We start from the raw sequence: 56,951 nt of genomic DNA, 5'->3' as shown, positions 1-56,951 counted from the left end.
CGTGGCACGGTCGGTCATGCGCCAGATCCTACTGGTGTACCAGTCACCCGCGACGCGAGCAGACCGACCAGACCGACCGAACCGACCAGGCCGACCGAACCGACCAGGCCGACCAGGGCGCCGGCCCGGACGTCAGGACCGGACGAGCATCGTGTCCGAGTCCCCGTTCCGCCCGACCGTCCGGAACCCGGCCCGCTCGTACGCGATCCGCGCCCCGGTGTTGCCGTCCTCGACGCTCAGGCTGACACCCGGCCAGCCCGCGGCCCGGCCGGCGTCGAGCAACCGCGCGAGCAGCGCCGTGCCGATCCCCCGACCCCGCCCGCGCGCCTCGACGGCCATCGTGAGTTCCGGGACGTCCTCGGCCACGAACCCGTACCCGGGGTCGTCCGCCGGCAGGAACCGCGCCCACGCCACCCCGACCGGTCCCTCGCCGTCCACCGCCACGACGCCGTGGTCGCGGGCGGGGTCGAAACCGACGAAGTAGTGCGCGAACTCGGGGCGGTCGAGGTCGGCGTCCACGAAGGACGGGGCCTTCCAGTTCATCGCCGCGAGCGTCGCGTGCCGGAGCAGCCCGGTGTCGTCCGCAGTCGCGTCCCGGAAGAGCACGCCCGCCGGTGCCGCAGGCGACGCACCCGTCAGACGCTCCTCGCACAGCACCTCGCCGTCGGACCGCGGGTAGGTCAGCGCCGCGAACCGCCCCTCGGGGTCGAGCCGCCCGAGCAGCGCCCGCGTGATGCCGTCGAGCTGCCGGACCTGCTCGTCGCTCAGCGCGTCGATGACGAAGCGTCGGGCGGTCCGGACGTGGTCGGGCGCCGCCGCGACGATGGCCGCGAACCCGTCGTCGGTCAGTCGGACGTCGGTGGCTCGGCGGTCGTCGACCGAGGGGCACCGGGTGACGAGCCCGCGCTTCTCGAGCCGCGACACCACGTGCGACAGGCGCGGCAGGGACGCGTTCGTCGCCGCGGCGAGCGCCGACATCCGGAGCGTGCGCGACTCGGTCTCCGACAGCATCGCGACGACCATGTAGTCGAAGTGGGTCAGATCGGCGTCCCGCTGGAGCTGCTGGTCGAGCGCGGCCGGGAGGAGTTCCATGACGGCGACCAGCTTCATCCACGCGCGGAGCTGGTCGCGCGTGAGCCAGGGCGTCTCGTCCGTCATGCACTCATGCTAGCCATTGGTTGTCGATGCAACCAGTGGTCGCGGGGATCGTCGGGCACGGACGACGCCCACCACGAGTGCCACCACGACGACCGCGAGCAGCAGCCCCTCGACGACGAGCAACCGCGTGGTGTAGTCGAACGGCAGCACGGTCGGGTTCTTCTGTCCGTGCTGCTTCGCGGCGATCTCCGGGAGCACCACCAGGGCGAGCACGCTCCCGAGCACCACCGCGGTCTGCACGACGACGAGCACCCCGGCGCCGAGCGTCCTGCCGGTCCGACGGAGCAGGAGTCCCGCTCCGACCACGAACGGCGACAGCACGACGTCGTGCAGCACGACCGCGCCGAGCAGCCACGTCGCCAGGCCCCAGATGCGGTTCGGTCGGACGGTCGTGACGAGCACGTACGCACCGAACGCCATCACGAGCACGCCCACGACGACGAGCACGATCCTCGCGGCCCTCATCGGATCACCTCGATCTTCCCGATCCACTTCGTCTGCAGCACGCCGGGTCGTCCCGGCGCGATGACCCGGGCGGGGAACCCGTGGTCCAGGTCGAGCGTCTTCCCGTTCACCTCGAGCGCGAGGAGCGTCGTCGGGTCGGACGCGTACTCCGGGCCCATCTCGGTGACCCGGTACCCGCCGCTCTTCTCGAGGCTCGTGATCCGCAGCGCCGACACCGGGTCGGCCTGCACGGAGGCGAGCAGGTCCCGCATCCGGACACCCCGCCACGACGCCACCTGGCTCCACCCCTCGACGCACGAGATCGGCAGGTCCGCGGTGGCGGTGCCGAGCGCGACGAGCTCGGCGCGGGAGAACGTCCGCGTGACGTCCGGACCGACGACGGTCAGCGTCCAGTCCGCCGCGGTCGCGGTCGCCAGCACGCCGGCGGCGCGAGCGGTGCGGTTGACGGGAAGGTCGTCCGGGCCGATGTACCGCTGGCGGGCACCGAAGACGTTGAGCGGTTCGAGGAGCCGGTTCGACTGTCCCGCGGTGAGCGCGACGACGCCGACGGTCGCCGCCGTCACACCCGCCACGAACCCGCGGCGGGCGATCCGCTGACGGGGTCCGGGGAGCGCGTCGTCGTGCTCCGGCCGGGAGGCGCGACCCGCCTCCGCCCCGCCGGCACCGTCCCCGAGACTCGGCTCCGCGGACGTGTTCGCGGTCCCGAGACCGCGAACCTGTCCGCCAGGGCGAGTCTCGGCGGCGCCCGCCGGCGCAGCCGGCGCAGCCGCGCCGTCCACCCACCGCAGCAGGCGGCCGGTCAGGCCGCGGGGGTACGCCCCGGCCGTCTGCTCGGCCGCGGGGCGTCCACCCACGGCGGGGCGGGCCTCCCGGCCGTCCGGCAGCAGCTCGCTGCCCACCGTCGGGTCCGCGACGAACCGACCCTCGGCGTCGTAGGCGTCCCGCGCCCGCCAGTAGCGCACGATCACGGGCAGCTTCGACGCGATGTGCACGACGAGCGAACCGATGATCAGGTACGACATGGCGTAGTGGACCTGGCGGAACGGGAACGGCCACGGGTACCACTGGTACGTGTTCAGCAGGCCGGTGCCGACCTGCACGATCGACGCCGACACGAGCACCGCGATCGACAGCCGCTCGAGCAGGTGCAGGACCCCGCGCACCGGCGGGACCTGGGCCAGCGCGGGCATGACGACGTTCAGCTTGGCGAGCAGCAGCGGGATGATCGCGATGCCCGCGGTGATGTGCAGGCCCTGCGTGAACTGGTAGAGCTGCGTCGGCCGGGTCGGGAAGCGCATCCACGGCAGGGGGTCCTGCAGCAGGTGGCTGTAGACGCCGGTCCCGAAGCAGACGACGAACGCGATGCCGAGCAGGCGACCCCAGACGACGGCCGAGCGGGCGTTGCGGTTCGGGGACGCCATGGTCGCGCGTGCATCCAGCAGGACCCGGCGCACGATCGGTAGCCTCGGGGAACCATGAGCAGACGACCGCGCGCCGCCTCCGTCCCGACGACCGCGGTCGTGTCGACCGTCCTGTCCGTCGTCGGCGTGCTGGCGCTGGCGGGTGTCATCGCCTTCGGCATCACGCATCTGGGGTTCCTCCGTGCCGGTCATCGTGCACCATTCGTTGCCTGGACGCTCATCGCTTGGGCGGTCTTCGCGGGAGCAGTGGTCGCCGTGCGGTTCGTGCCCCGCGAGTGGACGACCCGGATCGTCCTCGGTGGGGCGGTCGTGGTCGGCATCGCGGCGCTCGTCGGCCCGCCGAACACCAGTACCGACTCTGCCCGGTACGCCTGGGACGGCATCGTGCAACACGCCGGCATTTCACCGTACGCCCACACGCCGCAGTCGAACGCGCTGGCCGACCTGCGCCCGGACTGGCTGTTCCCGGACAAGATCGACGGCACCTGCAAGCCGCTCGAGCCGCGGATGCGCGGGCTCGGCGACGGAGCCGACGGGCACTGCGTCGCCATCAACCGGCCGGACGTGACCACGATCTACCCGCCGATGGCGCAGCTGTGGTTCGCCGGTGTGCGCGCCTTCGTGCCCGCGACCGCGCAGTACATGCCGTTCCAGGTCGCGGGACTCCTCGTCTCCCTCGGCGTCACGATCGGTCTGGTCGCGGTGCTCCGTCGCGTCGGCCGCCCGACCTGGTGGGCCGCGCTGTGGGCCTGGTCGCCGCTCGTCGCGTCCGAGGCGGTCACGAACTCGCACGTCGACGTCGTCGGTGCCGCCCTCGCCACGGCGGGCGTCGTGCTCGTCGCCTTCGGTCGGCCGATCTGGGGCGGGATCGCCCTCGGTGCGGCGACGGCCACCAAGCTCATCCCGGCGATCGTCTACCCGCCCCTGCTCGGCCGGTGGCGGTACTGGTGGGCGGTCCCCGTCGGCATCGCCACGTTCGCGCTGCTCTACGTGCCCTACGTGCTCACGACCGGCGTGAAGGTCCTCGGGTACCTGCCCGGCTACCTGTCCGAGGAGGGCTACGAGGACGGCTCCCGGTTCGCCCTGGTCTCGTCCGTGATCGAGGGCGATGCGGCGACGATCGTCGTCGGGCTCGTGGTGCTCCTGGCCGCCGTGGTGTCCTGGCGCCTCGCGGACCCCGCACGGCCGTGGTCCGCCGAGGTGTTCATGATCGGTGTGACCTTCCTCGCCGTGACCCCGCGGTACCCCTGGTACGCGCTGCTCCTCATCCCCTTCGTGGTCCTCTCGGGTCGGTGGGAGTGGATGGCCCTGAACCTCGCCATCGCCCTGCGCGGGGTCTGGCCCTCGGCGCCCGCGTTCCGGTGGTGGCTCCTCGCCGCGGTGCTCGTGATCGTGGTCGTCACGCTCGTCCGCACCCGGCGCGAGGACTGGGTGCGCTGGGGACGACGACTCGACCCCCGTGGGTGGCGGTCCGTGGACCCCCGCACCCGCGACCGCATCGACGCGGGGTAGCATCACGGGGATGACGGCGCGGATCCTGCCCTCGACCGGCCTGCTGCGCCGGGTGCGCAGCGAGTCGCCGGCCATCCCTCCTCGACCCGTCGACGACCCCGGGCTCGTCGACCGGTTCGCCCGGCGCGCCGTCGACCTGCGGGTCTCGCTCACCGAGCGCTGCAACCTCCGATGCACGTACTGCATGCCGGCGGAGGGGCTGCCCGTGATCCCGTCCGACGCGCTCATGACGGCGGCGGAGATCGACCGTCTGGTCGGCCTCGCCGCCGGCACCCTCGGCGTGCGCAAGGTCCGCTTCACCGGTGGTGAGCCGCTCCTGCGCGCCGACCTCGTCGACATCGTCCGTCGGTGCTCGGCCCACGACGTCGAACTGTCGATCACCACGAACGCGATCGGCCTGGCGAACCGCGCACAGGCCCTGGCGGACGCCGGACTGCGCCGCGTCAACGTCTCGCTCGACACCGTCGACCCGGACGTCTTCGCCGAGGTCACCCGGCGCCCGTTCCTCGACCGCGTGCTCGAGGGCATCGCCGCCGCGGCGGACGCGGGTCTCGGGGTCAAGGTCAACGCGGTGCTGCTCCGCGGGGTGAACGACCACCTCGCCGTCGACCTGCTCGCCTGGTGCCTCGAGCGCGGGCACGAGCTGCGCTTCATCGAGCAGATGCCGCTCGACCCGGGGCACGCCTGGGACGGCGCCACCATGGTCACGGCGGAGGAGACCCGCGCCCTGCTCGGCGAGCACTACCGGCTCGAGCCCGACGAGGCGCCGCGTGACGGCGCCCCCGCCGAGCGGTACCGCGTGTCGACGCTCGACGGCGAAGCGCTCGGCACCGTCGGTGTGATCGCGAGCATCACCGAGTCGTTCTGCGCCGACTGCACCCGCACGCGCCTGACCGCCGAGGGACACGTGCGCTCCTGCCTGTTCTCGGACGACGAGGTCGACCTGCTCGGCCCCCTGCGCGCCGGCGCCGACGACGACGTCCTGCTCGACACCTGGCGACGCGCGATGTGGGCGAAGCCGCGGGACCACGGCGACGACGCGGACGGGATCGTGCACCCGTCCCGCGGCATGAGTGCGATCGGAGGCTGACCGGTGACGACGATGCGGTTCTTCGCCGCGGCCCGCGCGGCCGTCGGCCAGGACGAGACCACGGTGGCCGCGACGACGCTCGATGCGGCACTGCGGGGCGTCACGGCGGCCGATCCGGACCGGTGGACGGCGTTGCAGGAGCGGTGCTCGTACCTCGTCGACGGGGTCACGACGCGCGACCGCTCGACGTCGCTCGACGGCGTCGCGACCGTCGACGTGATGCCCCCGTTCGCCGGCGGCTAGGCCACCGTCACGCGGGCGCGGCGACGCTGACCTCGTCCGGGTCGACAGCGATCCGCACGGCCACGCCCGGCTCCAGACCGAGGGCCGCGGCCGACGCGACGGTCACGTCGGCCACCAGGTCACCCGCGTGCACCCGCACCAGCCCGTCACGCGGTTCCACCGCGGTCACCGTCCGTGCCAGCCCCGGCCCGTCACGGCGCACGCGCGCCGCGGTCGGGTGCAGGGCCGCGACCGCGGGTCGGCCGGGAGGCACGGTGTGCGTCGCGGACGCCAGCTCACCGCCGCCGTCGAGCGCGATCCCGGTCGGCGTGGCCGTCCCGGGGACGAGCACCAGTCCGGAGAAGGACGCCGAGAACGGCGTGCGCGGTTGCCGGAGGACGGCCTCGGTGCGCCCCTCCTCGACGACGCGGCCGTCCTGCAGCACGACGACGCGGTCGGCGAGCGTGACGGCCTCGAGCGGGTCGTGCGTGACGAGGAGGGTCGGGCGGCCGCGCAGGGCGGCGCGCAGCGCCGCGCGGACCTCGGTGCGGGCGTCGACGTCGAGCGCCGTGGTCGGCTCGTCGAGGAGCAGCAGCGCGGGCTCCGTCGCGAGGGCACGGGCGACCGCGACACGCTGCGCCTGCCCGCCGGACAGCGTGGTCGGAGACCGGTCGGCGAGTACGGACGCACCGACGGCGGCGAGGGCCGTGGCGGCGCGGTGTCGTGCCTCCCGGCGGCCGGCCCCGGTGGCACGCGGGCCGAAGGCGACGTTGCCGGCGACCGTGCGGTGGGCGAAGAGGTCCGGGCGTTGTGCGACCAGGCCGACCCGGCGGCGGTGCGTCGGCACGGACGTCAGGTCGCGGCCTGCGAGCACGACACTGCCGTCGCGCGTGCGGAGGAGGCCGGCGAGGGCCTCGACGACGGTCGACTTGCCGGCGCCGTTCGGCCCGACCAGCGCGACGCACTCGTCGGGGCCGATCGTCAGGCGCACGTCGACGTCCCGCTCGGGCACGAGCACGTGAGCGACGAGCCCCGCTCCACCGCCCGTCACGTCGTCACCGGGCGGGTGCGCACCGTCGTCGTCCCGATCACGACGAGGGCGACCACGACGAGGACGAGCGCGAGCGCGACGGCGGTGTCCGGGTCGATCTCGCGCTGCAGGTAGACCTCGAGCGGGAGCGTCCGGGTGACCCCCTGCAGGCTGCCGGCGAAGGTGAGGGTGGCGCCGAACTCGCCGAGCGCCCGCGCCCCGCAGAGCACCAGGCCGGAGGTGATGCCCGGGAGCACGCGAGGCGTCGTGACGGTGAGGAACGTCCGGGTCGGTCCGGCGCCGAGCGTGGCGGCGACCCGTTCGGCGCGACCGCCGCCGGTGCGGAGCGAGCCCTCGATCGACGACACCAGGAACGGCATCGACACGAAGACCTGCGCCGTCACGACCGCCGTCGTGGTGAAGGCGATCCGGAGCCCGTGCTCGTCGAGGAACGCGCCGAGCACGCCGAGCCGCCCGAAGGCCGCGAGCAGGGCGAGACCGCCGACCACGGGCGGGAGCACGAGCGGCAGGAGGACGAGCGCACGGAGGACCCCGACCCAGCGGGAGGTCGAGCGGGCGAACAGCACCGCCAGCGGGTAGCCGAGGACGAACGCGACCCCGGTGGCGGCGGCCGCGGTGCCGAGGCTCAGCCCGAGCGCGGTGGTCGACGCGGGTGCCGTGACCAGGGCGACGAACGACGACCAGTCGACCCGACCGACCATCGCGGCCACGGGCACGACGACGAACAGGCCGCCGAGGACCGCGGGGACCGGGAGCCACCACGGCACGGGGGTCCGCTGGTGGCGCTGGGGCGTCCTGCTCGTCATCGTCCTGGTCGTCCGGTGCATCGCGGTCGTCGTCAGGGTGCGCCGAAGCCGGCGTCCGTGAGCACCTTGCGGCCGGCGTCGGAGCGGACGAACGCGGCGAACGACGCGGCGGTCTCCGGGTTCGCGGACTCCTTGAGGACACCGATCGGGTACGTGTTCACGGCCTCGGACGACTCCGCGAACGGGACGCCCTCGACCTTCCCCCCGGAGCCCTCGACGTCGGTGACGTAGACGAGCCCGGCGTCGGCCTGCCCGGACTCGACCTTCCCGAGGACGTCGGTGACCGACTGCTCCTCGCTCACCGGTCGGAGCTCGACGCCCGCGGCCCGCTCGACCTCCGCCGTCGCCGCACCGCACGGCACGGGGGCGGCGCAGGTGACGACCTGCAGGTCGGACGCGGTGAGGTCGCGGAGGTCCGCGACGCGCTCGGGGTTCCCGGGCGCGACGGCGATCTCGAGGGTGTTCGTCGCGAAGTCGCGGGGCCACCCCGTCGCCAGGTCGGTCGTCGCGAGCTTCGCCATGGTCGCCTCGTCGGCGGAGGCGAACACGTCGGCGGGGGCGCCGTTGCGGATCTGCGAGACGAGGTCGCTCGAACCGGCGAACGAGAACGTGACCGTGGTCCCCGGGTGCCGCCGCTCGTACTGCTCCCCGAGCTCCGTGAGGGTGCGCTGGAGCGAGGCGGCCGCGAAGACCGTGATCGACCCGGTCGGGCCCGTGCTGCCCGTGGCGGTGCCGCTCGCCGAGGTGCCCGTCGCCCTGCTCCCCGTCGCGCCGCCGGTGGCGGGCCGGGCCGTGCACGCGGCGAGGCTCGTCCCGACGACGACCACGAGCGCGATCGCAACAGAGGTTCGCAGGAGCGTCTTCACGGGGCGATCCTAGCCGCACCTGCGGTCAGGAGGTGATCGGGTGGCCCTCCTGACCCCATGCGGTGATCCCGCCGTCGAGGACCGTGACGGACGACGCCCCCGCCGGCCGGTCCGCGATGGCCTGACGTGCCCAGGCGGTGGCGCGCTTCCCGGACGCGCACACGACGACCAGTTCGCCGACCGCCCCGGAGCCGCCGAGGTCGTCCGGGGTCCGCGAGCCCGGGATCACCCCGGTCGCGCGCTCCGCCTCGGTCCGGACGTCGACGAGGACGATCCGGTCGCCGGCGACGTCGGCCGCACCGTCGTCACCGAGTCGTCGTGCCAGCTCGGCGGGGGCGATCCGCGGCGGCTCCGCGACCGCCGACGCCGCGGGACGGACCGATCCCGGGCCGCGACGCAGGACGCTCTCGGTCCAGCGCCACCGACGGGCGTCCACCGTGAGCACCCGGCCGAGCAGCGGCTCGCCGAGCCCGGCGACCAGGGCGGTGACCTGCGCCGCCATCACCGCGCCCACCGCGCCGCACAGGGCGGGCAGCACGCCGTCCGCGGCGCAGGAGCCCTCGTCCGGCAGCGCCTCGGGGTGGAGGTCGTGGAAGTCGACCGGGTCGGCGGCGGCGTCGTGGAAGACGGAGACCTGTCCGTCGTAGCCGAGCGCGGTGCCCCAGACGAAGGGCACGCCCGCCGCGGCGCACGCGTCGGAGACGGCACGGGTGACCTCGACGCTGTCCGCCGCGTCGACCACCACGTCGTGGTCGGCGACGTGCTCGGGGCGGAAGCGCTCGGTCAGGGCGACGACCTCGACGACGGCGTCGACGCCGCGCACCCGGTCGGCTGCGCACGCCGCCTTCGAGCGCCCCACGTCGGCGGCAGCGAACAGCGTCTGTCGCGCCAGGTTCGACGTGTCCACCGTGTCGTGGTCGACGATCGTGATCCGGCCGAGCCCGGAGCCGGCCAGGTACGTCAGGACGGGTGCGCCGAGCCCGCCCGCTCCGACGACGAGGACCCGGGCGCCGGCGAGCGCGTCGAGCGCCGCCTGCCCGGCACCGTCGAGCGCGGCCGTGCGCGAGGTGCTCCGCCGCCGGGCGGCGAGCGCTGTGGGGTCGGGCGTGGCCGGGTCGGGCGTGGCTGGGTCGGACACGGCGGGGTCGGGCGTGGCGGGGTCGGGCGTGGTCACCGTGCGCGCTCCGGCTGCTCCGGCACCTCGACGGTGACCATCGTGGCCTTGACGGACGCGACCGCGACGGAACCGACCTCGAGCCCGAGGTCGCGGACGGCCTCGGCGGTCATCAGGGACACCACGCGGTTCGGGCCGGCCTGCAGCTCCACCTGGGCGACCACCCCCTCGACGACCAGGTCGGTGACGATGCCGACGAAGCGGTTCCGCGCCGAGCTGCGGACACCGGACGGGTCGTCGAGCCCGGCGTCACGACCGCGGACGTACGCGGCGAGGTCCCGCCCCTCGACCACCGTGCGGCCGGACGGGTCCTCGGAACGGGGCAGCGTGCCGGCGTCGACCAGGCGCCGGACGGTGTCGTCGCTGACGCCCAGGTACCGCGCGGCGTCTCGGATGCGGAGTGTCGTCATGGTGTCCGTGACCCTACGGCATGGCGAACTCTCACGGAGGGGACAGCGGTACGGGGCACGCGCCCAGCCGTGCGCGCTACCGTCGCGGGCGTGACTGCACCACAGACCGGCACCATCCACGTCCCCGCCTCCGCCGGGGTCGCGCCGGTCCGTACCCGCCTGCGGTCCGCGTCCACGGCCCTGCGTGTCGCAGCAGTCCGGACCCCCGAACTCACCGTGGGTGCGCTCGGCGTCGTCACGGGCGCGCTCTTCGCCTGGGTCCCCTCGCTCTGGTACGACGAGGCCGCGACGGTCACCAGCGCCACGCGCAGCTGGCCGCAGCTCTGGGCCGAACTCCACAACGTGGACGCCGTGCACGGCCTGTACTACGCACTCATCCACGCCTGGTTCTGGCTCGTGGGGTACACGCCGTTCACCCTCCGCTTCCCGAGCGCACTCGCCATCGGCGTCACCGCCGGGCTCGTCGTCGCACTCGGACGCCGCCTGGGTGGTCGTCGGCTCGGCATCGTCGCCGGTCTCGTGTTCCTCGCGATCCCCCGCGTGCAGTGGGCCGGGTCCGAGGGCCGCCCCTACGCGACCGTCACGACCCTGGCCGTCGCACTGACGCTCGTCGGCATCACGGCCGTCCGACGCACCCGGTCCGGGGCGACGCGGGCGTCGAGCATCCGCTGGTGGGTCGCCTACGGGCTGCTCGCGCTCCTGGCCGTCTGCTTCAACGTGTACCTCGCGCTCGCCGTGGTCGCACACGCGGCGGCCCTGGCCTGGACGTGGCTGGCCGAGCGCCGGTCGCGTACGTGGACCCGGCGGTCGGACGCCGGTGACCCGCTCGTGGGCCGTGTCGTCCTCGTCCGCTGGGTCGTCGCCGCCGCAGCTGCCGCGCTCCTCGCGTCGCCGCTCGTGCTCGAGGTCACGGAGCAGTCCAAGCAGGTCGCGTGGATCTCGGGCATCACGCAGCGCACCCCGCGCCAGGTGTTCGCCACCTCGTGGTTCGGCGGGATCGACTCGTACGCCGCGGTCGCGTGGACGCTCCTCGTCATCGGTGTCGTCGTGTCCCTGGTCGCCGCACACCGCCGCGTCCCCACCGTCCGCGCACTCCTCCGGGCACAGGCGGTCCGGATCGCCCTGCCGCTGGCACTGCTGCCGACCGGGGCACTGCTCGCCGCGACGGCACTCGGCAAGCACCTCTACTCCCCCAAGTACGCATCGCTGAGCATGCCGTTCGTCGCGCTCCTCATCGCGCTCGCGATCACCGCCCTGCGGCGGAAGGCCCTGATCGCCGCGCTGCTCGCGGTCTTCCTCGTCATCAGCGTCCCGAGCGCGATCGACGTCAAGACGCCCCGGTCGAAGCAGGAGTCGACCTGGGCGAACGCCGCGTCGATCATCGCCGCCGAGCGTGGGGCGAACACCGGCGCCAACGAGGGCGTCGTCTTCGGCAGCGTCTACGGGCACCCGACGTCCACCGCGGAGATCATCCGCGTCTCCTACCCCTGGGCGTTCACCGGGATGACCGACCTGGGCATCCGGAAGAACGGCGCCGAGACGGGCGTGCTCTGGAACGAGAACGGCGACCTGGCGTCGACGATCCCGGCACGCCTCGGTGACATCGACACCGTGTGGTTCGTCGGCGGCACCCCGAAGGCCCGCAACATCCAGCCGGAGACGACCGAGGTGCTCGCCGAGCACGGCTTCCACGTCGAGCAGAAGTGGCGGACCGGTCGGGTCGTCATCACGGAGTTCGTCCGCGACTGAGCCCCGACGGCACCGTAGGTCCGGTGGTCAGTCGGCACCGCGGGTCCGGTGGTCAGTGCACGACGCGGGCACCGTGCACCGGGCCGGTCGCCCGGAGCGCGACGAGCCCGGAGGCGCTGAGCTCGACCTGCACCTCGAGCGCAGCATCGCGGTCGGCGACCAGGAACGCGACCGTCGGGCCGCTCCCCGAGACGATGCCCGCGAGCGCGCCGGCCTTCTCCCCCACCTCGATCGTCGCCGCGAGCCCCGGCTGCAGCCGCATCGCGGGTGCCTGCAGGTCGTTGTGCAGGCAGTCCGCGAGCAGGTCCGCGTCGCCGGCACGGAGCGCCTGGAGCACGTTCGCCTCGACGACGGGGGTCGTGGGAGCCGGGCGGATGTCGGCCCGGTAGCGCTCCCGGTGCTCGTCGAGCGCCCGGTAGACAGCAGGGGTGGAGAGACCGTCCTCGCTGAGCGCGAGGACCCAGTGGAACTCCCCCTTGGCGAGCGCCGGGCTCAGCTCGTCACCGCGACCCGTCCCCACGGCGGTGCCGCCGGCGAAGGCGAACGGGACGTCCGCGCCGAGTCGGGCCGCGAGCCGCAGCAGCTCGTCCCGCCCGAGGGCGGTGCCCCAGAGGGTGTCGCACGCGAGCAGGGTCGCCGCGGCGTCGGCCGATCCCCCGCCCATCCCGCCGGCGACGGGGACCTGCTTGTCGATGGTGAGCCGGACGCCGCCCCGGTGCCCGGCGGCCTCGGCCACGAGACGCGCGGCGCGGATCGCCAGGTTCGAGTCGTCGGTCGGGACCGCACTGGTGTCGATCGGTCCCGTGAAGCGCACGGAGAAGTCGTCGGCCGCTTCCGCGGTGACGTCCTCGTACAGCGACACCGCCTGGTACGCGGTCGCCACGTCGTGGTAGCCGTCGTCCTGCAGCGCGCCGACGGACAGGAACACGTTGATCTTGCCGGGAGCGCGCACCCGCACGCGGGTCGGTGCGGCCAGCGAGGTCATGCGTCCAACCTATCCTCCCCGCGCCGGGCCGCGGACTACGCCGAGGTCCCCGCCGCCGCGAACCCGCGAGCCAGGTCGGCCAGGATGTCGTCCACGTGCTCCAGACCGATCGACAGGCGGATCATGCCCTCCCCGACGCCGGCGGCCGCGCGTTGCTGCGGGGTCATCTGCACGTGGGTCGTCGACGCGGGGTGCACGACGAGCGACCGGACGTCGCCCAGGTTCGACACGTGGTCGAAGAGCTCGAGCGCGGCGACGAACCGGCGACCGGCAGCGACCCCACCGGCGAGGTCGAACGCCAGCACGGCCGACGGCCCCTTCGGCACGTAGCGCTGCTGCAGGTGGTGCCACGGCGACGAGGGCAGCCCGGCGTAGTGCACGTGCTCGACCTGCGCGTGTCCGTCCAACCACGAGGCGACCGCGGCCGCGTTCGCCACGTGCCGGTCCATGCGCAGCGACAGCGTCTGGATGCCCTGCAGGACGAGGAAGGCGTTGAACGGGGCGATCGCGGGGCCGAGGTCGGCGGACAGCTTCGACCGGGTGCGCTGGATGAACGCGCGGCGGCCGAACTTCTCGGCGAAGGCCGTCCCGGCGAACCCGGACTGCTCGACCGTCGTGAGCTGCGGGTACTTCTCCGCCTGCGCCGCCCAGTCGAAGTTCCCGCCGTCGACGATGATCCCGGCGACGGCGCTGCCGTGGCCGGCGAGGTACTTCGTCGCCGAGTGCACGACGATGTCCGCGCCGTGCTCGATCGGTCGCACGAGGTACGGCGTCGCGATGGTGTTGTCGACGATGAGCGGCACCCCGGCGTCGTGCGCGACACCGGCGACCCCCGCGAAGTCGAGCACGTCGCCACGCGGGTTCGGGATGCTCTCGCCGAAGAACGCCCGCGTCTCCGGACGGACCGCGGCGCGCCACTCGTCGAGGTCCGTCGGGTCCTGCACGAAGGTGAACGTGATGCCGAGGTCGCTCAGCGTCGAGTGGAAGAGCGTGTAGGTCGCACCGTAGAGCGACGCCGACGAGACGACGTGGGCGCCCGCCCGCGCGACGCCGAGCACCGCCAGCGAGGTCGCCGCCTGACCGGACGCCAGCGCCAGTGCTCCGACCCCGCCCTCGAGGTCCGCGATGCGTCGCTCCAGGGCCGCCGCCGACGGGTTGTTGACGCGTGTGTAGGTGTGTCCAGGTGCGTCGAGCATGAAGCGCGCCGCCGCGTCCTCGCCCGAGGGGTACACGAAGGCCGCGCTCTGCGCGATCGGGGGCACGTTCGCCCCGAAGCCCGGGTCGGCCCTGAAGCCGGCCCGGATCTGCCGCGTCTCGAACGCCCAGTCGTCCTCGGCCGCCATCAGGCGACCGGCTCGGCGGGGACGGCGGCGCGGACGAGCGGGATGACCTGCTCGCCGAAGCGCTCCATCTCCTCGGCCTGCGGCGAGAACTGCAGCAGGAGCGTGTCGACGCCGGCGTCCTCGAACTCGCGGATCCGGTCGGCGACCTGCTGCGGCGTACCGACGAACCCGGGGCGCAGACCGCGGTTCGACACCGAGTAGTCCTCGAGCGACGGCACGTGCTCGAGCTGCGACTTCGAGATGAAGTCCTGGTACGACTCGTACGCCTTCCCGTGGCGGACGTCGGTGATGCGGGCCAGCTCGGCCTGCGCCTCCTCCTCGGTCTCGCGGACGATCACGTACGCGGCCATGCCGAACGCCTCGAACGGCGCGGCGCCGGCGTCCTCGCGGCGACGCTTCATCTCGTCGATCTTCGTGCGGAGCTCGTCGACGGTGCCGCCGTGCGTCAGGTACGCGTCGGCGAAGCGGGTGATCGAGCTCTTGCCCGCCTCGCTCTCGCCACCGGCGTAGATGCGCGGCGTGACCCGCGGCTTCGGCTCGAGGTGCGTGTTCTGCACGTCGTAGTACTCGCCCGTGAACGAGAACGGCGTCTCGGCCCAGAGGCCCTTGAGGATCGCGACGAACTCCTCGGTGCGCGCGTACCGGTCGTCGTGCTCGGAGAAGATGCCACCGTACTGGCGGGCTTCCTCGGCCCACCACGCGCTCACGACGTTGAACGTGAAGCGACCACAGGAGATCTCGTCGATGGTCGCGGCCTGCTTCGCCGTCACCGCCGGCAGGTGGTAGCCCGGACGCATCGCGGCCATGATCTCGAGCCGCTCGGTCGTCGCGGCCAGCGCGGCCGCGAGCGCCCACGCCTCGAGGCTCGGCGCGGCCGTCCCCTTGATGTCGTTCAGGTTGAGCTCCGGCACGAGCGTCAGGTCGAAGCCGATCCGCTCGGCACGCTGCGCCAGCCGCTTCACGTAGTCGAAGGTGACGGGCATGTCCTCGTCCTCGACGTTGCGCAGCCAGCCGCCGAAGAGCGGGGTCCAGTATCCGAATCGCACGAGTGGTTCCTCAGGTGTGTCGTGACGGCCGGGAGGCGCGGGGCGGGCCCGCCACGAGCCTCCAGGCCGGTGGGTGGTGTCGTCTCAGGCCGTGGTCGCCGACGTGGCGTACGCCCGCTCGAGGAGCGCGCCGGTGAAGCGCGCGATCGCGCGCGGACCGGAGACCGGCGCGACCGCCTCGACGGCGGGGTTGTAGTTCGTGTTCGTGTTCACGTCGTAGACGACCGTGCGGCCGTCCGTGGTCTCCATGAACTCGACACCCGCGACCTGGATGCGCTGGTCGGCGAGGAACGTCCGGAGCTGCTGCACGAGCGGGTGGTGGGCCGTGACCTCGTCACGGATGCTGAAGGCAGCCGGTGCGCCCGGTGCCCCGGTGCCGGTCGTCTCGGCGCCGGGCACGTCGCAGACGGCGCCGGCGATGGCCTGGGGCACCTCGCACGCGTCGGCCGGGCAGAGCTCGAAGCTGCCGGCGCTCGTGTCGACACGGACCGCGTAGACGAACTCGCCGCCGACGAACTCGGCTCGGGTGATGAACGGCTCGCGGGCGGTCAGGAGCTCCTGGAGCAGCGTGATGCCGTCGACGGGGGCCTCGAACTCGGGGCTGTCGACGTACGCGTCGAACTCGGCGAGGGTGTCGAAACGGCGGACGCCGAGGCCCTTGCCGCCCTGGTTGTGCTTCGTGATGAACGGGACGTCCTGCCCTCCCGTGAAGGTCCGCGCGGCGCCCTTGAGGGCGGCCGACCCGAAGACCGCGGTCGTGCGGGGCACGTCGAAGCCGGCGTCCCGGAGGAGCCCGTGCTGGGCGACCTTCGACACCTCGAGCTCGAGCACGTGGCTGCCGTTCACGACCGTCGCACCGGAGCGCTCGAGCCAGCCGAGCAGCGCGCGGGCGTACTCCTTGCTGTGCTCGTTGCCGCGGGTGTGGCTCGACGCGGACATCCGCGACCAGTAGACGCCCGGAGCCGGCTCGGCGGTCAGGTCGATGCTGCCCAGGGCACCGCCGTCGGTGAGCAGGAGTTCCTCGACCGGCACCCCTTCTGCCGCGAAGGCAGCGGCGAACGGCGGGAACCACTCGGGGTTCTCGTGGATGACGTACACGCGCGGAGTTGTCACCGGGCCACCCTAGGCACGCTCCCCCTGGGGGTGCCAGGTGTGTGACGCGGGATTGCGGCGTGCGTCCGCGCGCGGTCGCCTCGTGCCATCGCGGCGGGGTCGCCTCGTGCCGGAGCGCCGGGTGTGCGAGGGTGGAACGCATGTCCTACCCCGCGTACGAGGAGACCGTCCGTCCCGGCCGTGTGATGACCGTCGTGGGGTGGGCCGTGATCGCGACCGCCGTCGGGATCGCGACGCTCGTGCTCGCGGTGCCGGCGGGGTGGCAGGACCAGCCGCCGTCGGCGTCGGACGTCGGCGTGCTGGTGGTCACCCTCGCCGTCACGGTCGCGCTCGGCATCGGGATGATGACCATGCGGATGACGGTGCGGGTCGACGAGGTGCTCGAGGTCCGTGTCCGCCCCTGGTGGTACCGGCGGCGCGTCGCCCCCGAGCAGATCACGTCGGCCGAGGTCGTGCACATGACGGGCGGCAACTCCGGCGGGCTCGGCATCCGGCTCGTCCCCGGCGGCACGGCGGTGCTGCTCGACGGCGGACCCGGCGTGCAGGTCGCGATCCGCGGGGCGCGGTCGCTGCGGTTCCGGTGCAACGACCCCGAAGCCGTCGTCGAGGCCCTGCGGGCACGGGGTGCGTCGGCGGACTGAGGATCAGCGCGCGACGCGGTCGGCGCCGAACTGCTGCGTGCCGACGACGCCGAGGAGCTCGAGCTTCTGCGCGTCCTCGCTCCCCGCGGGCGCGGTGAACAACAGGAGCGCCTGCGCCTGGTCGTCCGTGTGGAGCACCTGGCAGTCGACGGTGATCCGGCCGAGCTCGGGCTGCACGATGGTCTTGTCGTCCGACCAGCGGGTCGCGACCTCGTGGCGTTCCCAGAGCTCCCGGAACTGCGGGCTGCGGCGCTGCAGTTCGGCGACGAGCTCCGTCGCCCGACGGTCGCTCGGCCCCGCGAGCCCGACGGCCGCGCGGAGCGACGCGACCACGACCCGACCGAGCCGTTCGTGCTGTTCGGGCGCGTACTTCGCCTGCTCCGTCCCCGAGACGAACCAGCGCCACGCCTGGTAGCGCTCGTTGCCCGGCAGGTCGACGGATCCGCCGAGCAGTGCCCGAGCGAGCCGGTTCTCGACGAGCGTCTCACCGAGGTGGCTCACGACGATCGCCGGGGTGTCCTCGAGCCGGTCGAGCACGCGCAGGATCGCGGGGTCCACGTGGTCCGCGCGGTGCATCCGGACCGGCGCCGTGTGCCCGGCGAGGTGGAACAGGTGGTCGCGTTCGTCGAGGCTGCACCGGAGGGCCCGGGCGATCGCCGCGACCATCTGCTCCGACGGCTGCGGGCCCCGCTGCTGCTCGAGACGCGTGTAGTAGTCGACGCTCATCCCGGCGAGTGCGGCGACCTCCTCGCGACGGAGTCCGGGGGTCCGCCGACGGGGACCGCTGCCGAGGCCGACGTCCTCGGGGCGCAGCAGCTCGCGGCGGCGGCGCAGGAAGTCGGCGAGCGCGGGGCGGTCCATGCCCCCATCGTGCCGTCTCGGCCGGAGCGGAGCCAGGGACCGCCGGTCCCCCGATGCCCGCGCCCTGGAGGAGCCCCGTGCGCAGGAGCATCGTGGTCGGCATGGACACCACGAACAGCACCGTCTTCATCTCCGGCGCGACCTCGGGCCTCGGGCTCGCCCTCGCGCAGCGCCTGCAGGCCGCCGGCAGCACCGTCGTCATCGGCGGCCGCCGCCAGGACCGCCTGGACGCCCTCGCCGCCGAGCACGGCTTCGGTACCGTCGCGATCGACGTCGCCGACGCGGACTCCATCGCGAGCGCGGCAGCGGACGTGACGGCCCGCTGGCCGGAGCTCGACACCGTCGTCACGATGTCGGGCATCATGCGCAACGAGGACCTGCGCGACCCCGGACACATCGACGACGCACTCGCGACCGTCCAGACCAACCTGGTCGGGACGATCCGGCTCATCGACGCCTTCCTGCCGCACCTGCTCTCCCGGCCGGCGGCGACGCTGATCACGGTGTCGTCCGGTCTGGCCTTCGTCCCGCTGACCGCGACCCCGACCTACAGCGCCACGAAGGCCGCGGTGCACTCGTACACGCAGGCGCTCCGGCAGCAGCTCGTCGGCAGCTCGGTGGCGGTGCTGGAGCTCGCCCCGCCGGCCGTGCAGACGGACCTGATGGGTGGCGCCGACTTCGGCGGGATGCCCCTCGACGCCTTCACGGACGAGGTGATGGGTCTGCTCGACTCCGGTGCCGCGCCGGAGATCCTCGTGCAGGACGTCCAGCCGCTGCGCTGGGCCGAGCGCGACGGGACGCACCAGCAGATCCTCGAGGCGATGGCCGGCCGCGGTCACTGAGCCACGCACCACGGGCGGATCAGCCCCGGGCGAGGAGACCTGTGCACGTCGACCGTCAGGCCGGGCTCGGGGTCGGGGCCGGTGCTGGTACCGGTGCCGGCGCCGACGCCGGCGGGAGCACGCTGCTCCGTCAGTCGACCTCGCCGGCGGCGCGCCGACGCCGGATCCGTGCGTCGAGACCCCGGTTCAACGCCCAGAGCCCCAGCACGATGGCGGTGACGAGGAGCGACTCGGCCAGCGTCCGGTCCAGCGGCCCACGGAGCACCCAGAAGGCACCCCCGGCCAGGACGGCGACCATCGCCAGGGTGCCGATGGAGCTCCTCGCAGCCCGCGGCTCGGCCCCGGTGGACGCCCCGTCCTCGTCCTCGTCCGCGAGCTGGTTGAACCAGAGTCCCCACGCCGCCAGGCCTGCTCCGAACAGGGCGGCTGCCCAGGCAGCATCGTCGCCGGCGTCACGGACGAGGGCGACGACGGCGACGACCACGACGAGTGCACCGCCCGCGAGGAAGAGGAGCGTGATCGCCAGGGCGAGACGGGAGGTCGGAGCGTGCACGCGGTCAGCCTAGGGCTCCGTCGCCGACACGACGACCACCGGGCCGGAGCAGTGACACGACCGCCTGCCGTCAGGCGGCGGCGAGGACCGTCCGTCCGAGGCGCACGAAGTCGTCCGGCGACAGCGCCTCACCCCGAGCGGTCGGGTCGAGACCGGCCGCGGTCAGCAACTCCGACGCACGGGCGCTGGAACCCAGGACCCCGGACAGGCTCTGCCGGAGCATCTTCCGGCGCTGCTGGAACGCCCCGTCGACGAGCTCGAAGACCTGCGCCCGCAGCGTCTCGTCCCCCGGGCGCTCACGACGGTCGAAGCCGACGAGCACGCTGTCGACGTTCGGCACCGGCCAGAAGACCTGGCGGCTGATCTGCCCGGCGGTCGACCACGACCCGTACCAGGCGGCCTTGACGCTCGGCGCCCCGTAGACCTTGCTGCCCGGCCCGGCGGCGATGCGGTGACCGACCTCGGCCTGCACCATGACGAGCACCCGCTCGATGGTCGGGAAGGTCGCGAGCAGGTGCAGCAGCACGGGGACGGAGACGTTGTACGGCAGGTTCGCCACGACGTGCGTCGGGGCCTCGGGCAGTTCGTCCGCGGTCACCGCGAGCGCGTCCTGGTGCACGACCCGCAGGCGCGCGTCCGGCTGCATCGCCGCGACGGTCGCGGGCAGCTGGGCTGCGAGCCGACCGTCGATCTCCACCGCGGTGACGGACGCGCCGGTCTCGGTCAGCCCGAGGGTCAGGGAGCCCAGCCCCGGTCCGATCTCGAGCACGCGGGAGTCCGGCGTGACCCGGCCGGCCGAGACGATGCGGCGCACGGTGTTGGCGTCGTGCACGAAGTTCTGGCCGAGCTTCTTCGTCGGGGTGACGTCGAGCTTGGCGGCGAGGTCCCGGATCTCCGCCGGGCCGAGCAGTGCGCCCACGACTACTGGTCCACCGTGACGGGCTCGGCGTCCCACGCACCGTAGACGAGCTCGGTCGTCGAGGCGATCTGCGCCGCGAGCATCGACGGGTCGGTACCGAGGGTCTCGGCCATCGACCGGAGCGTGAGCGGGATCAGGTACGGCGCGTTCGGCCGGCCGCGGTACGGCGTCGGCGTGAGGAACGGGGCGTCCGTCTCGATCATGACCAGGTGCCGCGGCGCGACCTGCAGGGCGTCTCGGAGCGACTGGGCGTTCTTGAACGTGACGGTGCCGGCGAAGGACATGTACCAGCCGCGCTCGGCGCAGAGCCGGGCGAGGTCGGGACCGCCGGAGAAGCAGTGGAAGACGGTCTTCTCGGGAGCGCCCACGCGGTCGAGCACCTCGACCACGGCCTCGTGCGCGTCACGGTCGTGGATCGTCAGCGCGAGGTCGTGCTCCTTCGCGATGCGGATGTGCTCCTCGAACGAGCGGACCTGTGCCGCGCGGCCGTCCTCGCCGGTGCGGAAGAAGTCGAGACCGGTCTCGCCGATCGCCCGGACGCGGGGCAGCGCCGCGAGCCGCTCGATGCCGGCGAGGTGCTCGTCGAGCAGCCCCTGCTCGTCGAGCACGGGCGCCTCGTTCGGGTGCAGCGCGACGGCGGCGAGCACGCGGGGCTCACGCGCGGCGATCTGCGCCGACCACTCCGACGTCGCCAGGTCGGTGCCGACCTGCACGACGCCGCGGACCCCGACGCTCGACGCACGGTCGAGGTGCTCGCGGTAGTCGAGCGGACCGTCGCCGCCCTCGCCGACGCCGTCGGCGATCTCCATGTGCGTGTGGTTGTCGTACACCGGCACCACGAGCGCCTGCGGCAGCGGTGGGTAGCTCAGGTCGCGCTTCGAGCCGCCGGACGCCCCCTCGCCACGCGCCCGGACGTGCGAGCCGTCCGCCGCGTCGGTCACGCTGCGCCCTGCTCGGGCTGCTGCTCGATGCGCGGGAACAGGCCGGACCCGAGCGGCACGACGGTTGCGGCGCCCTGCCACTCGTAGGCGCGGTCGACGCGCTGCTCGGTCACCGATCCGCCGGCACCGATCGACGCCCAGAGCTTCTCCGTCGCCTTCGGCATCACCGGGGACACGAGGACGTTCACGGTGCCGAGGCCGCGGAGGGCCGTCGCCAGGACGGTGCCGAGACGCTCGTGCGCCGACTCGTCCTTCGCCAGCGCCCAGGGCTCCTGCTCGGTGATGTACCCGTTCAGCGCGTCGACGAGCTCCCACACGGCGGCGATCGCCTCGTGCGGCGCGAAGGCCTCGACCGCGGCGTCCGCACGCTCGGTGACGGACACCGCGAGCGCGTCGATCGCCTCGTCCGACGGGGTCAGCTCGCCGCGCGACGGCACGGCACCGTCGAAGTACTTCTGCAGCATCGCGACGAGACGCGAGGCGAGGTTGCCGAAGCCGTTCGCGAGGTCGGCCGAGTACCGGGCGGAGATGTCCTCCCAGCTGAAGTTGCCGTCCTGCCCGAAGGTGATGGCGCGGAGGAAGTAGTAGCGGAAGGCATCCGAGCCGAAGGTGTCGGTGATCTCCGACGGCGCGATGCCGGTGAGCTTCGACTTCGACATCTTCTCGCCGCCGACGAGCAACCAGCCGTGACCGAACACGCGCTCCGGCACGGGAAGGCCCGCCGCCATGAGCATGGCGGGCCAGATCACCGCGTGGAAGCGGGCGATGTCCTTGCCCACGATGTGCACGCTCGGCCAGAGGCGCTGGAACGCCTCGTCGTCGTCCGACCCGTAGCCGAGGGCGGTGACGTAGTTGAGCAGGGCGTCGAACCACACGTAGAGCACGTGGTCGTGGTCCCAGGGGATCGTGATGCCCCAGTCGAAGCTCGAGCGCGAGATCGACAGGTCGCGCAGGCCCTGCTTCACGAAGGAGACGATCTCGTTGCGGACGCTCTCGGGCTGGATGAACTGCGGGTTCGACTCGTACAGGTCGAGCAGGCGCTGCTCGAAGTCGCTCATGCGGAAGAAGTAGTTGCGCTCGGCGAGGACCTCGACGGGGATCGAGTGGATCGCGCAGACCTGCTGCCCCTCGTAGGGACCCGTGCCGGGCACGAGGTCGCTCGGCTGCTTGTACTCCTCGCAACCGACGCAGTAGAAGCCCTCGAACTCGCCGGCGTAGATGTAACCGTCGTCGTACAGCTTCTGCAGGAACGCGGTCACGCCGCGCTCGTGCCGTTCGTCGGTCGTGCGGATGAAGTCGTCGTTCGCCACGTCGACCGTGTCGAGCAGCGGCTTCCACGCGTCGGTGACGAGCCGGTCGGCCCACTCCTTCGGGGAGACGTCGTTGGCGCTGGCGGTCCTGAGGATCTTCTGGCCGTGCTCGTCGGTCCCGGTGAGCAGCCAGGCGTCGTCGCCCCGCTGCCGGTGCCACCGTGCCATGAAGTCCGCGGCGACCTCGGTGTAGGCGTGCCCGATGTGGGGCACGTCGTTCACGTAGAAGATCGGCGTGGTGATGCTGAACGAGGACCCGTCGGACATGCGGACCATCCTACGGGCGGGCCGGAGCCGCGTGACGCGCCCCGCGCGCCGCCTGTGGAGAACCGGACGGGAGGCGGGTGGCGGGCCCGCCCCGCGCCTCCAGACCGACGGTGGTCGGCCCTACCGCGCGGCGAGCGCGCCCTCGTACAGGTCGCGCTTCGACAGGCCCGTCGCGTCCGCGACCGCCGCGGCGGCCTCCTTCATGCGCGACCCGGCGGCGACCCGCTCGAGCACGAGCCGCACACCGTCCTCGATGCTCGTCACGTCGAGCGCGCCGGTCGAGCCCTCGACGACCACGCAGATCTCACCGCGCACCCCGTCGGCGGCCCAGGCGGCGAGCGCGGCGAGCGAGTCGCGGCGGACCTCCTCGTGCAGCTTCGTGAGCTCGCGGCACACGACCGCGCGGCGGTCGTCCCCGAAGCCCGCGGCCATGTCGGCGAGCGTGTCGGGGAGCCGGTGCGGTGACTCGAAGAACACCATCGTCCGCTGCTCACCGGCCAGGGACGCGAAGAGACGACGACGCTCCCCCGCCCTGCGGGTCGGGAAGCCCTCGAAGCTGAACCGGTCGGTCGGCAGGCCCGACACGGCGAGCGCCATGAGCACGGCGGACGGCCCGGGCAGGGCGGTGACGGTCACCCCGGCGGCCGCCGCGGCCTCCACGAGGGGGAAGCCCGGGTCGCTGATCGCGGGCATGCCCGCGTCGGTGAGGACCACCACGTCCTCGTCGCGGGCGAGCTCGACCACCTCGGCGGCCTTCGCGCGCTCGTTGTGCTCGTGGAGGGCGATCAGGCGCGGGCGGTTCTCGATGCCGAGCGCACGCATCAGGTGGATCGCGGTCCGGGTGTCCTCGGCGGCCACCACGCTCGCGTTCGAGAGGGTCTCGACGAGACGACGAGACGCGTCGCCGAGGTTGCCGATGGGCGTTGCTGCGAGGACGATCACCTCCCCATTCTGGTGCCAGGTCCGCCGTGGCGGCGATCCGTAGGATGCAGGCGATGACCAGCGAGCTGACCGACGACCGCACCGCCCTCGTCGACGGACCGGCCGGCTCCCGCCTCGACGACTGGTGGGGTCGGGTCCTCTCGACGTCGCGGCGGGTCGCCGTGTGGCGCTGGACGGGTCCGATCGCGGTGACGCTGCTGGCGGCCGTGCTCCGTCTGGTGGGACTCGGACACCCGCACTCGCTCGTGTTCGACGAGACGTACTACGTCAAGGACGGCTGGTCGATCGTGCACCTCGGCTACGAGGGCACCTGGCCGGCGAACTCCTCCGACGACGGCGCCCCGACGACCGACCAGCGCTTCGCGGACGGCGAGACCGACCTGTACTCGAGGGCGGCGGAGTTCATCGCGCACCCGCCGCTCGGGAAGTACCTGATCGGCCTCGGGATGCTGCTGTTCGGCGCCGACAGCTCGTTCGGGTGGCGGTTCACGGTCGCCGTGCTCGGCACCGCGACCGTGTTCCTGACCGCGGTCATCGCCCGCTCGCTGTTCCGCTCGACCGCGATCGGGACGCTCGCCGGCTTCCTGCTCGCGATCGACGGCCAGGCGATCGTGCTGTCGCGCGTGACGCTGCTCGACGGCATCCTGACCTTCTTCGTCGTGCTCGGCGCGGGTGCGCTGCTGCTCGACCGGCGGTGGACACAGCGGCGGCTCGACGACTGGGTCCGACGCCGGGCGGACGGCGGCGGTGACACGCTCTGGGGGCCGGTGCTGGTCTGGCGGCCGTGGCTCGTCGCGATGGGCGTCGCCCTCGGTCTGGCGTCCGCGACGAAGTGGTCCGGCCTGTACTTCCTGGCGTTCTTCGCCCTGTACTCCGTGCTGAGCGACATGGTGATGCGCCGCCGGGCGGGCGTGACGTTCTGGTCCTCGAGCGCCTTCCTGCAGCAGGCGCCGGTGACGTTCCTGCTCACCGTGCCGGTCGCTGCCGTGACCTACCTGGCGTCCTGGACGGGGTGGTTCCGGACCTCCGGTGGGTGGGACCGGAACTGGATCGCCTCCGGCGGCGAGCGGTGGACGGGACTGCTCGCGTGGGTGCCGGACCCGTTCCAGAACTGGTGGCACTACCAGTCGGAGATCTACGGCTTCAACATCGGCCTGCACACCCCGCACTCGTACCAGGCGAACCCGCTGCTGTGGCTCGTCATGCAGCGCCCCACGTCGATGTACTACGTCGGGACGAACCACGGGCAGGACGGCTGCTGGGCGGACCGCTGCGGCGAGGCGATCACCGGCATCGCGAACCCGTTCGTCTGGTACGCCTCGGTGATCGCGGCGGTCGCGCTGCTCGTGCTCTTCGTGCTGCGGCGCCGGTGGGAGTACGGCTTCGTGCTCATCGGTGTCGCGGGCGGGTACCTGCCCTGGCTGCTGTACACCGACCGCACGGTGTTCCAGTTCTACACGGTGGCGTTCGAGCCGTTCCTCGTCATGGCCCTGGCTGCCGCGATCGGACTCGTCGCCGGGTCCCGGACCGACCCGCGGCCGCGGCGGACCCGGGCGTTGGTCTGGGTCGGCGTGTACCTCGGTGTCGTCGTGCTCGCGTCGGCGTACTGGTACCCGATGTGGACCGGCTTGCAGATGCCGTGGGACTTCGTCCGGTCGCACTACTGGTTGCCGAGCTGGCTGTAGCGGTGCTGCCGAGCTGGCTGGAGCGGTCCGGCCCTCGGGACGTGACCGCGCGGGACGCCGGTGACTGCCGACCCGCTGTCGGCACGGAGGCGCGGTGCCCGGCCGCCACGAGCCTCCCGCCCGGCGCATACCGCGTCAGGCGAACGTCAGGGCTGGCCGTGCAGGGCGCGCTCGATGGCGGTGCGGTCGAGCGGGGCGCCGACCATGGGGTCGGTGGTGCCGCCGGGCAGCACGCCCTCGAGCACGACCTCGGCGTAGCGGCGCCAGGCGTCGGGGTCGTGGGCGCGCGTGGCGTCCGCGACGGCGCCGACCATCGTGGTGAGCATCGGGAGGTCGGCGTAGCTGAACCCGGCCCGCACCACCCCGGACGCCGCCGCTCGCTCGATGATGGTCGCGACCTGGCGCTCGAGCCGGTCCCGCTCGTGCACGATCGACGGCCGCGCCTTCCCCGCGCGGACGATGGCGTCCGCCAGGGCACGGTCGCGCGCGCGGAACTCGAACACGCCCGTCAGGTAGACACGGAGGGCCTCGCGCGGATCGGTCTCCTGCGCGGCTCGGGCGGCGGCGGCGTTCATCGCCTCGAACTTGGTGGCGAGCAACGCCTCGATCAGGGCGTCCTTGTCGGCGAACCGGCGGTAGACGGTGCCGACGCCGACCCCGGCCTCGTGCGCGATGTCGTTCAACGTGACCGACAGACCCCGCTCGGCGAAGCACCGGCGCGCGGTCTGCAGGATCAGCTCGCGGTTGCGCGCGGCGTCGGCGCGCAGGGGGCGCTCGAGGTCGTGCGCGGTGTCGGTGGTGCTCACGACGTCGACGGTAGTTGACGATTCTGGGAACAAACGGATGCGGTGGCTCCGTTTCGGTCTACACTCGACACAAACGGATGCACCACATCCGGTTCCACCTCCTCGCGAAGCGCTCGACGGCGCGTGCTCCGCCACCTCCACCCTTCTCCGAAGGAGGCTGCCGTGACGGCAGAACAGACCGTGCCGACCCCGACCGGGTCGGCACCGACGACGACCGGCCGTGCTGCCGGCACCACGACCGGCTCCGGCTCCGGCTCCGGCTCCGACAGGCCGAACCACCGCTGGATCGCGCTGGCGGTCATCGCCCTCGCCCAGCTCATGGTCGTGCTGGACGCGACCATCGTGAACATCGCCCTCCCCTCGGCGCAGGCCGACCTCGGCTTCGGCACCGACCAGCGGCAGTGGATCGTCACCGCGTACTCGCTCGCGTTCGGCTCCCTGCTCCTGCTCGGCGGCCGCCTCGGTGACCTGTTCGGCCGGAAGACCACCTTCATCGTCGGCCTGGTCGGGTTCGCCCTGGCCTCGGTGCTCGGCGGTCTCGCCGACTCGTTCGGCCTGCTCGTCGCCGCCCGCGCACTGCAGGGCGTCTTCGGTGCCCTGCTCGCCCCCTCGGCGCTCGGCATGCTCACCACGACCTTCCGCGATCCGAAGGAACGCGGCCGGGCGTTCGGCATCTTCGGGTCCATCGCCGGCTCGGGTGCGGCGATCGGCCTGCTGCTCGGCGGCGTGCTCACCGAGTACGCGTCCTGGCGCTGGTGCCTCTACGTGAACGTCGTGTTCGCGGTCCTCGGGGTCATCGGTGCGCTCGTGTTCATGGCGAAGCCGCCGAAGGTCGAGCGTCCCCGCATCGACGTGGCCGGTGTGCTGACGATCACCGCGGGTCTGGTCGGCATCGTCTACGGCTTCTCGAACGCCGAGTCGAACGGCTGGGACGCCCCGCTCACCATCGTCATGCTCGCCGCGGGCGTCCTGCTCGTCGCCGCGTTCGTGGTCATCGAGACCCGCGTCGCGCACCCGCTCCTGCCGCTGCGCGTCGTCCTCGACCGCGACCGCGGCGGTGCCTTCATCGCGATCGGCCTCGTGGCGATCGGCATGTTCGGCATCTTCCTGTTCCTGACGTACTACCTCGAGCAGACCCTCGGTTTCAGTTCGCTGCAGACCGGTCTGGCGTTCCTGCCGATGCCGCTGTCGATCATGGTGTCGGCGACGCAGATCGGCGGGCGGCTGCTGCCCCGCGTCGGCCCGAAGGTCCTGATCTTCGCGGGCGGACTCGTCGCGGCGACCGGGCTCCTGCTGCTGCTCCGCACCGACGTCGACAGCACCTACGCGGGCACCGTCCTGCCGGCGCTGATCGTCATCGGTCTCGGCATGGGCACGATCTTCTCGTCCGCGATGAACACCGCGACGACCGGTGTCGCACGGGCGGACGCCGGCGTGGCCTCGGCGACGGTCAACACGATGCAGCAGATCGGCGGCTCGATCGGCACCGCCCTGCTCTCGACGATCTTCGCCGACGTCGTGAAGGACAGCCTGTCGGGCCTCTCGGCAGCACCGACGAAGCTGCAGCAGGCCCAGGCGGTGATCGACGGGTACCACGTCGCCTTCGGCATCTCGGCCGGGGTGCTCGTGCTCGTCGCCCTCGCAGGCGGGCTGCTCATCAACCGGCAGTCGGTGCGACTCGCGAAGCTCGAGCGCGCGGCGTCCGCGACCACGGGCAGCATCCCGGCAGCGGCGCACTAGCCGCTCCGCTCCCGCTACCCGAGCCGCCCCGCTCCGCGCCCGGTCCGCCCCCGGTCCGCCCTGCCCTGCTCTGCCCCCGCTCCGCGACATCCCACGCGTCGATCGACGCGTGGGATGTCGTGTCCCCGGGCCGGCCGAAGGAACGACCGACCCCGGCCGTTCCGGTGCGCACGGATTCGGCACACCCCGTGGTCGGGACGGCGGCGTTGCGCACTGTGTCGGTCCTCCTGCGGCACATCAGTGGCCCCGGTTACCCTGAGCGCCATGGCCCCCGTCCTGACCTCGCCGCTCGTGTCGACGCAGTGGCTCGCCGACCACATCGGTGCCGACGATCTCGTCGTCCTCGATGCCTCGGTGCACACCACCGGGGTCGGCACGGCGATGCACTGGCAGGCCGCCCGCGACGCGTACGAGCAGCACGGGCACGTACCGGGCGCCCGGTACGCCGACCTGGTCGACGACTTCTCGACGCCCGACGCGGACGTGCCCTTCACCCGCCCGACGGCGGAGCGTTTCGAGTCCGCCGCGCGTGGACTGGGCGTGACCAACGGCTCGACCGTGGTGGTCTACGACGACAGCGTCGGTGAGTGGGCGGCACGGCTCTGGTGGATCTTCCGCGCGTTCGGCTTCGACGACGTCGCGGTGCTCGACGGTGGGTTCACCAAGTGGCGGGACGAGGGACGACCCGTCCGCGTCGGACCGCTCCGTGGCAGCACCCGGTCGCCGTCCGCCGAGCCGTTCCTGGCCGGCGAGGAACGCCCCGTGTGGGCCGACCACGACCGTGTCCTGCGTGCCGTCCGCGGTGAGGAGCCCGCGGCGGTCGTCCTGGCGGCTCCCCCGTCGGCGCTGGGATCCGACCACCCCGGCGTGGTCCCCGGCAGCACGGCGATCACCACGGACGACGTGGTCGACCCCGACACCAACACCCTCCGCCGCGGCCCGGCACTCGCCGAGGTGTTCGCGCCGGTGCTCGACGCCGACGAGATCGTGACGTACTGCGGCGTCGGCAGCGCGGCCTGCGTCGACGCGCTCGCCCTGACGGTGCTCGGGCACGACCAGGTGAAGGTCTACGACGGCTCGCTCGCCGAGTGGTGGCGCCTCGAGCCGGAGCTGCTCGCGTCCTGACGCCGCACCGTCGGCCACGCCGACCGCGCCGGCCGGGCCGACCGGGCTGGCCGGCCCGACCGGGCTGGCCGGGCCGACCGGGCTGGCCGGGCTGGCCGGGCGTCCGGGCCGTCCCCGCGGCACTAGCGTTGGCGCATGAGCACCAGACGCGCGGTCGTCCTCGGCGGTACCGGCGGGATCGGGTCGGCGGTGGTCCGAGACCTCCTCGACGTCTCCGGTCGCGGTGGCGACGACTGGCAGGTCGACGTCGTGGCACGACACGGCGGTCCCGCAGCCGATGCGCTGACGGCGGCCGGCGCCTCCTTCGTGGCCGGTGACCGCCGCGACACGAGCGTGCTCCGCGAACTCCTGCGTCCCGGCGCCGACCTGCTCGTCGACACCGTGGGCGCGACCCGTGACGACGCCCTGCAGCTGCGACCGTTCCTCGACGACGTCGGCTCGACGGTGTTCGTGTCCTCGAAGGCGGTCTACGTCGACGACCGAGGGCGGCACGCGAACTCGGTCGGACGGCCGGTGTTCGGCGGCGCGGTCACGGAGCTCCAGCCGACCGTCGTCGCGGGCGACGGCGACCCGACCTCGCGCGAGGGCTACGGCGCCGCGAAGGTCGCCGCCGAACAGGTCCTGCTCGACCACGGCGCTCCCGTCACGGTGCTGCGCCCCTCGAAGGTGTACGGCGTCGGGATCGGCCGTCCCCGGGAGTGGTTCGTGGTGCGTCGCGCGCTCGACGGCCGGGAGCGGATCCTGCTCGCGGACCACGGACGGGGCGTCGACCACACGACGGCGGCGAGTGGGATCGCGTCACTCGTGCGCCTCGTCGCCGACGCTCCGGACCGCCGGATCCTCAACGTGGCCGACGAGACCGCGCCCGACGTGCTGGAGATCGTGCGGACCGTGGCCGGACTCGTCGACCACCGCTTCGACGAGGTCCTGCTCGACGAGGACGCCCCCGCCTTCGTCGGGACGACCCCGTGGAGCTCGCCGTCGCCGTTCGTCCTCGACACGACGGCGGCACGGGCGCTCGGCTGGCAGCCCCCGCGGTACGCCGACGCGGTGCGGCCCGAGGTCGACTGGCTGCTCGAGACCGCGCACGCCGTGCCGGCCGGCGGCGACGTCCCCTGGGCGGAGGACTCGTTCTGGGAGCGGATGTTCGACTACGGCCCGGAGGACGCCGCCCTCGTGCTGCTCTCGCTCGGCAGGGGCTGAGCCGGTGCCCCGCTCGGAGGTCCTGTTCGTCGGCGGGCGTTCGGGCGTCGGCAAGTCGACCGCGGCCGAGGCGCTCCACGACCTGCTGGTGGCTGCCGACGTCCCGCACGCGGTCATCGAGGGCGACCTCCTGGACCTCGCGCACCCGGCTCCGCACGTGGCGCACCCCGCCGTCCGGCTCGCCGAGCGGAACCTGCGCGCGATGTGGGCGGCGTACCGCGAACTCGGGCACCACCGGCTCGTCTTCACGAACACCGTGTCCGTGCTCGAGCACGAGCGGCTCGCCGCCGCGATGGGCGACGACCCGGTCGTCACCGCGGTCCTGCTCCGCGCCTCCGACGCCACCACCGCCGCGCGTCTGGCCCGGCGGGTGGGCGGCACGGTCCCGCATGCGCAGCTCGCCCACAGCACGGCGACGGCCGGGAGGCTCGACTCGGCCGTCGCGGACACGGTCGCCCGGGTGGACACCGACGGCAGGTCCCCGCTCGAGATCGCGCGACGGCTCGCGTCGCTCACGGGCTGGCTGCCCGGCTGACCGCCGGCCCGGGCACGGTGTCCCGGACTCCCCGCCTGCGCCTGTGGACGAGCACGACCTGTCCACCGGTAACCGGATCGTCAGCACCGTCCAGCGCCCGCGGGGCAGGCTGGACGCATGAACGACAACCGGCTCGCGACCGCGGTCAGCCCGTACCTCCGTCTGCACGCCGACAACCCGGTGGACTGGCGCGAGTGGGGACCCGACGCGTTCGCCGAGGCACGGGAGCGCGACGTCCCGGTGCTCGTCTCGGTCGGGTACGCCACGTGCCACTGGTGTCACGTGATGGCGCGCGAGAGCTTCTCCGACCCCGAGATCGGCGAGCTGCTCCGTCGCGACTTCGTCGCCGTCAAGGTCGACCGAGAAGAGCGGCCCGACGTGGACGCCAGCCTCATGGCTTCCGCGAGCGCCTTCACGCAGCAGCTCGGGTGGCCACTGACCGCGTTCGCGACGCCCGAGGGGCGGGTGTTCTTCGCGGGGACCTACTACCCGCCGACCCCGGTCGGCCAGGTCGGGTCGTTCCGCCAGGTCCTCACGGCGGTGCTCGATGCATGGACCCAGCGGCGGCACGAGGTGGACGCGAACGCGAGCGCGATCGCCGCGGCGATCGCGCAGGGGGCGCAGGCCGACGCCACCGCCCAGGGTGGCGAGCGGTCCGACGCAGACACGCCGCGCCTCCCGTCCGTCGACGCGATCCGCTCCGTGACCGCGCAGCTCGTCTCGGCGGAGGACACCACGTACGGCGGCTTCGGCGGTGCGCCGAAGTTCCCGAGCGCGCCGCTCCTCGAGTTCCTCTCCGACGTCGCGGCCGACGGTGACGCCGCCGCACGCGGGTTGCTCGAGCGGAGCCTCCGGGCGATCCGGACGACCGAGCTGACGGACGCCGACGGCGGCGTGTTCCGGTACGCGACCAAGCGCGACTGGAGCGTGCCGCACTACGAACGGATGCTCTACGACAACGCGGGGCTGCTCGCGATCGCCGGGGCGGAGCAGGCACGGGGCATCGCCGACTTCCTGCGCGACACGCTGCGACGGCCCGACGGCGCCTTCGTCGCGGCGCAGGACAGCGAGTCGACCATCGACGGGCGACGCGTCGAGGGCGACTGGTACCGGCTGCCACTCGACGAGCGCGGGCGGTTCGACGCACCGCCCCTCGACGACCAGGTGCTGACGGGGTGGAACGGCCTCGCGATCCGCGGGCTCGCGCGTGCTGCGGCCCGGAGCGGTGACGACGAGTGCACCGCCCTCGCGCAGGGTGCTGCCGACGCGGTCCTGGCCGCCCACGTGCGCGACGGACACGTGGTGGTCCGGTCGAGCACCGACCACGGCACGTCCGCGGCGCCTCCCACGATCGAGGACGTCGGACTGCTCGCCGAGGGGCTGCTCGAACTCGCGCTGCTCAGCGGCGAGGTCCGGTACGCCGAGACGGCACGCGCGCTCGTCGACGACGGCCTCGCCGGTCGCTTCGAGGTTGATCCGGTCCTGCGGGCAGCCGGAACGACGACGGGTGAGCAGCCGCAGACGGCACTGCGGTCCGGCACCGTCGCACTGGCTGCGACCGCGGCGACACTGGCCGCACTCACCGGTGACCGGGCACTCCGGGACGCCGCGACGCGGCTCGTCGCCGACCGTGCACGCACCGGTACCGAGCGGCCGCTCGGCCACGCCGACGCCCTCGGGGTCGCGCTCGCCCTGCAGCGTCCCTCGCGTGAGGTCGTCGTCGTGTCCGGCCGCGACGACCCGATGCGGTGGACCGGCCTCGCCGCCCGCCGGCCGGGCACCGTGGTCGCGACCGTGACCCCGGACCAGGCACGGGCGTGGGCCGCCGCCGGGTTCTCGCTGTTCGCCGGGCGGGACAGCGCAGCACCAGCCGCCTACGTCTGCCACGACCACGTCTGTGCGTTGCCGGCCCGGAGCGACGCCGCGCTCGCCGAGCAGCTCCGCTGACGACAGCCGCCGCACGGACCGCTATCCTGGAATGCTCATGTCTGCCACGCCCGTCATCACGTACCCGCCCGAACTGCCGGTGTCGCAGCGGCGGGACGACATCGCCGCCGCGATCCGTGACCACCAGGTCGTCATCGTCGCCGGCGCCACGGGCTCGGGCAAGACGACGCAGCTGCCGAAGATCTGCCTGGAGCTCGGCCGCGAGTCGATCGGGCACACCCAGCCCCGCCGGATCGCCGCCCGCACCATCGCCGAGCGCGTGTCCGAGGAGCTCGGCAGCGAGCTGGGCGACCTGGTCGGCTACCAGGTGCGGTTCACCGACAAGGTGAGCGGGAACACCCGGATCAAGCTCATGACCGACGGGATCCTCCTCAACGAGATCCACTTCGACCGTGACCTGGAGCGCTACGACACGATCATCATCGACGAGGCCCACGAGCGCTCGCTGACGATCGACTTCCTGCTCGGGTACCTGAAGCGGCTGCTCCCCCGGCGCCCCGACCTCAAGGTCATCATCACGAGTGCGACGATCGACCCAGAATCGTTCTCGCAGCACTTCGGCGGCGCTCCGATCATCGAGGTGTCCGGCCGGACGTACCCGGTCGAGGTCCGCTACCGGCCGCTCGTCGCCGACGACGCGGCGGACGGTGACACCGGTGCGGACGAGGGCGACGACACCGACCCGCGGACCGACGACAGCGGTGGCCGCGGTGGGAGCGCGGACGACCGCGACGTGCTCCAGGGCATCACCGACGCGCTCGACGAACTCGCGCGCGAGGACCCGGGCGACGTCCTCGTGTTCCTGTCGGGCGAGAACGAGATCCGCGACGCGCAGGAGGCGATCGAGGGCAAGCGGTACCCGGGCACCGAGGTCCTGCCGCTCTACGGCCGACTCTCCGCCGCCGACCAGCACCGCGTGTTCGAGCGCCGGACCACCCCGGGTGTCCGTCGCCGCATCGTCCTCGCCACGAACGTGGCGGAGACCTCCCTGACGGTGCCGGGCATCAAGTACGTGATCGACACCGGCACCGCCCGCATCTCCCGGTACTCCCCGCGGGCGAAGGTGCAGCGGCTGCCGATCGAGGCGATCAGCCAGGCGAGCGCGAACCAGCGTTCCGGACGCGCGGGTCGCACCAGCGCGGGCATCGCGGTCCGGCTCTACTCCGAGGACGACTTCACGCGCCGTCCGGAGTTCACCGACCCCGAGATCCTCCGCACGAACCTCGCGGCGGTCATCCTGCAGATGATCTCCCTCGGCTTCGGCGACATCGAACGCTTCCCGTTCCTGCAGCCGCCGGACTCCCGGGGCGTCAAGGACGGCCTCGACCTGCTGCGGGAGCTCCGCGCGGTCGACCGCGACGGCCGGATCACCAGGTCGGGCCGACAGCTCACCCGGTTGCCGATCGACCCGCGGCTCGGCCGGATGGTGCTCGAGGCCGGTCGCCAGGGCGTCGGGCGCGAGGTCATCGCGATCGTCAGCGCCCTGAGCATCCAGGACCCACGTGAACGACCGCTCGAGAAGCGTGCCCACGCCGACCAGCTGCACGCCCGGTTCGCCGATCCGACGAGCGACTTCCTCACCCTGCTCAACCTCTGGAACCACATCGAGGACAAGCAGGAGGAGCTGTCGTCGAGCGCGTTCCGCCGCCTGTGCAAGGCCGAGTTCCTGAACTACTTGCGCATCCGCGAGTGGCAGGACCTGTACCGGCAGCTGTCCCGCGCCGCGAAGCAGGTCGACGTGCGGGTGGGACAGTCGCGCTCCGAGGACGGCGACGCCGTGCACCGTTCGCTGCTCGCCGGGCTCCTCAGCCAGATCGGGCTGCGGGACAAGGAGAAGCGCGACTACCTCGGCGCGCGCAACGTCCGGTTCGTGGTGTTCCCGGGCAGCGTCCTGGCGAAGAAGCAGCCCGACGCCGTGATGGCCGCCGAGCTCGTCGAGACGAGTCGGCTGTTCGCCCGGACCGTCGGCCGGATCGACCCCGCGTGGGTCGAGCCGCTCGCCGGTGACCTGCTCAAGCGCACCTACGGCGAGCCGCACTGGGAGAAGAAGCAGGGTGCGGTCGTCGCGTACGAGCGCGTGACGCTGTTCGGTGTCCCGATCGTGCAGCGTCGCCGCGTGCAGTACGGGCGCGTCGACCCCGAGCACTCGCGCGAGCTGTTCATCCGCCACGCCCTGGTCGAGGGCGAGTGGGACGCGCAGCAGGCCTTCGACCGCGCGAACCGGAAGCTCCGTCGCGAGCTCGAGCAGCTCGAGGAGCGCACCCGCCGTCGCGACATCCTGTTCGACGACGAGCGTGTGTACGAGTTCTACGACGCACGGATCCCTGCGGACGTCGCCACCACCCGCGACTTCGAGGGGTGGTGGCGGACGACCCGTCGCGAGCAGCCGGACCTGCTCACGATGCGGCGGCAGGACCTGCTCGACGAGGACGCCGCCGAGGCCGCCCAGGACGAGCAGGAGTACCCGACGCAGTGGCGTTCCGGTGACCAGCGCCTGGCGATCAAGTACCGCTTCGAGCCGGGCGCGCAGGACGACGGCGTCAGCGTGCAGGTGCCGCTCGCGCTGCTCCCCCGCATGCGCGAGGAGGGCTTCGACTGGCAGGTCCGTGGCCTGCGGAAGGAACTCGTCACCGCACTCATCAAGTCGCTGCCGAAGCAGATCCGGAAGAACGTCGTCCCCGCTGCCGACTGGGCCGAGAAGATCGTCGCCGAACTGCCCGACGACGCTCCGACCGAGCCGACGGAGTCCTTCCGCGCGACCCTCGCCGCGGCGATCCAGCGGATGACGTACGTGCCGGTGACCGAGGCCGACTTCGACCTGTCCCGGGTGCCGGCGCACCTGCTGCCCACCTGGGCGGTCGTCGACGAGCGCGGCCGTCGGGTCGAGTCCGGCAAGGACCTCGCGGCCCTGCAGACGAAGCTGAAGGACCGGACGCAGCAGAGCGTCGCCTCCGCGACGGCGAGGGCAGCGGCCCGGCCGGGAGGCGCGGCGCGCGTCGCCGGGGCCTCCTCCGGCACGCAGGTGGAACGCTCCGGCCTCACCGCCTGGCCGTCCGACGACCTGCCGCAGGTCCTCGACACGAAGCAGGCCGGTGGCGTCATCCGTGCCTACCCGTCGCTGGTCGAGGAGGGCGACGGCCCCAAGGCGACGGTCGGTGTCCGCCTCCTGGCGACGCCCGGTGACCGCACTGTGAACATGCCCGCCGGCGTCCGTCGGCTCGTCATGCACGCCGTGCCCTCGCCGGTGTCGTACGTGCAGTCGCACCTCACGGCGCAGGAGAAGCTCGCGCTGGCCGCGAGCCCGTACCCGTCGACCGCGGCGCTGTTCGACGACGTGCTGGCCGCCGTCGTGGACGCGGGCATCCGACGCACCCATCCCGACGGTCTGGTCTTCACGAAGGCCGACTTCGAGGCGGTCCGCGATGCCGTGTCCGCCACTGTCGTCGACACGATGTTCACCGCCGTGTCCGAGGTCGCCGCCGTGCTCACCGCGCAGCGGGCGGCCGACAAGGCGATGAAGCAGGCGAACTCGATGGCGCTCCTGCCGGCGCTGACCGACATGCGCCAGCAGGTGGAGCGCCTGGTCTTCCCGGGCTTCGTCGCCGTCGCCGGGCTCGACCGGCTCCGGCGGATCCGGGTGTACCTGCGGGGTGTCGAGGCCCGCGTGCAGAAGCTCCTGCAGAACCCCGGACGTGACGCCACGTGGATGCGTGAGGTCACGGTCGCCACCGACCGCTACACCGACGCCGGTGGCGTGTTCCCGCCGTCGGTCGGTGCGCATCCCGAGCTCGTGCACGCACGGTGGATGCTCGAGGAGTTCCGCCTGAGCCTGTTCGCCCAGGAGCTCGGCACCGCCGAGACGGTCTCGCTGCAGCGGATCACGAAGACCCTGGCCGCCGCCCGCTGACGGGGCTCAGCCGAGGTCGGCGGCTCCGGTGGCCGGATCCTCGACGGAGGGCCCCTCGACGGCCAGCCCCTCGACCACGGTGACGTTCGGCAGCGCCGCCAGGGTCCGCCCGGGCAGGAACACCTTCGCCCCGCGGAGCCCGGCGCCCACGACGACCTCCGGAGCACCGAGCACGCGGGCGTCGACGTACACCGGCCAGTCCGCTGGCAACCCGATCGGGGTGATCCCGCCGTACTCCATGCCGGTCAGCTCGACCGCCTGGTCCATCGGCGCGAAGCTCGCCTTGCGGACGTCCAGCAGCTTCTTCACGACCCGGTTCACGTCGAGCTTCGTCGACGCGAGCACCACGCACGCCGCGTGGCGGACCTCGTCGCCGCGCTTCCCCACGACGACGATGCAGTTCGCGCCGCCCTCGAGCGGGTAGCCGTACGCCTCGGAGAACGCTGCGGTGTCGGCGAGGGCCGGGTCGATCGGCGCCGCCTGGATCGTCGACAGCAGGTCGCTCGGCAGTGCGACGAGCGCCTGGGCGACGGGGATCGCGAGGAACCCGGTGGCGACGAGGGCAGGGGAACGATCGAGCGTCGGCATGCCCCGAGCCTAGGGAGCATCCGACGGACGGGCGATCAGGCGGTCAGGCGCGCTCGTCGATCGACCGGGCTCCCGGCACGGGCGGCGCCGGGTCGTCCGAAGCCTCCGGGTCGTCCGCCCGTGCCCACTTCACCGTCCACCGGACCAGCGGCTGCACGCGGTCCCACGCCGCGGTGATGTCGTCGAGGGAGCTCTCCAGCGGCAGGTGCACGAGCGCCGCGTAGTGCTGCATCCGGAGCAGGTCGATCCGCGGGTGGTCCACGTCGTACCCGCGCGGGGCGGTCTTCAGCGGCGGTCCGGCCAGCTCGTACCCGGCATCGGTCAGTTCGTCGAGCTCACGCTGCAGCGCGGCCGCGGCCTGCGGGTGCTCGTCGATGGTGGTGCGCGCTGCCCGCAGCTGTGCGCGGGACGGTTCGTAGAGTCCACCGCCGACCTGCAACCCGTCCGCTCCGGCACTGAGGTACGTGCCGCCCGCGGTGAGACCGGTGTCCTCGCGGTAGGGCCGCTCGTCCGGCGTGAAGCGCAGGTCGCGGTGCTGCCGGAGCACCCGTCCGGCACCGTAGCGGCGCTCGGCCTCGTGCAGGAGCGCCTCCATCGGCTCCTGCACGTGCCGTTCCCAGTCGTCGCGGTGCTCCTCGAACCACGACTTCTCGTTGTGCGCGGCGAGCCCGCGGAAGAACGTCGCGAGCGCTGGTGAGAACGGCGTCGAGGGCATGCACCACTGAACCGCCGTCCGGTGCACGCGCGTCGGGAGTCCGGGGGACGAGACTGGCCGGGTGGACCGACTCCGACCGATCGACCTCGACCAGTGGCCCCGCGCCGAGCACTTCGCGCACTACCGGCGGGAGCCCTGTGCGTGGGAGATGACCGTGGAGGTCGACGTCACCGCCTTCGTCGACGCCGCCCGGGCCGCCGGCGCGAAGACGTACCCGTCGCAGATCTGGGTGCTCGCGACGGTCGTGAACCGGCACGACGAGTTCCGGATGCAGCTCACCGAGGAGGGCCGGCCCGCGGTGTGGGACGTGGTGCACCCGACCTTCACCGTCTTCCACCCCGACACGGAGACCTTCTCGGTGCTCGTCACCGAGTACGACCCCGACGCACGGGCGTTCCACGACGCCGTGGTCGCCACGACCGAGCGGTACCGCGACGACCACCGCATGTTCCCGCAGGGCACCGGTCGCACCGACCTCTTCGACGTCTCGACGCTCCCCCGCACGTCGTTCACCGGCTTCGCGCTGCACCTGACGGGCGCCGAGGACCACCTGGCGCCCGTGATCACGCTCGGGCGCTACCGGCAGGTGGACGGACGCACCCGCATGCCGATGGCGCTCCGGATCAACCACGCGGCGGTGGACGGCTTCCACGCCTCGCGCTTCGTCACCGAGGTCGAGGAGCTCTTCGCCGACCCGTCCTGGCTCGGCTGACCAGCACCGCGATCCGATCGTCCCCGTCCCCCGGACGCACACCCGTCGAGCACCGACCGGGAGCACCGTGGCCGGCATGCACGACGACGAACTCACCGCCCTCGCGGTCTCCCGCGCCCTCGACAACGTCCACGACGGTGGCAAGCCCTTCGCCTGCCTGATCGTCCGCGACGGCGAGGTCGTGGTCGAGGCCGTCAACCACGTCGCCCAGACCGGCGACCCGACCGCGCACGCCGAGATCCGCGCGATCCGCGCCGCCGCCGAGCAGGGCATCACCGACCTCACCGGCCACGAGGTGTTCGTCACCGCGTACCCGTGTCCGATGTGCCTCGGCGCGCTGTACTACGCCCAGCCGGACCGTGTGGTCTTCGCCGCGACGCGGGAGCAGGAGGGCGAGCACTACGAGGACGGCAACCGCTTGATGACGCTCGCCACCTTCTACGACGAGTACGCGAAGCCCGTCGCGGAGCGCGCCCTTCCGAGCGAGCAGGGCCGGGTCGACGACCCGACGGCCCCGTTCCGCGAGTGGACCGCCCGCCACCCGTCCTGACCGGACGCCCGCCCGTCCACGCGCGCGACGCGACCGTACGACGGGTCGTCGCCACGCGACGCGCGTGACCCGGTGACGGACGGGAGGCCCGTGGCGACGCCGCCACGGGCCTCCCGTCCGGTGCGGATCGCGACCCGGCTGCCGTGGCCGGGCCTTCAGGGAGCCGGCGTCAGCCGGTAGAGCACCTGCGGGCGGCCTCGACGGCCGTACCGGTGCGCCAGGTCGATGGCGCCGGTCGCGACGAGGTGGTCGAGGTACCGGCGGGCGGTGGCCCGCGAGGTGCCCGTCGCTGCCGCGACCTCGTCGACCGAGCGGGCGACCACGGGGTCGAGCGCCGTCACGACCCGACCGAGCGTGGTGGCGCTGACGCCCTTCGGGAGGGCGTCCTCGGGCGCTCGCGTCGCCGTGCGGTCGGGTCCGACCACGCGCACCGATCCGGTGGCGAGCAGCCGGTCGACGTCGCCCTGCCCCATCGGGACGTCGCGCTGCGCGTCCTCGCGGGACCGACGTTCGGCCGCGTAGGCGCGGAGCCGGTCCTGCAGGGCCTCGCGGTCGAACGGCTTCAGCAGGTACCCGACCGGGTGCGCGGCGAGCGCCTGCCGGACGGTGACCTGGTCGCGGGACGAGCTGACGACCAGCACGTCGGTGTCGTCGACGCCGGCGACGTGCATGCGGTGCAGGACCTCGATGCCGCTGATGTCGGGCAGGCGCATGTCGAGCAGCACGAGGTCGACCCCGCGCTCCACGGATGCCAGCGCGGCGCCGCCGGACGCGACCGCCCCGACGACGGCGAACCCCTCGGTCGCGGCCACCCACCGGGTGTGGAGTGCGCGAGCGCCGGCGTCGTCGTCGACCACGAGCACGCGGAGCGCCGCCGTCACGATCCCGCCGCCATCTCGACGTCGAGCCGGGCACCGCCGAGCGCTGCCGACCGTCCGACGACCACGGATCCGCCGCGGTCGGTGGCGGTGCGTCGGACGAGTGCCAGGCCGATGCCGCGCCCGAGGCCGCTCTCGTCGGTCTTCGACGACCACCCGCGGGTCAGCACGCGGTGCGCGTCGGCCGGGTCGATGCCCGGTCCGTCGTCCTCGACCGTCACCGTCACACGCCCGTCATGCGAGCCGATGGTGCAGCTGACGGTGGCCGCCCCGGCCTCGGCGGCGTTCCGGCACAGGTTGGCGACGACCAGCAGCACCGCGTCGTCGAGCACGACGTCGTCGGCGATCCGGAGGTCGAGCGTGGTCCCGGCCACGGCGAGTTCCGAGCGCACCGCCGCGACCGACGCCGTCGCCACCGCACCGCGGCGCGGCGACCCGGCACCGCCGCCGCTGGTCAACCCGGGTGCCACGGCGTCGATGTAGGCCATCGCGTCCTCGTCGTCCCCCTGTTCGACCAGTCCGCGCACCACGTGCAGACGGGTGCCGAACTCGTGTGCCTGCTCGCGCAGCGCCTCGGTCGTCCACCGGACCTGCCGGCTCTCCGCGTCGACCGCGTCGGCTCGGCGGAGCCGTCGGGCGATCACGAGTGACAGGAGCACGCTCGCGAGCGTCGCCGCGACGAGCGCGCCGGTGCTCCACGGGAGCAGGGTGCCGAGGGCCCGTTCCCGGTCCGCCGCGATGGTGGACTCGAGCACGCCGACCGCCACGACGCCGACGACCTCGCCCTCCTCGCCGACGACGGGCACCTTCGCACGCAGGGTCGTCCCGGTCGGGCCGGTCTCGGTGCCGACGAACTCCGCACCGCGGAGCACGGGCGCGATCGTCGTCTCGACGGGCTCACCGCGTTCCGCCGGGTCCGGGTGGGTGATCCGCACGCCGTCGTCGTCGGTGACCACGACGTACGAGACGCCGGCGGCACCCTCGACGAGCGTCGCGATCGGTTGCAGTGCCGCGGTGGCGGAGGCGAGGTCGTCGGCGTCGGCGAGCGCGCCGGGTGCGCCCCGGTCGGCGACCGACGCCACCGCGTCCCGCACCTCGGGCAGGTCGGCCAGGCTCGACGCGACGCCGGACACCTGGTCGACCACGGACGTGCGGATGGCGCGCTCCTGCACCACGGCCGCGACCCCGGTCGTGACACCCGTCGCCGCGAGCACGATGACGCTCGGCAGCGCGAGCACCGCGGTCCGCCGCAACCGCCCGAGACGAGCCCTGGTCACCGTGGCGTCCCCCTTCGGCCGCGACGCCGTGAGCGTCAATGAGCACATCTCCGCCGCCGGGTGCTCGCCCGGTCGGCGGCTGCCATCGTACTTCTCGACCTGCGGCACGACGACGTGCGCAGGAGGGAGCCAGCAATGCCAGAGCAACCAGTGCAGCCGGAGCAACCAGTGCCCGCGGAGCAACCAGTGCCGGAGCAGCCGACGACGGGGACGCCGGGTCCGCCGCGTGCCCGTCGCCCCGTCGCACGCGTGGTCGGGACAGCCGTCGCCGCGGTGTCCATCGCGGTCGCGGCCTTCGGCTCGGTGACGTCGGCAGCGGCCGGAGGCGACCCGACCCGGTCGGTGACCCTCGTGGCACCGGCGGCGGCTGGCGGCGGTTGGGACGGCGTCGCACGGTCCATGCAGCAGGCGCAGCGCGCGAACGGCATCGTCAACTCCGTCCAGGTGGTCAACATGCCGGGCGCCGGTGGCACCATCGCGCTCGGGAACGTCGCTCGGCTCGCCGGACAGACGGACACGCTGCTCGTCGGCGGGACGGGGCTCCTCGCGGCCGAGATCCAGTTCGGTTCCGCGGTCACCCACGACGACATCACGCCGCTCGCGGTCACCGTCGAGGAGTACGACGTCATCGTCGTCCCCGCCGACTCGCCGTACGAGACGCTCGACGACCTCGTCAGCGCCTGGCGCGAGCGCCCCGGCTCGGTGCCGTGGACGGGCGGCGGCTCGTTCGACCAGCTCGTCGTCACCGACCTCGCCGTCTCGGCCGGGATCGACCCGAAGGACACGAACTACATCCCGTCGGACGGCGGTGGCGAGGCCATCCAGGCGCTCCTCAACGGCACGGCGGCGGCGGCCTCGGGCGGGTACCCGGACAACATCGACCAGATCGAGTCCGGTCGTCTGCGCGCACTCGCGCTCGTCGCGGCGGAGCCGGTCGAGGGCATCGACATCCCCACCGCGGTCGAGCAGGGGCACGACGTCACGCTGACGAACTGGCGCGAGATCGCTGCACCGGGCGGACTCGACGACGAGCAGCGGGCGCAGCTGACCGACATCGTGCTGGACACGCTCGACACCCCCGAGTGGGCGGACGCCGTGGAGCGGTACCACTGGACCGAGCGGATCATCACGGGTGACGAGCTCGACGCGTTCATCGACGAGGAGCGCGAGCGCATCACCGGGCTGTACGAGGAGCTGGGCCGATGACCCGTCCGAGCAACCCCACGTCGTCCTCCGCGGTCGTCGGACAGCGGCTCACGCTGCGGGCCGACCCCGGCCGCGTCGCCGCGGTGGCGAAGGAGCTGACCACCCCGGCGCTCTTCACCGCCTTCGCGGTCTACCTCGTCGTCGGCATCGTCACGATGGAGGTCCCCGACGGAACCGCGTTCCCCGGGCCCGCGGTGTTCCCCGGCATCGTCGCCGCCGCACTCCTGCTGCTGGCCGCCCTGCTGGTCGTCCGGTCCGTCCGGGCTGCGCGCGGCCGACGGGTCGGGTCCGACGGCACACCGTCGGAGGCCCGCACCGACACCGCCGTCCGCGCCGACGCGCACACCGCCGCCGACACCGACACGACCGGCACCTCGGTCGAGCAGCGCTCGGTCCGCGTCGACTGGCGCTCCCTGGCCTGGGTGGTCCTGTCCTTCGCCGCCTTCGCCCTGCTGCTCGGCGTGCTCGGGTGGATCGTCGGTGCCGGACTGCTCTTCCTCGGTGTCGCGAAGGGGCTCGGCGCCCCGGGGTGGCTGCGTCCGCTCGTCGTCGGTCTGACGGTGAGCGCGATCAGCTACATCGCCTTCGACATGCTGCTCGACCTGTCGCTGCCCTCGGGCATCGTCGGATGGGAGTTCTGACGTGGACGTGCTCGGTCTCCTCGGTGACGGCTTCGCCGGCGCCCTGACCCCCGCCAACCTGCTCTGGGTCGTCGTCGGGTGCCTCCTCGGCACCGCGGTCGGCGTCCTCCCCGGCCTCGGCTCGTCGATGGCGGTGGCGCTGCTGCTGCCCGTGACGTTCTCGCTCGACCCGACCGCGGCGTTCATCATGTTCGCCGGCGTCTACTTCGGCGGACTCTTCGGTGACTCCACCATGGGCATCCTGATGAACACGCCGGGCCAGGCCTCGGCCATCGCCTCGACGTTCGAGGGCCACAAGATGGCGCTGAACGGACGAGCGGCCCAGGCGCTCGCGACGGCCGCGATCGGCGCGTTCGTCGGCGGCATGATCGCCTCGGTCCTGGTCGTGTTCCTCGCACCGGCGCTCGCGTCGTTCTCGTCGAGCTTCGGACCGGCGGAGTTCTTCGCCCTCGCACTGTTCGCGTTCGTCACGACGTCGTCGGTCGTCACCGACGACGCACTGAAGGGCCTCGGCTCGCTGTGCCTCGGTCTCGGCATCGCGGTGATCGGCGTCGACGGCATCTCGGGTGCACCGCGCTTCACGATGGGCGTGCCCGAGCTCTTCGACGGCATCTCGCTCGTCACGGTGACGGTCGCGGTCCTCGCGCTCGGCGAGGTCATCTACGTCGCGTGCCTGGCCCGACACCTGAAGGACGGCCGGATGGTGCAGGCGACCGGACGCCCGTGGCTCTCGAAGCGGGAACTGCGCGAGGCGGCCCCCGCCTGGCTGCGGGGCACCGCGATCGGGCTGCCCTTCGGCGTCGTGCCCGCCGGCGGGTCGGAGATCCCGACCTTCCTGGCGTTCGGGCTCGAGAAGCGTCTCGACGCCCGCCGGAAGGACCCGCAGTTCGGCACGGGTGCGATCCGCGGCCTGGCGGCACCCGAGGCAGCCGGCAACTCCACGACCGGCATGGCGATGGGTGCGCTGCTGTCCCTCGGTCTGCCGGTGTCGGCGACCGCCGCGATCATGCTCGCCGCGTTCCGCCAGTACGGCCTGCAGCCGGGTCCGCTGCTCTTCGACCGGTCCCCCGACCTGGTCTGGGCGCTGCTGGCGTCGTTCTTCATCGCGATGGTGGTGCTGCTCGTCATCAACCTCCCGTTCGCGATGCTGTGGGCGAAGCTGCTCCGGATCCCGCGGGCGTACCTCTACGCGGGCATCGCCGTCTTCTGCGGGCTCGGCATCTACGCGACGAGCGGTTCGGTCTTCGACCTGCTCATGCTGCTCGGCATCGGCCTCGTCGGGTTCCTCATGCGGGCACTCGACATCCCGCTCGCACCGCTCATCATCGGGATGGTGCTCGGTCCGCTCGCCGAGACGAGCCTGCGGGACGCGGCGCTGAGCGCCGACGGGGACTTCTCGGTGCTGGTGGCCGGCCCCATCCCGATCGTGCTCTACGCGGTGCTGGCGGTCGTGGTCGCGGTCACGGTGACCGGCCGCGTCCGCGCCCGCCGAGCGGCACGACGCGAGCTGGTCGACGCGTAGCCACGACCGAGCGTCGCCGGCCCGCGGCACGCGGTCCGGGTCGGACCCGCCCCGTGTCGGACGGGAGGCACGGGGCGGTCCTGCACCGCACCTCCCGTCCGTCACCGCGACGGACGGGAGGCACGTGGCGGCACCGCACCGCGCCTCCCGTCCGCCGGGTGGCGCGCTACGCTCGTCCCGATGCGCGCGACCGTGCGGGACGTGGCGGCCCTCGCCGGGGTCTCCCCGAAGACCGTCTCCAACGTGGTGAACGGCGGCGTGCCCGTGCGGCCGGCGACACGGGAGCGGGTCGAGCGCGCGGTCGCCGAGCTCGGCTACGTGCCGAACCTGTCCGCGCGCGGCCTGCGCAACGGACGCTCCGGCGCGATCGCCCTGACGCTGCCCGAGCTCGGCAGCGCCTACTCGGCCGAGCTCGCCCAGTGGTTCGTCGAACTCGCCCGCGAGCGCGGCTGGACGGTGCAGCTCGACCAGACCGGACACGACCCGGGACGTGAGCGGGACCTCGTCTCCCGGGCCCGGGCCCACCTGGTGGACGGCCTCGTGCTCAACCCGGTGTCGCTCAGCGCGAGCGTCCTGGCCGAGACCGAGGGGCTCCCGCCGACCGTCGTCATCGGCGAGGTCGAACCGGAGCACGTCGACCAGGTGCACGTGGACAGCCGCCGCGCCGCACGCGAGGTCACGACCCACCTGCTCGACCGCGGGCACCGTCGGATCGCGGTCGTCGGGGCCGCCCGCCCGACGGACGCCACCGCCACGAGCGAGCTGCGCGACCAGGGCCACGCGGATGCGCTCGGCGCGGTCGGCCTCGACGTCGACCCCGCCCTGCGCGTGCCGCTGCCGACGTGGTCGACGAGTGCGGCGGCGACGGGGTTCGCGACCTGGCTGGACGCGCACCCGCTGCCGGACGCGGTGTTCGCGTACACGGACTCGATCGCCTTCGGCGTGCTGCACGTCCTGGCGGCACGGGGTGTCCACGTGCCGGAGCAGGTCAGCGTCGTGGGGTTCGACGACGTCGACGCCGCAGCCTTCGCGATCCCGGCGCTGACGACGGTGTCGTTCGACCGGCGGGCCTTCGCCACGGCGGCGCTCGACCTGCTCACCCGACGCATCGCCGACCCGACGGCCGCTCCGGAGACCGTCGTCGTGCCGCACCGGATCGTCGAGCGCGCGAGCGTCGCCGCCCGCTGACCAGCCGGCAGCCGTCGCGCGTCCGTCGCGCGGCCGTCGCGGTGCTGGACCGTCCTGTCGACAGGCCCGGGTACCGTGCGCCGCATGAGTGCCGACGACCCCGCGATGCCCGTGCTGACCGCGACCGTCCTGCAGTCCCCCGACCCGGTGCGCCTCGCGCGGTTCTGGGGTGCGCTGACCGGGTGGACCGTGCACGAGGACGGTCCGACCTGGCTGCGGGTGCGCCCGGCCGACGGCGGGGTCGGGCTCTCGGTGCAGTACGACGACGCCTACGAGGCACCGACCTGGCCCCCGGTCACGGGGACGCAGGGCATGCAGCTGCACCTCGACCTGCAGGTGGAGGACCTCCACGCCGCGACCGCCCGCGCGCTCGAGCTCGGTGCGACCGAGGCGGACTTCCAGCCCCAGGACGACGTGCGGGTGCTCCTCGACCCCGACGGGCACCCCTTCTGCCTGTTCCTGCCCGGCGCCTGACCGCGGCGGCAGCGGCGCGGCACGGCCCCGAGACTCGGCCAGGCGGACGATACTCGCGGGCCCCGGGGAGGAAAGTGTCCGTCAGCGCGAGTCTCGCGCACGGCCGCCGCAGGGCCGCGCTCGGCTCAGCCCGCTGTGCCCGGGCCCGCGGCCGCGTCGAGCACGACCTCGCGGGTCTGCTGCGCGCCGAGGATCCGGAAGTGCCCGCCGACGGGCACGCGCACGTTCGTGGCCCCGGCGAGCTCGCTGCCTCCCGGGATGAGCGTGTCGAAGACCCCGTAGACGGACGTGATCCGGGCGTTCACGGCGAGGTCGCGTCCGAGCGCTGCGAGCACCGGGTCCGCCGCACGGAAGGCCCGCAGGTGCGGCACGGGCGCCAGCCGGGCGTACACGGACCCGCCGAACGGCGTCGACACCGCCACCATCCGGTCGATGCGCTCCCCCTCGGGCAGGGTCATCGCGTACTTGCCGATCAGACCGCCCTTGCTGTGCGCGACGACCAGCACCCGGCGGAGGTCGTGCTCGCCGAGGTACGCCAGGACCTCGCGCGCCGACTCCGGCACGGGACGCAGGTTGTGCCGCAGGACGGGCAGCACGTGCACCGGGTGCCCGGCGTCGTGCAGGGCGTCCATCAGCGGGCGCATGAAGTGCCAGGTCTCGTAGACGCCGGGCACGACGACGACCGGCTGGCCGTCACCGGTCCGGTAGTCATCGGCGGTCGTCGGTCCGGTGCTCCGCAGCTGCCACCGCGCGGCGTACCACCAGTCGAGGGCGGCCCACCAGGCGCGACGCAGCAGCGGCACACGGCCGGGAGGCACGGCCGCCGTCCCCGACGCCGCTCCCGTCCCCGGGGTGGTCCGGTCCGTCACCGTGCCGGCCCCGTCGTGGTGTCACCGGTCGACGGGCCACCGGCCGCGAGGTCCTCGACGGTCTGCACCCGCCGGAGCTCGTCGACCAGCCGCGCGAACGCGACGGGCTGCCGGTCCTGCACGTGGTGACCGCCGGGGAGCTCGACCAGGACACCCCGACGCGCTGCGACCGCGAGCGCAGCAGCCCAGTCCCGTCGCCCGATGGGGTCGCGGTCACCGCGCACGACGAGCACCGGCTGCGGGAGCTCCGGGACGGTGTCCTCGAGCCGGTAACGGAGCATCGGTCGGAGCTGCCGGACGTACTGTCGCAGGCTCCGCAGGTAGTCGGTGAGCACGACGAGGTTCATCCGCGGGTCCTCGACGAGGCAGTCGCGTCCGAGGTCCGTCGCCTGCTGCAGCAGCGTCCGCCGCGCCGGGTCCACGACGGGCCCGACCAGGACGACCGCGGTCACCGTCTCGGCGTGCCGACGGGCTGCCTCGACGACGACCTGGGTGCCCATCGACTGGCCGACGAGCACGAGGTCCCCGACGCCGCGCGACCGGACGGCTCCGACCACCAGGTCGCCGAGCTCGTGCAGGTCGAGCGGGCGGCCTGCCGGGGGGAGCCCGCCGAAACCCGGCAGGTCGACCGCGACCGTGCGGTGGGTGCGGGCGAGGTGGCGCTGCGTCCGGTCGAAGGAGCGGTGCGACATGCCGATGCCGTGCACGAGGACGACCGTCGGCGCGAGCGTGTCGTGCAACCGCCCGGCCGGCGCGAGGGTCCGGAGCCGCACGGACAGCCCACCGACCTCGAAGGACTCCACCCGTGCGCGCACGGTGCGAACCTACCCGGCGCTCCCCGGCGCGGGATCAGCCTGATCGGCACGCACCTCTCGACGCGGGGTCGCGGCGGCCCTATGCTCCGCAGCATGCGCAAGGTGACCTCGGGGCTGTTCGCATCGGTCGACGGTGTGGTGCAGGACCCGTACGAGTTCCAGTACGACTCGTTCGACGCCGAGCTCGGGACCGCCATGACGGCGTGGATGGAGCGGACCGAGACGGTGTTGCTCGGCAAGCAGAGCTACCTGGAGTGGTCCGAGTGGTGGCCCCGGCACGAGGACGACCCGTTCGGCCGGTGGATCAACCCGATCGAGAAGCACGTCGCGTCGACCACCCTCGGTGACGACCTGACGTGGCAGAACGCGCACCGGATCCAGGGCGACGTCGACGACTTCGTCCGCGACCTCAAGGCCGGCGAGGGCGGCGACGTCGCGGTCACCGGCAGCGTCACGCTGGTGCGCCACCTGCTGTTCGCCGGACTCCTCGACGAGCTGCAGCTCATGGTGCACCCGGCGATCGCCGGAGCCGGACGGCGGCTCTTCGAACCGACGGACCCGCCCACCCGCCTGCGCCTGGTGCAGAGCGTGGTGACCAGCAAGGGGAACGTGCTGAGCACCTACGCGCCGTTCGACGCCTGACGGCGGCGGGGCGTGCCTCCAGGCCGGACCGCGGGACCGCTCCATCGGCAGCCGGACGGGCAGGTGGACGGACGGGTGCCGAGACCGGCGTACCCTTCTGGGTGGCCGTCGACCGCACCACCCTGGAGAACACCATGTCCGAGGACACCCGCCCGCACGTCGTCATCGTCGGGGGTGGCTTCGCGGGGATCGCGGCCATGCGTGAACTCGCCGACGCGGACGTCCGGGTGACGCTCGTCGACCGCCACGTCTACAACATGTTCCAGCCGCTCATGTACCAGGTCGCCACCGGCGGCCTGAACGCGGGCGACGTGACGTACTTCCTGCGGAGCCTGCGGGCGAAGCAGTCGAACGCCGACTTCCGGCACGGACTGCTCACCGGCATCGACACCGAGCACCGCATCGCGGAGATGTCGGACGGCGAGCACCTGCACTACGACTGGCTGATCCTGGCGAACGGCGTCAACACGAGCTACTTCGGCACCCCCGGTGCGTACGAGTACGCCTACTCGATGTACTCCCGCTCGCAGGCACTCCGCATCCGCGACGAGCTGTTCACCCGCCTCGAGCAGGCAGCGGCCCAGCAGGGTCCCGACGAGATCCGCGTGGTCATCGTCGGCGGCGGCGCGACCGGCGTCGAGATGGCCGGTGCCCTCGCCGAGCTCCGCGATCAGGCCCTCGTCGGTGCCTACCCGGAGATCGAGCGCGGCAACATCTCCATCACGCTGGTGCACCGCAGCGGTGAGCTGCTCAAGCCGTTCGCCCCGCGCCTCCGTCGGTACGCGGCCAAGGTCCTCCGGAAGCGAGGGGTCGTGCTCCGCCTGGACACGGGCGTCGCCGAGGTCAAGGAGGACGGGGTCGTCACCGCCTCGGGCGAGTTCATCCCCGCGTCGCAGGTCATCTGGGCCACCGGGGTCGCGGCGCACAAGGAGGTCTCCGGCTGGGGCCTGCCGCAGACCCACGGCGGTCGCATCCAGGTGAACGACGACCTGAGCGTCAAGGGCGTGGAGCGGATCTTCTCGGCCGGCGACATCGCGGCGCAGGACGACGCGCTCGCGCAGCTCGCCCAGCCCGCACTGCAGGGGGGCAAGCACGTCGCGCGCCAGGTGGTGCGGCTGCTCGACGGGAAGCCGACCGAGCACTTCAAGTACTTCGACAAGGGCACGATGGCGACCATCGGGACGAACGCCGCGGTGGCGCAGCTGCGCGGCGGCATCACGATGGTCGGCCCCGTGGCGTGGCTGGCGTGGGTCGCGGTGCACATCGCCTCGCTGCTCGGCAACGGCAACCGGCTGTCGACGCTCTCGCACTTCTTCGTCCGCTACCTGTGGTTCATGCGGAAGCGCTCGATCCCGATCGTCGGGGACGTCCGGCCGGTGCGCCCGAACGGCGACCGCGAGCCCGAGCCCTGGCAGATGCAGAAGGCCGAGTAGCGCGGGCGCGGCCCGGCCCGGCGCCGGGCCGGCCGAGACTCGACCATGCGGACAGATACGCGGCGGTTGCGTCGCGAAACTGTCCGCTGTGCCGAGTCTCGCCACCGTGGTGACGAGCGCGGCGGGCGCGGGCGTCAGCGCGCGGCGGCGTGTGCGTACGCCCCCGCGGCGATGTCCTCGAGCAGGGACGGCCCGACGGGCTCCCACCCGAGCAACTCCTGCGTCGCGGTCGATGACGCCGACATCTCCGCGCCGAAGAACCCGCCGATGAACCCGAAGTGCGCCGACGCGTCCGACGGGTCGATGCTCGTGACCGGCAGCCCGAGCGCATCGCCGATCGCCGCGGCGATGTCCCGCGTGGGGATCCCCTCCTCGGCGACGGCGTGCAACCGTGCGCCCGCGGGGGCCTGCTCGAGACCGAGCCGCACCATCCGGGCGGCGTCGCTCACGTGCACGGCCGCCCAGCAGTTGCTGCCGTCGCCGACGTGGCCGGACACGCCCCGCTCCAGCGCCACGGAGGTCAGGTACGCGACGAAGCCGTGATCGCCGACGCCGTGCGTGGTCGGGCTGAACCGCGCAGCGATCGTGCGGACCCCCTGGTCCACGAAGTCGAGTGCCCGGTTCTCGCTGCCACCGCGGGGGCTGTCCACACCGGTGAAGGGAGACGGGTCCCGCTCCTCGGCGGGACGACCCGGAGCCAGGGCGGCGACCCCGGATGCCACCACGAACGGGCGGTCCGTGCCGACGAGGGCGTTCGCGAGGGTCTCGACGGCGGCGCGCTCGGTGGCGTTCGTCGCAGCCTGGTCGGACCAGTCGTGCTTGTTCGCGAGGTGCAGGACCCCCTCGGCACCGGCCGCACCCCGGGCGAGCGCCCCGAGGTCGTCGAGGTCGCCGCGCAGGACCGTGACGCCCTTCGTCTCGAGCGCCGCCGCCGCCGCGTCGGAGCGCGCGAGGCCGGTGACGTCGTGCCCGGCGGCGAGCAGGTCGTCGACGGTGTGGGAGCCGATCCATCCGGAGGCCCCGGTGACGAACACGTGCATGAGTGGTCCCTTCGTGGGGTGCCCGCGACCTGATGTCACGGACTGACATCACCGTAGCACTCGATGTCAGCGACTGTCATCAGTAGGATCGTCCCATGGCACGATGGCGATCGGGCACCCGGGAACGACTGCAGGCGACCGCACTGCAGCGCTTCGCCGAGCACGGCTACGACGAGACGACCGTCGCCGAGATCGCCGCGGCAGCCGAGGTCACCGAGCGCACCTTCTACCGGCACTTCGCCGACAAGCGCGAGGTGCTGTTCGCCGGGCAGGACGACTTCACCGGCATGTTCACCGACCCGATCGCCCAGGCTCCCGGGGGGACACCCGCCCTCGCCCTGGTCGGTCGCGCGCTCGACTCCGCGGCCACGTTCTTCCCCGACGACCGTCGCGCGTGGTCCCGGGCACGGCAGCAGGTCATCGACGCCGTCCCCGCCCTGGGCGAGCGGGAGCTCGGCAAGCTCGCGACCCTGAAGGTCCACCTGGGCGGCGCACTGCGCGCACACGGGATCGACGAGCCGGCGGCCACGATCGCCGCAGAGACGGCGGTCACGGTGTTCCACCTGTCCTTCACGCAGTGGATCGCGGACGGCGAGGACCGCGACTTCGCCGCGATCGTGCACGAGCGGCTGGACGCACTGACCCGGATCCTGCACCCCGGATCTTGAGCGTCCTCTTACCCGGACAGGGCAAGCTCGTCGTCATCCGTTCGAACGATCCTCACAGGGAGGAACCGTGGCGACGAACACCCTCGCCCCCGAGCACGCCCACGCGGTCGGCCGCAGCACACCGGTCGGCCGTGGGATCCGTGCTGCCCGGCCGACGCCGCCACCGCCACTGACCCGCCGCGCTCCGGCCCTCGACGGGCTCCGGACGATCGCCATCGCCATGGTGATCCTGTACCACCTGCACGTGCCGCAGTTCGAGGGCGGCTTCATCGGCGTCACCGTGTTCTTCGCCCTGTCCGGGTTCCTCATCACGACGCTGCTGCTCGGCGAGCACCGGAAGACCGGACGCATCCGTCTCGGGACCTTCTGGCTGAAGCGTCTGCTCCGGCTCTACCCGGCCCTCGTCGCTCTCGTCGTGGTCGGGCTGCTCCTGTGGAACTGGGTCGGTGACTACAAGGGCGCCTCGTTCAGCCCCGGCGAGGCCGCGTTCATCGCGCTGACCTACACCGGCAACCTCTTCCGCTCCTTCTGGGACACCACGCAGGGCGTCTTCGCGCACACGTGGTCGCTGTCGATGGAGGAGCAGTTCTACCTGGTGTGGCCGCCCGTCCTCGTGCTGCTGTTCCTGGTGCGGTCGCGTCGGCGGTGGCTGCTCGCCGGCCTCGGCGCGGTGATCGTCGGGTGCTCGGTGGCCGCGGGGCTGGTCTACCGGACGCCGAACAGCGGTGCGACGCCCGACGTCTACTTCTCCCCCGTGCTCGGGGTCGTCCCGCTGGCGACCGGCTGCCTGCTCGCGCTGCTGCTCGACGACGAGCGCGTCCGCACGTGGGCCGCCGGGATCGCCGGACACGTCGCCACCTGTGCCGGGCTCGCCCTGCTCGTCGGGACGATGCTGTGGATCGGCGACGACTGGGCGCAGCACGCCTGGACCTTCAGCGTCTTGCTGCCGCTCACGGGCGTCGTCTCCGCGGTGCTCATCGGCGGGCTCGTGTCGGTGCGGTCGCCGCTGTCGGCCGCACTCGCCTGGTCGCCGGTCTCGTGGTTCGGTCGGCGCGTGTCGTACGCCGCGTACCTCTGGCACCCGCTCGTCATCGCGCTCCTCGACCCCTTCGACGTCGGGCCGTGGGGCAAGGTGCTCATGATCGCGGTCGCCGTCGTCGTGGCGGTCGGCGCCGCGTACGCCGTCGAGGTCCCCGTCGAGAAGGCACAGAAGCGCTTCCGCGAGGCCCGTCGACTCGCCGCCGAGGACCGCGCCGAACGCGCACGCGTCACCACCTGACGACGTCGGCGAGCGTCCGCCGACGTGACGCACCGTCGGACGGGAGGCCCGTGGCGCGCCCGCCACGCGCCTCCCGTCCGACGCCGCCTGGGTGGGTCGCCGCGACGGGTCCGTAGGCTCGCCTCCGTGACCACGGAACGCGTCGACGTGCTCGTCGTCGGGGGCGGGCCCGTCGGCCTGTTCACCGCTGCGCTCCTCGAGCGGGCGGGCGTCACGGTCGCCGTCTGGGAGCGGCGCGGCACCGAGCCGACGGGCTCGCGCGCGATCGGGATCCACCCGCCGTCGCTCGACGCCTTCGCCGCGATCGGCCTGGACACCGCGGTGCTCGCCGAGGCGGTGCTCGTCCGCACGGGCGTGGCCCGGAGTCGCGGACGGGAACTCGGGACGCTGTCGTTCGACCGTGCCTCCGCGACGCACCCGTACGTCGCGACGCTCGACCAGCACCGCACCGAGGCGCTGCTGCGCGACCGGCTCGCGTCCGGGACGCTGCGGACGGGCACGACGGTGACCGCCCTGTCCCGCCGCGTCGGGGACGTCGTGGCGCACGGTGTCGGACCCGACGGTGCCCCGGTCGTCGTCGAGGCGGCCTTCGTCGTCGGCGCGGACGGCGCCCGCAGCGCGGTGCGGGACCTGGTCGGCATCGCGACCTCGGGCCGCGACTACCGCGACCGGTACGTGATGGGCGACTTCGCCGACCCCGAACCCGAGCAGGCCCGGTCGTCGGCACTGGTCGACGTCGGACCGGAGGGGGTCGTCGAGTCGTTCCCGCTGCCGGGTGGCAGGCGGCGGTACGTCGCCCTCGTGCCGGACGACCGCACCGCACCGGCCGGTGGCGAACCGGACCCGGACGCCGCCGCCCGCCTCGCCGCGATCGTCGCGGGACGCACCGGCGCCCGGCCCGACCCGGCGACGTGCACGATGACGAGCGGCTTCCGGGTGCGGCGGCGGGAGGCGTCGCACGTCGGTGTCGGACGGGTGGTGCTCGTCGGGGACGCCGCGCACGAGATCAGTCCGATCGGCGGCCAGGGCATGAACCTCGGCTGGCTCGACGCCGCCGCGCTCGCGCCACTGCTCGCCGAGGCCGTCCGTTCAGGCACGGACGGACCGTGGCAGGAGTCCGCGAACGGGTACGCCGTCGGGCGGCAGGCCGCGGCGCGGCGGGCTGCTCGGCAGGCGGAACTGAACATGGCGCTCGGGCGTCCCACGGGCGTGCTCGGGTCGGTGGGGCGGGAGGCGCTGCTCCGCACCGTGCTCGCGCTGCCGAGCGCCGACGGGCTCGCCGGGGTCTACGCGATGCGGTGGGCCTGAGTCAGCCGGTGCCGATGCCGTTTCCGGTGCCAGTGCCGGTGCCGGTGCCGGTGCCGGTGCCAGTGCCGGTGCCTGTGCCTGTGCCTGTGCCGGTCCCGGTGCCGCTTCCGGTGCCGTCAGGCGATCAGTCGGGCGCCGGCGACGCCGAGCTCGACGACGAGGACGAGCGAGGACGCGATGACCAGGCGGAACAGTGCCCGCGTCGGACGACCGGCGAACACGAGGCGGATCCCGACCACCGCGAGCACGACGACCACGAGGGCTCCGACGACCGCCAGGACCGTCCCGGCCGTGCCGACGCCTCCGCCGGCGACCTGGCCGCCGAGCACCAGCGCCGCCGCGACGACGAGCGACCCGAACGCCAGCGTCCCCGCGCCCCGGAGCCCCAGCCGGTGGGGGAACCCACGGACGCCGGTCGCCTCGTCGTCGAGCAGGTCCGGCAGCACGTTGGTGCAGTGGATCGCGACACCGAAGACCGCTCCGGTGGCGATCGCCCACCACGCCGGCCACGAACCGTCGCCCCCGGCAGCGACGGACACGACCGGCAGTAGCCCGAACGCCACCACGAACGGCACGACGGACCAGACCGTCCGCTTCAGTCCGGCGTCGTAGGCCCAGCCGGCCGCGACGAGGACGACGTGGGCCACCGCGGCGACCGGGCCCAGGGCGAGCGACAGGAGCACGGCGACACCCGCGGTCGTCACGGCCGCGGTCCGGACGGTCCCGACGGGGATCAGTCCGCGGGCGACGGGCTTGTCACTGCGGCCGACGGCCCGGTCGCGGTCGGCGTCGATCCAGTCGTTGGCGAGGCCGATCGACAGCTGCCCGGCCACGACGGCGAGCGCCACGAGCACGACGAGCCACCACGGGTGCCCGACGGCCGCGGCGATCACCGCGGCGAGGACCGTCACCGTGACCGTCGGTCCGGGGTGTGACGACGCGAACAGCAGGCGGACGGTCGAGGGCCGGCGGGTGTCGCTCACACCGGCGAGCGTACGGACCGGTGGCTGCGCGAGTGCGACGACGGCCACGGCCCGCGCCGCACCGGGTGTCGATGCGACGCGGACCGTGCGGCGGTCAGGCCGCCGGGATCAGGCCGTTCGGGTTCAGCACGTACTTCGTCGCGGCACCCTTGTCGAACTCCTCGTACCCGCGAGGGGCCTCGTCGAGTCCGATCGGCTTCGCGTTGACGTTCTTCGCGATGCTCGTGCGGTCGTGCAGGATCGCCATCATCAGCTGCCGGTTGTACCTCATCACCGGGCACTGCCCCGTGGTGAAGGACAGCGACTTGGCCCACCCGGTGCCGAGGCTGAGCGACAGGGCGCCCTTCTTCGCGGCCTCGTCGACGCCGCCCGGGTCACCCGTGACGTAGAGCCCGGGGATGCCGAGTGCGCCGCCGGCGGCCGTGACGTCCATCAGGGAGTTGAGCACGGTGGCCGGGGCCTCGTGCCCGGCACCGGAGCCGTGCCCCTTCGCCTCGAAGCCCACGGCGTCGATGCCGCAGTCCACGAGGGGTTCACCGAGGATCTGGTCGATCTGGTCGGCCGGGTCGCCCTTCGTCAGGTCGACCGTCTCGCACCCGAAGCTGCGCGCCTGCGCCAGCCGGTCGGCGTTCATGTCCCCGACGATCACCACGCTCGCTCCGAGCAGGAACGCGCCCGTCGCGGCGGCGAGACCCACGGGCCCGGCGCCGGCGACGTAGACCGTCGAGCCGACCTCGACCCCGGCGGTCACCGCACCGTGGAAGCCGGTCGGGAAGATGTCGGAGAGCATCGCGAGGTCGAGGACCTTCTCGAGGGCCTGGTCGCGGTCCGGGAACTTCAGCAGGTTCCAGTCGGCGTAGGGCACGAGCACGTACTCGGCCTGGCCGCCGACCCAGCCGCCCATGTCGACGTAGCCGTAGGCGCTGCCCGGGCGGTCCGGGTTCACGTTGAGGCAGATGCCGGTCTTCCGCTCCTTGCAGTTCCGGCACCGCCCGCAGGCGATGTTGAACGGCACGGAGACGATGTCCCCCACCTTGATGAACTCGACGTCCGGACCGACCTCGACGACCTCGCCGGTGATCTCGTGCCCGAGCACGAGGTCCGTCGGAGCGGTCGTGCGGCCGCGGACCATGTGCTGGTCGCTGCCGCAGATGTTCGTCGCCACGGTGCGCAGGATCGCGCCGTGGTTCACCTTGCGTCCGACGTTCGCCGGGTTCACCCCGGGTCCGTCCTTGAGCTCGAACGTCGGGTAGTCGGTGTCGATGACCTCGACCTTCCCGGGTCCCTTGTACGCGACTGCGTGGTTGCTCGCCATGTGATCCTCCTCGATCGTCGGCGGCTGGACGCCCGCGGGTGCGGGCGTCGGGTGTGGGTGGCGGGTCGGGGGGGGGGGGGGGGGGGGGGGGGGCGCCCCCCCCCCCCCCCCCCCCCCCCCCCCCGGCTCAGCCTGCGGTGCGACGGGCGGTCAGCCGACCGCGGCCCAGTGGCAGTGCGCCGCTGCGGTAGGCGAAGCCGTCGGCATCGCCGA

Annotated in this window: 54 protein-coding genes (1 of these 54 running past the window's edge); 25 read left to right on the top strand and 29 right to left on the bottom strand. The window is 73.2% G+C overall.

Annotated elements, in window-relative coordinates:
- From pheA to JOD95_RS14040, 4 genes are all read right to left on the bottom strand, one after another.
- Positions 1–18: the 5' portion of a prephenate dehydratase gene (pheA, locus tag JOD95_RS14060; RefSeq protein WP_209685585.1), read on the bottom strand. Its footprint begins 957 nt before the window's first position; only the first 18 of its 975 coding nucleotides appear in the window; its start codon is at positions 16–18; the stop codon falls past the left edge of the window.
- Between the two features lie 114 nt (positions 19–132).
- Positions 133–1,158 (bottom strand): bifunctional helix-turn-helix transcriptional regulator/GNAT family N-acetyltransferase, encoded by a 1,026-nt coding sequence (locus tag JOD95_RS16995; protein WP_307810456.1) that lies wholly within the window; start codon positions 1,156–1,158, stop codon positions 133–135.
- A gap of 9 nt (positions 1,159–1,167) precedes the next feature.
- Positions 1,168–1,623 carry a hypothetical protein gene (locus JOD95_RS14045; RefSeq protein WP_144411360.1) on the bottom strand — a complete coding sequence of 152 codons (456 nt, stop codon included), beginning with the start codon at positions 1,621–1,623 and terminating at the stop codon, positions 1,168–1,170.
- A complete protein-coding gene (locus JOD95_RS14040; RefSeq protein WP_235426363.1) occupies positions 1,620–3,077 on the bottom strand; it encodes a molybdopterin-dependent oxidoreductase in 1,458 nt (485 codons plus the stop codon). The genes JOD95_RS14045 and JOD95_RS14040 overlap by 4 nt, the downstream gene beginning before the upstream one ends.
- Positions 3,078–3,098: 21 nt before the next feature.
- Between JOD95_RS14040 and JOD95_RS14035 the strand changes: the two genes are divergently transcribed.
- From JOD95_RS14035 to JOD95_RS14025, 3 genes are read left to right on the top strand one after another with little or no spacing between them, the layout of a single operon-like run.
- Positions 3,099–4,556 (top strand): glycosyltransferase family 87 protein, encoded by a 1,458-nt coding sequence (locus tag JOD95_RS14035; protein ID WP_209685583.1) that lies wholly within the window; start codon positions 3,099–3,101, stop codon positions 4,554–4,556.
- 10 nt (positions 4,557–4,566) lie between these two features.
- On the top strand, positions 4,567–5,646 hold the full coding sequence (moaA, locus tag JOD95_RS14030) for a GTP 3',8-cyclase MoaA (RefSeq protein WP_209685581.1): 1,080 nt from the start codon (positions 4,567–4,569) through the stop codon (positions 5,644–5,646).
- 12 nt (positions 5,647–5,658) lie between these two features.
- A complete protein-coding gene (locus JOD95_RS14025) occupies positions 5,659–5,889 on the top strand; it encodes a MoaD/ThiS family protein (RefSeq protein WP_245172441.1) in 231 nt (76 codons plus the stop codon).
- A gap of 7 nt (positions 5,890–5,896) precedes the next feature.
- Here the strand turns inward: JOD95_RS14025 and JOD95_RS14020 are convergent, their stop codons facing one another.
- Genes JOD95_RS14020 through JOD95_RS14000 form a run of 5 tightly spaced genes read right to left on the bottom strand, consistent with a single transcriptional unit; the run spans position 5,897 to position 10,175 of the window.
- A complete protein-coding gene (locus tag JOD95_RS14020) occupies positions 5,897–6,919 on the bottom strand; it encodes an ABC transporter ATP-binding protein (protein ID WP_209685578.1) in 1,023 nt (340 codons plus the stop codon).
- Positions 6,916–7,725: an ABC transporter permease gene (locus JOD95_RS14015; RefSeq protein ID WP_209685576.1), complete on the bottom strand. Its 810-nt coding sequence runs from the start codon at positions 7,723–7,725 to the stop codon at positions 6,916–6,918. The genes JOD95_RS14020 and JOD95_RS14015 overlap by 4 nt, the downstream gene beginning before the upstream one ends.
- Before the next feature lie 32 nt (positions 7,726–7,757).
- Positions 7,758–8,591: a molybdate ABC transporter substrate-binding protein gene (gene modA / locus JOD95_RS14010; protein ID WP_209685574.1), complete on the bottom strand. Its 834-nt coding sequence runs from the start codon at positions 8,589–8,591 to the stop codon at positions 7,758–7,760.
- A gap of 25 nt (positions 8,592–8,616) precedes the next feature.
- Positions 8,617–9,765, bottom strand: coding sequence for a HesA/MoeB/ThiF family protein (locus JOD95_RS16990; RefSeq protein ID WP_209685572.1), 1,149 nt, complete (start codon positions 9,763–9,765; stop codon positions 8,617–8,619).
- Positions 9,762–10,175, bottom strand: coding sequence for a molybdopterin-binding protein (locus JOD95_RS14000; RefSeq protein WP_066655894.1), 414 nt, complete (start codon positions 10,173–10,175; stop codon positions 9,762–9,764). The genes JOD95_RS16990 and JOD95_RS14000 overlap by 4 nt, the downstream gene beginning before the upstream one ends.
- Positions 10,176–10,265: 90 nt before the next feature.
- Between JOD95_RS14000 and JOD95_RS13995 the strand changes: the two genes are divergently transcribed.
- Complete coding sequence (locus JOD95_RS13995) at positions 10,266–11,924, top strand: glycosyltransferase family 39 protein (protein ID WP_066655896.1); 1,659 nt, start codon at positions 10,266–10,268, stop codon at positions 11,922–11,924.
- A gap of 52 nt (positions 11,925–11,976) precedes the next feature.
- Here the strand turns inward: JOD95_RS13995 and JOD95_RS13990 are convergent, their stop codons facing one another.
- The 4 genes from JOD95_RS13990 to JOD95_RS13975 all read right to left on the bottom strand — a co-directional run bounded on the left by JOD95_RS13990 (position 11,977) and on the right by JOD95_RS13975 (position 16,411).
- Positions 11,977–12,909 (bottom strand): 4-(cytidine 5'-diphospho)-2-C-methyl-D-erythritol kinase, encoded by a 933-nt coding sequence (locus tag JOD95_RS13990; protein ID WP_066655898.1) that lies wholly within the window; start codon positions 12,907–12,909, stop codon positions 11,977–11,979.
- Between the two features lie 35 nt (positions 12,910–12,944).
- On the bottom strand, positions 12,945–14,252 hold the full coding sequence (locus tag JOD95_RS13985; protein ID WP_209685570.1) for an O-acetylhomoserine aminocarboxypropyltransferase/cysteine synthase family protein: 1,308 nt from the start codon (positions 14,250–14,252) through the stop codon (positions 12,945–12,947).
- Positions 14,252–15,298, bottom strand: coding sequence for an LLM class flavin-dependent oxidoreductase (locus JOD95_RS13980; RefSeq protein ID WP_209685568.1), 1,047 nt, complete (start codon positions 15,296–15,298; stop codon positions 14,252–14,254). The genes JOD95_RS13985 and JOD95_RS13980 overlap by 1 nt, the downstream gene beginning before the upstream one ends.
- Positions 15,299–15,382: 84 nt before the next feature.
- Complete coding sequence (locus tag JOD95_RS13975) at positions 15,383–16,411, bottom strand: RimK family alpha-L-glutamate ligase (RefSeq protein WP_209685566.1); 1,029 nt, start codon at positions 16,409–16,411, stop codon at positions 15,383–15,385.
- A gap of 140 nt (positions 16,412–16,551) precedes the next feature.
- On the opposite strand from JOD95_RS13975, the gene JOD95_RS13970 reads away from it, so the two are divergent.
- Complete coding sequence (locus JOD95_RS13970; protein WP_066655907.1) at positions 16,552–17,052, top strand: hypothetical protein; 501 nt, start codon at positions 16,552–16,554, stop codon at positions 17,050–17,052.
- A 3-nt stretch (positions 17,053–17,055) separates the two neighbouring features.
- Here JOD95_RS13970 and JOD95_RS13965 read toward each other — a convergent pair whose 3' ends face one another.
- A complete protein-coding gene (locus tag JOD95_RS13965; RefSeq protein ID WP_209685564.1) occupies positions 17,056–17,913 on the bottom strand; it encodes a helix-turn-helix transcriptional regulator in 858 nt (285 codons plus the stop codon).
- Between the two features lie 101 nt (positions 17,914–18,014).
- Here JOD95_RS13965 and JOD95_RS13960 point away from each other — a divergent pair, with 101 nt between their 5' ends.
- Complete coding sequence (locus JOD95_RS13960) at positions 18,015–18,755, top strand: SDR family oxidoreductase (RefSeq protein ID WP_209685562.1); 741 nt, start codon at positions 18,015–18,017, stop codon at positions 18,753–18,755.
- A 130-nt stretch (positions 18,756–18,885) separates the two neighbouring features.
- Here JOD95_RS13960 and JOD95_RS13955 read toward each other — a convergent pair whose 3' ends face one another.
- From JOD95_RS13955 to rsmI, 5 genes are all read right to left on the bottom strand, one after another.
- A complete protein-coding gene (locus JOD95_RS13955; protein WP_209685560.1) occupies positions 18,886–19,308 on the bottom strand; it encodes a hypothetical protein in 423 nt (140 codons plus the stop codon).
- A gap of 70 nt (positions 19,309–19,378) precedes the next feature.
- Positions 19,379–20,227 (bottom strand): 16S rRNA (adenine(1518)-N(6)/adenine(1519)-N(6))-dimethyltransferase RsmA, encoded by an 849-nt coding sequence (gene rsmA / locus JOD95_RS13950; RefSeq protein WP_066655916.1) that lies wholly within the window; start codon positions 20,225–20,227, stop codon positions 19,379–19,381.
- A gap of 2 nt (positions 20,228–20,229) precedes the next feature.
- Positions 20,230–21,168 (bottom strand): TatD family hydrolase, encoded by a 939-nt coding sequence (locus JOD95_RS13945; RefSeq protein ID WP_066655919.1) that lies wholly within the window; start codon positions 21,166–21,168, stop codon positions 20,230–20,232.
- Positions 21,165–22,745 (bottom strand): methionine--tRNA ligase, encoded by a 1,581-nt coding sequence (gene metG / locus JOD95_RS13940; protein WP_209685559.1) that lies wholly within the window; start codon positions 22,743–22,745, stop codon positions 21,165–21,167. Before metG ends, JOD95_RS13945 begins: the two co-directional genes overlap by 4 nt.
- Before the next feature lie 120 nt (positions 22,746–22,865).
- Positions 22,866–23,687 (bottom strand): 16S rRNA (cytidine(1402)-2'-O)-methyltransferase, encoded by an 822-nt coding sequence (gene rsmI, locus JOD95_RS13935; RefSeq protein WP_209685557.1) that lies wholly within the window; start codon positions 23,685–23,687, stop codon positions 22,866–22,868.
- A 53-nt stretch (positions 23,688–23,740) separates the two neighbouring features.
- Between rsmI and JOD95_RS13930 the strand changes: the two genes are divergently transcribed.
- Positions 23,741–25,372 carry a dolichyl-phosphate-mannose--protein mannosyltransferase gene (locus tag JOD95_RS13930; protein WP_209685555.1) on the top strand — a complete coding sequence of 544 codons (1,632 nt, stop codon included), beginning with the start codon at positions 23,741–23,743 and terminating at the stop codon, positions 25,370–25,372.
- Positions 25,373–25,518: 146 nt separating this feature from the next.
- Here the strand turns inward: JOD95_RS13930 and JOD95_RS13925 are convergent, their stop codons facing one another.
- A complete protein-coding gene (locus tag JOD95_RS13925) occupies positions 25,519–26,178 on the bottom strand; it encodes a TetR/AcrR family transcriptional regulator (RefSeq protein ID WP_066655923.1) in 660 nt (219 codons plus the stop codon).
- Between the two features lie 162 nt (positions 26,179–26,340).
- Between JOD95_RS13925 and JOD95_RS13920 the strand changes: the two genes are divergently transcribed.
- The 6 genes from JOD95_RS13920 (at position 26,341) to hrpA (ending at position 36,635) form a co-directional block, all read left to right on the top strand.
- Positions 26,341–27,918 (top strand): MFS transporter, encoded by a 1,578-nt coding sequence (locus JOD95_RS13920; RefSeq protein WP_209685553.1) that lies wholly within the window; start codon positions 26,341–26,343, stop codon positions 27,916–27,918.
- A gap of 264 nt (positions 27,919–28,182) precedes the next feature.
- Positions 28,183–29,043 carry a sulfurtransferase gene (locus JOD95_RS13915; protein ID WP_209685551.1) on the top strand — a complete coding sequence of 287 codons (861 nt, stop codon included), beginning with the start codon at positions 28,183–28,185 and terminating at the stop codon, positions 29,041–29,043.
- 135 nt (positions 29,044–29,178) lie between these two features.
- Positions 29,179–30,246 (top strand): NAD(P)-dependent oxidoreductase, encoded by a 1,068-nt coding sequence (locus JOD95_RS13910; protein ID WP_209685549.1) that lies wholly within the window; start codon positions 29,179–29,181, stop codon positions 30,244–30,246.
- 4 nt (positions 30,247–30,250) lie between these two features.
- Positions 30,251–30,781 carry an AAA family ATPase gene (locus JOD95_RS13905; RefSeq protein WP_209685546.1) on the top strand — a complete coding sequence of 177 codons (531 nt, stop codon included), beginning with the start codon at positions 30,251–30,253 and terminating at the stop codon, positions 30,779–30,781.
- Positions 30,782–30,898: 117 nt separating this feature from the next.
- Positions 30,899–32,728 carry a thioredoxin domain-containing protein gene (locus JOD95_RS13900; protein ID WP_209685544.1) on the top strand — a complete coding sequence of 610 codons (1,830 nt, stop codon included), beginning with the start codon at positions 30,899–30,901 and terminating at the stop codon, positions 32,726–32,728.
- A 37-nt stretch (positions 32,729–32,765) separates the two neighbouring features.
- Entirely contained in the window at positions 32,766–36,635 is a 3,870-nt protein-coding gene (gene hrpA / locus JOD95_RS13895; RefSeq protein WP_209685542.1) for an ATP-dependent RNA helicase HrpA, read from the top strand.
- A gap of 6 nt (positions 36,636–36,641) precedes the next feature.
- On the opposite strand, the gene JOD95_RS13890 is transcribed toward hrpA, so the two are convergent.
- Entirely contained in the window at positions 36,642–37,223 is a 582-nt protein-coding gene (locus JOD95_RS13890) for a YbaK/EbsC family protein (RefSeq protein WP_066655935.1), read from the bottom strand.
- 43 nt (positions 37,224–37,266) lie between these two features.
- On the bottom strand, positions 37,267–37,938 hold the full coding sequence (locus JOD95_RS13885) for a DUF2461 domain-containing protein (RefSeq protein WP_066655937.1): 672 nt from the start codon (positions 37,936–37,938) through the stop codon (positions 37,267–37,269).
- 61 nt (positions 37,939–37,999) lie between these two features.
- On the opposite strand from JOD95_RS13885, the gene JOD95_RS13880 reads away from it, so the two are divergent.
- On the top strand, positions 38,000–38,650 hold the full coding sequence (locus JOD95_RS13880; RefSeq protein ID WP_209685540.1) for a CatA-like O-acetyltransferase: 651 nt from the start codon (positions 38,000–38,002) through the stop codon (positions 38,648–38,650).
- Positions 38,651–38,726: 76 nt separating this feature from the next.
- On the top strand, positions 38,727–39,200 hold the full coding sequence (locus JOD95_RS13875) for a nucleoside deaminase (protein ID WP_209685539.1): 474 nt from the start codon (positions 38,727–38,729) through the stop codon (positions 39,198–39,200).
- A gap of 155 nt (positions 39,201–39,355) precedes the next feature.
- On the opposite strand, the gene JOD95_RS13870 is transcribed toward JOD95_RS13875, so the two are convergent.
- Positions 39,356–40,081, bottom strand: coding sequence for a response regulator (locus tag JOD95_RS13870; RefSeq protein WP_235426364.1), 726 nt, complete (start codon positions 40,079–40,081; stop codon positions 39,356–39,358).
- Complete coding sequence (locus JOD95_RS13865; protein ID WP_235426365.1) at positions 40,078–41,355, bottom strand: ATP-binding protein; 1,278 nt, start codon at positions 41,353–41,355, stop codon at positions 40,078–40,080. Before JOD95_RS13865 ends, JOD95_RS13870 begins: the two co-directional genes overlap by 4 nt.
- Before the next feature lie 249 nt (positions 41,356–41,604).
- Here JOD95_RS13865 and JOD95_RS13860 point away from each other — a divergent pair, with 249 nt between their 5' ends.
- The 5 genes from JOD95_RS13860 to JOD95_RS13840 all read left to right on the top strand — a co-directional run bounded on the left by JOD95_RS13860 (position 41,605) and on the right by JOD95_RS13840 (position 46,386).
- Positions 41,605–42,561: a tripartite tricarboxylate transporter substrate binding protein gene (locus JOD95_RS13860; protein WP_271826661.1), complete on the top strand. Its 957-nt coding sequence runs from the start codon at positions 41,605–41,607 to the stop codon at positions 42,559–42,561.
- Positions 42,558–43,202: a tripartite tricarboxylate transporter TctB family protein gene (locus tag JOD95_RS13855; RefSeq protein ID WP_209685535.1), complete on the top strand. Its 645-nt coding sequence runs from the start codon at positions 42,558–42,560 to the stop codon at positions 43,200–43,202. The genes JOD95_RS13860 and JOD95_RS13855 overlap by 4 nt, the downstream gene beginning before the upstream one ends.
- A 1-nt stretch (position 43,203) precedes the next feature.
- On the top strand, positions 43,204–44,724 hold the full coding sequence (locus JOD95_RS13850; protein WP_209685533.1) for a tripartite tricarboxylate transporter permease: 1,521 nt from the start codon (positions 43,204–43,206) through the stop codon (positions 44,722–44,724).
- 180 nt (positions 44,725–44,904) lie between these two features.
- Entirely contained in the window at positions 44,905–45,912 is a 1,008-nt protein-coding gene (locus JOD95_RS13845) for a LacI family DNA-binding transcriptional regulator (protein WP_209685531.1), read from the top strand.
- An 84-nt stretch (positions 45,913–45,996) separates the two neighbouring features.
- Positions 45,997–46,386, top strand: coding sequence for a VOC family protein (locus JOD95_RS13840; RefSeq protein WP_235426366.1), 390 nt, complete (start codon positions 45,997–45,999; stop codon positions 46,384–46,386).
- A 125-nt stretch (positions 46,387–46,511) separates the two neighbouring features.
- On the opposite strand, the gene JOD95_RS13835 is transcribed toward JOD95_RS13840, so the two are convergent.
- Positions 46,512–47,255, bottom strand: coding sequence for an alpha/beta hydrolase (locus JOD95_RS13835; RefSeq protein ID WP_307810455.1), 744 nt, complete (start codon positions 47,253–47,255; stop codon positions 46,512–46,514).
- Entirely contained in the window at positions 47,252–48,070 is an 819-nt protein-coding gene (locus tag JOD95_RS13830) for an alpha/beta fold hydrolase (RefSeq protein ID WP_209685530.1), read from the bottom strand. Before JOD95_RS13830 ends, JOD95_RS13835 begins: the two co-directional genes overlap by 4 nt.
- A 93-nt stretch (positions 48,071–48,163) precedes the next feature.
- On the opposite strand from JOD95_RS13830, the gene JOD95_RS13825 reads away from it, so the two are divergent.
- Entirely contained in the window at positions 48,164–48,712 is a 549-nt protein-coding gene (locus JOD95_RS13825) for a dihydrofolate reductase family protein (RefSeq protein WP_209685528.1), read from the top strand.
- Positions 48,713–48,813: 101 nt separating this feature from the next.
- Entirely contained in the window at positions 48,814–50,145 is a 1,332-nt protein-coding gene (locus tag JOD95_RS13820) for an NAD(P)/FAD-dependent oxidoreductase (protein WP_235426368.1), read from the top strand.
- Positions 50,146–50,279: 134 nt separating this feature from the next.
- Here the strand turns inward: JOD95_RS13820 and JOD95_RS13815 are convergent, their stop codons facing one another.
- On the bottom strand, positions 50,280–51,185 hold the full coding sequence (locus JOD95_RS13815; protein ID WP_209685526.1) for an NAD-dependent epimerase/dehydratase family protein: 906 nt from the start codon (positions 51,183–51,185) through the stop codon (positions 50,280–50,282).
- A 95-nt stretch (positions 51,186–51,280) separates the two neighbouring features.
- Between JOD95_RS13815 and JOD95_RS13810 the strand changes: the two genes are divergently transcribed.
- The 3 genes from JOD95_RS13810 to JOD95_RS13800 all read left to right on the top strand — a co-directional run bounded on the left by JOD95_RS13810 (position 51,281) and on the right by JOD95_RS13800 (position 54,440).
- Complete coding sequence (locus tag JOD95_RS13810; protein ID WP_066655968.1) at positions 51,281–51,853, top strand: TetR/AcrR family transcriptional regulator; 573 nt, start codon at positions 51,281–51,283, stop codon at positions 51,851–51,853.
- Positions 51,854–51,920: 67 nt separating this feature from the next.
- Positions 51,921–53,132, top strand: coding sequence for an acyltransferase (locus JOD95_RS13805; protein ID WP_209685524.1), 1,212 nt, complete (start codon positions 51,921–51,923; stop codon positions 53,130–53,132).
- 126 nt (positions 53,133–53,258) lie between these two features.
- Positions 53,259–54,440, top strand: a complete 1,182-nt coding sequence (locus JOD95_RS13800) for an NAD(P)/FAD-dependent oxidoreductase (RefSeq protein ID WP_066655974.1) — start codon at positions 53,259–53,261, stop codon at positions 54,438–54,440.
- Positions 54,441–54,556: 116 nt separating this feature from the next.
- On the opposite strand, the gene JOD95_RS13795 is transcribed toward JOD95_RS13800, so the two are convergent.
- Together JOD95_RS13795 and fdhA are read right to left on the bottom strand one after the other, a co-directional pair.
- Positions 54,557–55,423 (bottom strand): UbiA family prenyltransferase, encoded by an 867-nt coding sequence (locus JOD95_RS13795; RefSeq protein ID WP_066658628.1) that lies wholly within the window; start codon positions 55,421–55,423, stop codon positions 54,557–54,559.
- Positions 55,424–55,517: 94 nt separating this feature from the next.
- Positions 55,518–56,738: a formaldehyde dehydrogenase, glutathione-independent gene (fdhA, locus tag JOD95_RS13790; protein WP_209685523.1), complete on the bottom strand. Its 1,221-nt coding sequence runs from the start codon at positions 56,736–56,738 to the stop codon at positions 55,518–55,520.
- Positions 56,739–56,951: the final 213 nt, after the last annotated feature.

Origin of the sequence: Curtobacterium sp. 1310 (assembly GCF_017834105.1) — a bacterium.
Classification (GTDB): Bacteria; Actinomycetota; Actinomycetes; order Actinomycetales; family Microbacteriaceae; genus Curtobacterium.
The sequence above is the reverse complement of the archived record's forward strand: the minus strand, read 5'-3'. Positions and strand labels throughout refer to the sequence as shown.

Bases quoted from the DNA above. Each gene is read 5' to 3' on its own strand.
- fdhA (WP_209685523.1), bottom strand. From the start codon at position 56,738: ATGGCGAGCAACCACGCAGTCGCGTACAAGGGACCCGGGAAGGTCGAG.
- JOD95_RS13885 (WP_066655937.1), bottom strand. From the start codon at position 37,938: ATGCCCTCGACGCCGTTCTCACCAGCGCTCGCGACGTTCTTCCGCGGG.
- JOD95_RS13815 (WP_209685526.1), bottom strand. From the start codon at position 51,185: ATGCACGTGTTCGTCACCGGGGCCTCCGGATGGATCGGCTCCCACACC.
- JOD95_RS13965 (WP_209685564.1), bottom strand. From the start codon at position 17,913: ATGGACCGCCCCGCGCTCGCCGACTTCCTGCGCCGCCGCCGCGAGCTG.
- metG (WP_209685559.1), bottom strand. From the start codon at position 22,745: ATGTCCGACGGGTCCTCGTTCAGCATCACCACGCCGATCTTCTACGTG.
- JOD95_RS13845 (WP_209685531.1), top strand. From the start codon at position 44,905: ATGCGCGCGACCGTGCGGGACGTGGCGGCCCTCGCCGGGGTCTCCCCG.
- JOD95_RS13930 (WP_209685555.1), top strand. From the start codon at position 23,741: ATGACCAGCGAGCTGACCGACGACCGCACCGCCCTCGTCGACGGACCG.
- JOD95_RS13875 (WP_209685539.1), top strand. From the start codon at position 38,727: ATGCACGACGACGAACTCACCGCCCTCGCGGTCTCCCGCGCCCTCGAC.
- moaA (WP_209685581.1), top strand. From the start codon at position 4,567: ATGACGGCGCGGATCCTGCCCTCGACCGGCCTGCTGCGCCGGGTGCGC.
- JOD95_RS13985 (WP_209685570.1), bottom strand. From the start codon at position 14,252: ATGGCGGCCGAGGACGACTGGGCGTTCGAGACGCGGCAGATCCGGGCC.
- JOD95_RS13960 (WP_209685562.1), top strand. From the start codon at position 18,015: ATGGACACCACGAACAGCACCGTCTTCATCTCCGGCGCGACCTCGGGC.
- JOD95_RS14025 (WP_245172441.1), top strand. From the start codon at position 5,659: ATGCGGTTCTTCGCCGCGGCCCGCGCGGCCGTCGGCCAGGACGAGACC.
- hrpA (WP_209685542.1), top strand. From the start codon at position 32,766: ATGTCTGCCACGCCCGTCATCACGTACCCGCCCGAACTGCCGGTGTCG.
- JOD95_RS13900 (WP_209685544.1), top strand. From the start codon at position 30,899: ATGAACGACAACCGGCTCGCGACCGCGGTCAGCCCGTACCTCCGTCTG.
- JOD95_RS16995 (WP_307810456.1), bottom strand. From the start codon at position 1,158: ATGACGGACGAGACGCCCTGGCTCACGCGCGACCAGCTCCGCGCGTGG.
- JOD95_RS13890 (WP_066655935.1), bottom strand. From the start codon at position 37,223: ATGCCGACGCTCGATCGTTCCCCTGCCCTCGTCGCCACCGGGTTCCTC.
- JOD95_RS14015 (WP_209685576.1), bottom strand. From the start codon at position 7,725: ATGACGAGCAGGACGCCCCAGCGCCACCAGCGGACCCCCGTGCCGTGG.
- JOD95_RS13810 (WP_066655968.1), top strand. From the start codon at position 51,281: ATGGCACGATGGCGATCGGGCACCCGGGAACGACTGCAGGCGACCGCA.
- JOD95_RS13915 (WP_209685551.1), top strand. From the start codon at position 28,183: ATGGCCCCCGTCCTGACCTCGCCGCTCGTGTCGACGCAGTGGCTCGCC.
- JOD95_RS13990 (WP_066655898.1), bottom strand. From the start codon at position 12,909: ATGACCTCGCTGGCCGCACCGACCCGCGTGCGGGTGCGCGCTCCCGGC.
- JOD95_RS13855 (WP_209685535.1), top strand. From the start codon at position 42,558: ATGACCCGTCCGAGCAACCCCACGTCGTCCTCCGCGGTCGTCGGACAG.
- JOD95_RS14035 (WP_209685583.1), top strand. From the start codon at position 3,099: ATGAGCAGACGACCGCGCGCCGCCTCCGTCCCGACGACCGCGGTCGTG.
- JOD95_RS13840 (WP_235426366.1), top strand. From the start codon at position 45,997: ATGAGTGCCGACGACCCCGCGATGCCCGTGCTGACCGCGACCGTCCTG.
- JOD95_RS13910 (WP_209685549.1), top strand. From the start codon at position 29,179: ATGAGCACCAGACGCGCGGTCGTCCTCGGCGGTACCGGCGGGATCGGG.
- JOD95_RS14000 (WP_066655894.1), bottom strand. From the start codon at position 10,175: ATGACGACACTCCGCATCCGAGACGCCGCGCGGTACCTGGGCGTCAGC.
- JOD95_RS13970 (WP_066655907.1), top strand. From the start codon at position 16,552: ATGTCCTACCCCGCGTACGAGGAGACCGTCCGTCCCGGCCGTGTGATG.
- JOD95_RS13825 (WP_209685528.1), top strand. From the start codon at position 48,164: ATGCGCAAGGTGACCTCGGGGCTGTTCGCATCGGTCGACGGTGTGGTG.
- JOD95_RS14045 (WP_144411360.1), bottom strand. From the start codon at position 1,623: ATGAGGGCCGCGAGGATCGTGCTCGTCGTCGTGGGCGTGCTCGTGATG.